General features: G+C 69.4%; 58 protein-coding genes (2 of these 58 only partly in view). 35 read left to right on the top strand and 23 right to left on the bottom strand.

Features of this window, described 5'->3' with window-relative positions; genetic code table 11:
- Positions 1-368, top strand: the final stretch of a protein-coding gene (locus AACL56_RS03465) for a LysR family transcriptional regulator (protein ID WP_339088443.1). The gene continues 613 nt to the left of window position 1, outside the view; 368 of the gene's 981 nt are visible here — the last part of the coding sequence; the start codon falls outside the window, past its left edge; it ends in the stop codon at positions 366-368.
- A 10-nt stretch (positions 369-378) separates the two neighbouring features.
- Here AACL56_RS03465 and AACL56_RS03460 read toward each other — a convergent pair whose 3' ends face one another.
- Positions 379-552 carry a hypothetical protein gene (locus tag AACL56_RS03460; protein WP_339088442.1) on the bottom strand — a complete coding sequence of 58 codons (174 nt, stop codon included), beginning with the start codon at positions 550-552 and terminating at the stop codon, positions 379-381.
- Positions 553-678: 126 nt separating this feature from the next.
- Here AACL56_RS03460 and AACL56_RS03455 point away from each other — a divergent pair, with 126 nt between their 5' ends.
- The gene (locus AACL56_RS03455; RefSeq protein WP_339088441.1) at positions 679-1,485 is read left to right on the top strand and encodes a metallophosphoesterase; all 807 of its coding nucleotides are present in this window, start codon (positions 679-681) and stop codon (positions 1,483-1,485) included.
- 103 nt (positions 1,486-1,588) lie between these two features.
- Positions 1,589-3,088 carry an amidase gene (locus AACL56_RS03450; protein ID WP_339088440.1) on the top strand — a complete coding sequence of 500 codons (1,500 nt, stop codon included), beginning with the start codon at positions 1,589-1,591 and terminating at the stop codon, positions 3,086-3,088.
- Positions 3,089-3,109: 21 nt separating this feature from the next.
- On the opposite strand, the gene AACL56_RS03445 is transcribed toward AACL56_RS03450, so the two are convergent.
- Together AACL56_RS03445 and AACL56_RS03440 are read right to left on the bottom strand one after the other, a co-directional pair.
- Positions 3,110-3,727 (bottom strand): TetR/AcrR family transcriptional regulator, encoded by a 618-nt coding sequence (locus tag AACL56_RS03445; RefSeq protein ID WP_339088439.1) that lies wholly within the window; start codon positions 3,725-3,727, stop codon positions 3,110-3,112.
- An 80-nt stretch (positions 3,728-3,807) separates the two neighbouring features.
- Positions 3,808-4,542: a GntR family transcriptional regulator gene (locus tag AACL56_RS03440; RefSeq protein WP_339088438.1), complete on the bottom strand. Its 735-nt coding sequence runs from the start codon at positions 4,540-4,542 to the stop codon at positions 3,808-3,810.
- A 262-nt stretch (positions 4,543-4,804) separates the two neighbouring features.
- Here AACL56_RS03440 and AACL56_RS03435 point away from each other — a divergent pair, with 262 nt between their 5' ends.
- From AACL56_RS03435 to AACL56_RS03400, 8 genes are all read left to right on the top strand, one after another.
- Positions 4,805-6,139, top strand: a complete 1,335-nt coding sequence (locus AACL56_RS03435) for an aromatic ring-hydroxylating dioxygenase subunit alpha (protein WP_339088437.1) — start codon at positions 4,805-4,807, stop codon at positions 6,137-6,139.
- A 23-nt stretch (positions 6,140-6,162) separates the two neighbouring features.
- A complete protein-coding gene (locus AACL56_RS03430; RefSeq protein WP_339088436.1) occupies positions 6,163-7,614 on the top strand; it encodes a glutamine synthetase family protein in 1,452 nt (483 codons plus the stop codon).
- A gap of 121 nt (positions 7,615-7,735) precedes the next feature.
- Positions 7,736-8,059 (top strand): 2Fe-2S iron-sulfur cluster-binding protein, encoded by a 324-nt coding sequence (locus AACL56_RS03425; RefSeq protein WP_339088435.1) that lies wholly within the window; start codon positions 7,736-7,738, stop codon positions 8,057-8,059.
- Positions 8,060-8,155: 96 nt separating this feature from the next.
- Positions 8,156-9,358 (top strand): ABC transporter substrate-binding protein, encoded by a 1,203-nt coding sequence (locus AACL56_RS03420; protein ID WP_339088433.1) that lies wholly within the window; start codon positions 8,156-8,158, stop codon positions 9,356-9,358.
- A gap of 52 nt (positions 9,359-9,410) precedes the next feature.
- Positions 9,411-10,271 carry a branched-chain amino acid ABC transporter permease gene (locus tag AACL56_RS03415; RefSeq protein WP_339088432.1) on the top strand — a complete coding sequence of 287 codons (861 nt, stop codon included), beginning with the start codon at positions 9,411-9,413 and terminating at the stop codon, positions 10,269-10,271.
- Positions 10,268-11,233, top strand: a complete 966-nt coding sequence (locus tag AACL56_RS03410) for a branched-chain amino acid ABC transporter permease (RefSeq protein WP_339088431.1) — start codon at positions 10,268-10,270, stop codon at positions 11,231-11,233. Before AACL56_RS03415 ends, AACL56_RS03410 begins: the two co-directional genes overlap by 4 nt.
- Positions 11,230-11,997 carry an ABC transporter ATP-binding protein gene (locus AACL56_RS03405; RefSeq protein ID WP_339088430.1) on the top strand — a complete coding sequence of 256 codons (768 nt, stop codon included), beginning with the start codon at positions 11,230-11,232 and terminating at the stop codon, positions 11,995-11,997. The genes AACL56_RS03410 and AACL56_RS03405 overlap by 4 nt, the downstream gene beginning before the upstream one ends.
- A complete protein-coding gene (locus AACL56_RS03400) occupies positions 11,990-12,712 on the top strand; it encodes an ABC transporter ATP-binding protein (RefSeq protein WP_339088429.1) in 723 nt (240 codons plus the stop codon). The genes AACL56_RS03405 and AACL56_RS03400 overlap by 8 nt, the downstream gene beginning before the upstream one ends.
- Before the next feature lie 24 nt (positions 12,713-12,736).
- Here the strand turns inward: AACL56_RS03400 and AACL56_RS03395 are convergent, their stop codons facing one another.
- The 3 genes from AACL56_RS03395 to AACL56_RS03385 all read right to left on the bottom strand — a co-directional run bounded on the left by AACL56_RS03395 (position 12,737) and on the right by AACL56_RS03385 (position 16,072).
- Positions 12,737-13,114: a hypothetical protein gene (locus tag AACL56_RS03395; protein WP_339088428.1), complete on the bottom strand. Its 378-nt coding sequence runs from the start codon at positions 13,112-13,114 to the stop codon at positions 12,737-12,739.
- An 84-nt stretch (positions 13,115-13,198) separates the two neighbouring features.
- Positions 13,199-14,377: an ABC transporter substrate-binding protein gene (locus AACL56_RS03390; RefSeq protein ID WP_339088427.1), complete on the bottom strand. Its 1,179-nt coding sequence runs from the start codon at positions 14,375-14,377 to the stop codon at positions 13,199-13,201.
- Between the two features lie 111 nt (positions 14,378-14,488).
- Positions 14,489-16,072 (bottom strand): phospholipase D family protein, encoded by a 1,584-nt coding sequence (locus AACL56_RS03385; protein ID WP_339088426.1) that lies wholly within the window; start codon positions 16,070-16,072, stop codon positions 14,489-14,491.
- A gap of 71 nt (positions 16,073-16,143) precedes the next feature.
- On the opposite strand from AACL56_RS03385, the gene AACL56_RS03380 reads away from it, so the two are divergent.
- The 5 genes from AACL56_RS03380 to AACL56_RS03360 all read left to right on the top strand — a co-directional run bounded on the left by AACL56_RS03380 (position 16,144) and on the right by AACL56_RS03360 (position 20,551).
- Positions 16,144-17,373: a nucleoside recognition domain-containing protein gene (locus tag AACL56_RS03380; protein ID WP_339088425.1), complete on the top strand. Its 1,230-nt coding sequence runs from the start codon at positions 16,144-16,146 to the stop codon at positions 17,371-17,373.
- A 233-nt stretch (positions 17,374-17,606) separates the two neighbouring features.
- The gene (locus AACL56_RS03375; protein ID WP_339088424.1) at positions 17,607-18,116 is read left to right on the top strand and encodes a flavin reductase family protein; all 510 of its coding nucleotides are present in this window, start codon (positions 17,607-17,609) and stop codon (positions 18,114-18,116) included.
- Positions 18,116-18,610, top strand: a complete 495-nt coding sequence (locus AACL56_RS03370; protein ID WP_339088423.1) for a BON domain-containing protein — start codon at positions 18,116-18,118, stop codon at positions 18,608-18,610. The genes AACL56_RS03375 and AACL56_RS03370 overlap by 1 nt, the downstream gene beginning before the upstream one ends.
- Before the next feature lie 94 nt (positions 18,611-18,704).
- Positions 18,705-19,613 carry a DMT family transporter gene (locus AACL56_RS03365; RefSeq protein WP_339088422.1) on the top strand — a complete coding sequence of 303 codons (909 nt, stop codon included), beginning with the start codon at positions 18,705-18,707 and terminating at the stop codon, positions 19,611-19,613.
- Positions 19,614-19,618: 5 nt separating this feature from the next.
- A complete protein-coding gene (locus AACL56_RS03360) occupies positions 19,619-20,551 on the top strand; it encodes a glutaminase (RefSeq protein ID WP_425336977.1) in 933 nt (310 codons plus the stop codon).
- Here AACL56_RS03360 and AACL56_RS03355 read toward each other — a convergent pair whose 3' ends face one another.
- Entirely contained in the window at positions 20,552-21,544 is a 993-nt protein-coding gene (locus AACL56_RS03355; protein WP_339088420.1) for an NAD-dependent epimerase/dehydratase family protein, read from the bottom strand.
- A gap of 96 nt (positions 21,545-21,640) precedes the next feature.
- Between AACL56_RS03355 and AACL56_RS03350 the strand changes: the two genes are divergently transcribed.
- Both AACL56_RS03350 and AACL56_RS03345 read left to right on the top strand, forming a co-directional pair.
- A complete protein-coding gene (locus AACL56_RS03350) occupies positions 21,641-22,570 on the top strand; it encodes a LysR family transcriptional regulator (protein WP_339088419.1) in 930 nt (309 codons plus the stop codon).
- Positions 22,567-23,058: a hypothetical protein gene (locus AACL56_RS03345; protein ID WP_339088418.1), complete on the top strand. Its 492-nt coding sequence runs from the start codon at positions 22,567-22,569 to the stop codon at positions 23,056-23,058. Before AACL56_RS03350 ends, AACL56_RS03345 begins: the two co-directional genes overlap by 4 nt.
- A 21-nt stretch (positions 23,059-23,079) precedes the next feature.
- Here the strand turns inward: AACL56_RS03345 and AACL56_RS03340 are convergent, their stop codons facing one another.
- Positions 23,080-23,970: a LysR family transcriptional regulator gene (locus AACL56_RS03340; protein WP_339088417.1), complete on the bottom strand. Its 891-nt coding sequence runs from the start codon at positions 23,968-23,970 to the stop codon at positions 23,080-23,082.
- Between the two features lie 137 nt (positions 23,971-24,107).
- On the opposite strand from AACL56_RS03340, the gene AACL56_RS03335 reads away from it, so the two are divergent.
- From AACL56_RS03335 to AACL56_RS03325, 3 genes are read left to right on the top strand one after another with little or no spacing between them, the layout of a single operon-like run.
- A complete protein-coding gene (locus tag AACL56_RS03335) occupies positions 24,108-24,302 on the top strand; it encodes a DUF1127 domain-containing protein (RefSeq protein WP_339088416.1) in 195 nt (64 codons plus the stop codon).
- 52 nt (positions 24,303-24,354) lie between these two features.
- On the top strand, positions 24,355-26,037 hold the full coding sequence (locus tag AACL56_RS03330; RefSeq protein WP_339088415.1) for a hypothetical protein: 1,683 nt from the start codon (positions 24,355-24,357) through the stop codon (positions 26,035-26,037).
- 14 nt (positions 26,038-26,051) lie between these two features.
- Positions 26,052-26,399 carry a hypothetical protein gene (locus AACL56_RS03325; protein ID WP_339088414.1) on the top strand — a complete coding sequence of 116 codons (348 nt, stop codon included), beginning with the start codon at positions 26,052-26,054 and terminating at the stop codon, positions 26,397-26,399.
- A 29-nt stretch (positions 26,400-26,428) separates the two neighbouring features.
- Here the strand turns inward: AACL56_RS03325 and AACL56_RS03320 are convergent, their stop codons facing one another.
- The 3 genes from AACL56_RS03320 to AACL56_RS03310 all read right to left on the bottom strand — a co-directional run bounded on the left by AACL56_RS03320 (position 26,429) and on the right by AACL56_RS03310 (position 28,931).
- Positions 26,429-27,130, bottom strand: a complete 702-nt coding sequence (locus tag AACL56_RS03320) for a uracil-DNA glycosylase family protein (protein ID WP_339088413.1) — start codon at positions 27,128-27,130, stop codon at positions 26,429-26,431.
- Positions 27,102-27,932, bottom strand: coding sequence for an isocitrate lyase/PEP mutase family protein (locus AACL56_RS03315; protein ID WP_339088412.1), 831 nt, complete (start codon positions 27,930-27,932; stop codon positions 27,102-27,104). The genes AACL56_RS03320 and AACL56_RS03315 overlap by 29 nt, the downstream gene beginning before the upstream one ends.
- Before the next feature lie 75 nt (positions 27,933-28,007).
- Positions 28,008-28,931: a LysR substrate-binding domain-containing protein gene (locus AACL56_RS03310; protein WP_339088411.1), complete on the bottom strand. Its 924-nt coding sequence runs from the start codon at positions 28,929-28,931 to the stop codon at positions 28,008-28,010.
- A gap of 126 nt (positions 28,932-29,057) precedes the next feature.
- Between AACL56_RS03310 and AACL56_RS03305 the strand changes: the two genes are divergently transcribed.
- Together AACL56_RS03305 and AACL56_RS03300 are read left to right on the top strand one after the other, a co-directional pair.
- Entirely contained in the window at positions 29,058-29,924 is an 867-nt protein-coding gene (locus AACL56_RS03305; protein ID WP_339088410.1) for a fumarylacetoacetate hydrolase family protein, read from the top strand.
- A 31-nt stretch (positions 29,925-29,955) separates the two neighbouring features.
- Positions 29,956-30,564 (top strand): VOC family protein, encoded by a 609-nt coding sequence (locus AACL56_RS03300; protein WP_339088409.1) that lies wholly within the window; start codon positions 29,956-29,958, stop codon positions 30,562-30,564.
- A 33-nt stretch (positions 30,565-30,597) separates the two neighbouring features.
- Here AACL56_RS03300 and AACL56_RS03295 read toward each other — a convergent pair whose 3' ends face one another.
- The 3 genes from AACL56_RS03295 to AACL56_RS03285 are packed head-to-tail and all read right to left on the bottom strand — an operon-like array spanning position 30,598 to position 34,535.
- Positions 30,598-31,983, bottom strand: a complete 1,386-nt coding sequence (locus AACL56_RS03295) for an L-serine ammonia-lyase (RefSeq protein WP_339092791.1) — start codon at positions 31,981-31,983, stop codon at positions 30,598-30,600.
- Positions 31,984-31,987: 4 nt separating this feature from the next.
- Positions 31,988-33,166 carry a M20 aminoacylase family protein gene (locus tag AACL56_RS03290; protein ID WP_339088408.1) on the bottom strand — a complete coding sequence of 393 codons (1,179 nt, stop codon included), beginning with the start codon at positions 33,164-33,166 and terminating at the stop codon, positions 31,988-31,990.
- Between the two features lie 19 nt (positions 33,167-33,185).
- Entirely contained in the window at positions 33,186-34,535 is a 1,350-nt protein-coding gene (locus AACL56_RS03285) for a DUF3100 domain-containing protein (protein WP_339088407.1), read from the bottom strand.
- Positions 34,536-34,660: 125 nt separating this feature from the next.
- Here AACL56_RS03285 and AACL56_RS03280 point away from each other — a divergent pair, with 125 nt between their 5' ends.
- Together AACL56_RS03280 and AACL56_RS03275 are read left to right on the top strand one after the other, a co-directional pair.
- Complete coding sequence (locus AACL56_RS03280) at positions 34,661-35,632, top strand: LysR family transcriptional regulator (protein WP_339088406.1); 972 nt, start codon at positions 34,661-34,663, stop codon at positions 35,630-35,632.
- A 47-nt stretch (positions 35,633-35,679) separates the two neighbouring features.
- Entirely contained in the window at positions 35,680-36,138 is a 459-nt protein-coding gene (locus AACL56_RS03275) for a CopD family protein (protein ID WP_339088405.1), read from the top strand.
- A gap of 18 nt (positions 36,139-36,156) precedes the next feature.
- Here the strand turns inward: AACL56_RS03275 and AACL56_RS03270 are convergent, their stop codons facing one another.
- The 6 genes from AACL56_RS03270 to AACL56_RS03245 form a co-directional block, all read right to left on the bottom strand.
- Entirely contained in the window at positions 36,157-36,789 is a 633-nt protein-coding gene (locus AACL56_RS03270; RefSeq protein WP_339088404.1) for a dihydrofolate reductase family protein, read from the bottom strand.
- A gap of 109 nt (positions 36,790-36,898) precedes the next feature.
- The gene (locus AACL56_RS03265) at positions 36,899-37,312 is read right to left on the bottom strand and encodes an organic hydroperoxide resistance protein (protein ID WP_339088403.1); all 414 of its coding nucleotides are present in this window, start codon (positions 37,310-37,312) and stop codon (positions 36,899-36,901) included.
- Positions 37,313-37,369: 57 nt separating this feature from the next.
- Positions 37,370-37,750: a helicase SNF2 gene (locus AACL56_RS03260; RefSeq protein WP_339088402.1), complete on the bottom strand. Its 381-nt coding sequence runs from the start codon at positions 37,748-37,750 to the stop codon at positions 37,370-37,372.
- Between the two features lie 236 nt (positions 37,751-37,986).
- Positions 37,987-38,409: a VOC family protein gene (locus AACL56_RS03255; protein WP_339088401.1), complete on the bottom strand. Its 423-nt coding sequence runs from the start codon at positions 38,407-38,409 to the stop codon at positions 37,987-37,989.
- 10 nt (positions 38,410-38,419) lie between these two features.
- A complete protein-coding gene (locus AACL56_RS03250; RefSeq protein ID WP_339088400.1) occupies positions 38,420-39,664 on the bottom strand; it encodes a CaiB/BaiF CoA-transferase family protein in 1,245 nt (414 codons plus the stop codon).
- Positions 39,665-39,779: 115 nt separating this feature from the next.
- Complete coding sequence (locus AACL56_RS03245) at positions 39,780-40,979, bottom strand: acyl-CoA dehydrogenase (RefSeq protein WP_339088399.1); 1,200 nt, start codon at positions 40,977-40,979, stop codon at positions 39,780-39,782.
- Positions 40,980-41,162: 183 nt separating this feature from the next.
- Here AACL56_RS03245 and AACL56_RS03240 point away from each other — a divergent pair, with 183 nt between their 5' ends.
- Both AACL56_RS03240 and AACL56_RS03235 read left to right on the top strand, forming a co-directional pair.
- Positions 41,163-42,065 (top strand): LysR substrate-binding domain-containing protein, encoded by a 903-nt coding sequence (locus AACL56_RS03240; RefSeq protein WP_339088398.1) that lies wholly within the window; start codon positions 41,163-41,165, stop codon positions 42,063-42,065.
- Between the two features lie 6 nt (positions 42,066-42,071).
- Positions 42,072-42,992 carry an AraC family transcriptional regulator gene (locus AACL56_RS03235; protein WP_339088397.1) on the top strand — a complete coding sequence of 307 codons (921 nt, stop codon included), beginning with the start codon at positions 42,072-42,074 and terminating at the stop codon, positions 42,990-42,992.
- 4 nt (positions 42,993-42,996) lie between these two features.
- On the opposite strand, the gene AACL56_RS03230 is transcribed toward AACL56_RS03235, so the two are convergent.
- The gene (locus tag AACL56_RS03230) at positions 42,997-43,500 is read right to left on the bottom strand and encodes a GFA family protein (RefSeq protein WP_339088396.1); all 504 of its coding nucleotides are present in this window, start codon (positions 43,498-43,500) and stop codon (positions 42,997-42,999) included.
- A gap of 133 nt (positions 43,501-43,633) precedes the next feature.
- Between AACL56_RS03230 and AACL56_RS03225 the strand changes: the two genes are divergently transcribed.
- Together AACL56_RS03225 and AACL56_RS03220 are read left to right on the top strand one after the other, a co-directional pair.
- Positions 43,634-44,344 (top strand): 2OG-Fe(II) oxygenase, encoded by a 711-nt coding sequence (locus tag AACL56_RS03225; protein ID WP_339088395.1) that lies wholly within the window; start codon positions 43,634-43,636, stop codon positions 44,342-44,344.
- Between the two features lie 191 nt (positions 44,345-44,535).
- Positions 44,536-46,479: an adenylate/guanylate cyclase domain-containing protein gene (locus tag AACL56_RS03220; protein ID WP_339088394.1), complete on the top strand. Its 1,944-nt coding sequence runs from the start codon at positions 44,536-44,538 to the stop codon at positions 46,477-46,479.
- Here the strand turns inward: AACL56_RS03220 and AACL56_RS03215 are convergent.
- Both AACL56_RS03215 and AACL56_RS03210 read right to left on the bottom strand, forming a co-directional pair.
- Positions 46,476-46,913: a YbaY family lipoprotein gene (locus tag AACL56_RS03215; RefSeq protein WP_339088393.1), complete on the bottom strand. Its 438-nt coding sequence runs from the start codon at positions 46,911-46,913 to the stop codon at positions 46,476-46,478. The genes AACL56_RS03220 and AACL56_RS03215 overlap by 4 nt on opposite strands.
- An 8-nt stretch (positions 46,914-46,921) precedes the next feature.
- On the bottom strand, positions 46,922-48,943 hold the full coding sequence (locus tag AACL56_RS03210) for an acetoacetate--CoA ligase (RefSeq protein ID WP_339088392.1): 2,022 nt from the start codon (positions 48,941-48,943) through the stop codon (positions 46,922-46,924).
- A gap of 100 nt (positions 48,944-49,043) precedes the next feature.
- On the opposite strand from AACL56_RS03210, the gene AACL56_RS03205 reads away from it, so the two are divergent.
- The 6 genes in view from AACL56_RS03205 to AACL56_RS03180 are tightly spaced (at most 48 nt apart) and all read left to right on the top strand, a layout consistent with a single transcriptional unit that may run on beyond the window.
- Positions 49,044-49,805: a TetR/AcrR family transcriptional regulator gene (locus tag AACL56_RS03205; RefSeq protein ID WP_339088391.1), complete on the top strand. Its 762-nt coding sequence runs from the start codon at positions 49,044-49,046 to the stop codon at positions 49,803-49,805.
- Positions 49,802-50,749, top strand: coding sequence for an ABC transporter substrate-binding protein (locus tag AACL56_RS03200; RefSeq protein WP_339088390.1), 948 nt, complete (start codon positions 49,802-49,804; stop codon positions 50,747-50,749). The genes AACL56_RS03205 and AACL56_RS03200 overlap by 4 nt, the downstream gene beginning before the upstream one ends.
- Positions 50,746-51,603: an ABC transporter ATP-binding protein gene (locus tag AACL56_RS03195; protein WP_339088389.1), complete on the top strand. Its 858-nt coding sequence runs from the start codon at positions 50,746-50,748 to the stop codon at positions 51,601-51,603. The genes AACL56_RS03200 and AACL56_RS03195 overlap by 4 nt, the downstream gene beginning before the upstream one ends.
- Positions 51,596-52,366, top strand: coding sequence for an ABC transporter permease (locus AACL56_RS03190; protein WP_339088388.1), 771 nt, complete (start codon positions 51,596-51,598; stop codon positions 52,364-52,366). Before AACL56_RS03195 ends, AACL56_RS03190 begins: the two co-directional genes overlap by 8 nt.
- On the top strand, positions 52,363-53,154 hold the full coding sequence (locus tag AACL56_RS03185) for an ABC transporter permease (RefSeq protein WP_339088387.1): 792 nt from the start codon (positions 52,363-52,365) through the stop codon (positions 53,152-53,154). Before AACL56_RS03190 ends, AACL56_RS03185 begins: the two co-directional genes overlap by 4 nt.
- Positions 53,155-53,202: 48 nt before the next feature.
- A protein-coding gene (locus tag AACL56_RS03180; RefSeq protein WP_339088386.1) for a cyclase family protein crosses the window boundary here: on the top strand, positions 53,203-53,823 show its 5' portion. It continues 186 nt past the right edge of the window; only the first 621 of its 807 coding nucleotides appear in the window; it begins with the start codon at positions 53,203-53,205; the stop codon falls past the right edge of the window.

Genomic DNA, 53,823 nt, shown 5'->3' with positions numbered 1-53,823 from the left:
GCGCCGCGCGGCACCTGCTGGTGAGCTTCTCGGGCCGGCCCTACGGCTTCATCGACCAGACGCTCGGCGCCCTCGGGCGCGAGCGCCGCATCGTGGTGACAGTGAACCAGTTCTTCACGGCAGGCCGGGTGGTCGCCAACTCTGACCTGCTGACCGTGCTGCCTCGCCACTTCGTGACGGTGACCGGCATCGACGAGCAACTGGTGCTGCGCGACCTGCCATTCGACCAGCCGCCGGTGCACGTGGATGCCATCTGGCACAGGCGCGCCCAGCATGGGCACGCACATGAATGGCTGCGCACAGCGCTGTTGCGCTCCGCAGCCGCGGCTTTCGCTGGATCGGTCCTCGGGCAGAAGGTGCCCGGTTGACCGGAAGGACTCAGCGAACGACGCTGAGCCAGGCGCTGGCGGCGGCGCGCAGTTCCTGGGCGTGGTGCGCACCGCGACCGGCGCGCATGTCGGCGCTTTCCATCAGGGCGGCGGCGTGGCTGGCCGGGGCGCTGGCGGTCGAGGAACGGAAGAAACGGGCCACTTGGGCGATGAGGCTGAACATGATGTTGCGCGGCTTGTGGCCGTGCTCTGAGTGGTTGATGCTTCAAGAATAAGGGTTATCCCTAGTAATACAAGCCGAACCTTATGCACTTCGCGCATGGGGCAATTCACCTAGACTGGCCCGACGATGAAGTTGCAACTGCTGTCCGACCTGCACCTGGAGTCCCATCCCCGCTTCCATGCCGATCCGGTGGAAGGCGCCGACATGCTGGTCCTTGCAGGCGACATCGGCTCCTACCAACAACGCTCCCGGCTGACGGAGACCGACTTCGGACTAGGCCGCTTCTCGCCCCGCAACGGCTGGCCGACCCCGGTGATCTATGTGCCGGGCAACCACGAATACGACAACCTCGACTTCGACGAGACCCACGACCGCCTGCGCGAACTGTGCGAGGAACTCGACATCTTCTGGCTCGAGCGCGAGGCGCGCGTCATCGACGGCATCCGCTTCGTCGGCACCACGCTCTGGGCCGACTTCGATGCGCTGGCCGAACCCACGGACACCCTGGCCGAGGCGCTGAAGAAGCGCGGCAAGGCGATGCGCGCCGCCGATTTCTACCTTGAAAAAGCAGCCACCATGCGTAACGGCGAGCTGTTCCTTGCCGAGCAGCTCCGCGAGCAGGGTCTGGTTTGCCAGGCCTGGCTCGCCCAGGCATTGGCCGAACCCTTCGACGGCACGACCGTGACCATCACGCACTTCGCGCCCAGCCTCGAGAGCGGCGATCCGCGCTACGGCCTGACGCCCGGCACGGCCGGTTTCTGCAATGCGCTCGACGACCTGCTGCCCCATGCCAGGCTATGGCTGCACGGCCATCTTCACTGTCCGTCCGACTACGTGAAGAACGGCTGCCGCGTGGTGGCCAACCCGCTCGGCTATGCGCGAAATGGCGAGCAGGAAGGCTTCAAGCCCCACCTGCTGGTCGAAGTGCGCTGAGCAGGCGGCACGCGCGGTAACACCGTAACGGCCGGCAACGTGCCCGCCGCAACCGCTGTGTAGACTGGCCCGAGACCATCTCACCGATGGAGGAGAGCGCGCAATGACGCAACAGCAAGAACAACGACGCACCTTCCTGAAACGGACCGCGGGTGCCGCCGCGGCCACCGGGCTGCTCGGCATCTGCTCGCGCGCTTTCGCCCAGGGTCCGGGCGACGGCACCGGAAAGGCGATGGGTCAGTTGTCGATGGCCGAGATGGCACGCCGCCTCGCCGCCGGCACGCTCACCAGCAGCCAGCTCGTGCAGGAAGCACTGGCCGCCATCCAGAACCCCGCGGGCGAAGGCGCGCGCAGCTTCATCCGCGTGCACGCCGATACGGCCCGCAGCACTGCCGCGCGGCTCGACGCCGAACGCAAGGCCGGCCGCCCGGCCGCCTCGCCGATCGCCGGCATCCCGATCTCGCTGAAAGACCTGTTCGACGAAGCCGGCATCACCACGCTTGGCGGCTCCGTCGTGCTGGCCGGCCAGCCGCCGGCAGCGCGCGACGCCATCGTGGTCGAGCGGCTGCGCCGGGCCGGCGCGATCGTCATCGGACGCACCAACACGGTCGAGTTCGCCTATACCGGGCTCGGCGTGAACCCGCACTACGGCACGCCGAAGAACGTGTTCGACCGCGCCACCGGCCGCATTCCGGGCGGCTCCACCTCCGGCGGCGCGATCTCGGTGGCCGACGGCATGGCGGCTGGCGCCATCGGCACCGACACCGGCGGCTCGCTGCGCATTCCGGCGGCGCTCAACGGGCTCGTGGGCTTCAAGCCGACGCAGCGCCGCGTGCCGCTCGACGGCGTGATGCCGCTGTCGACCTCCTTCGATTCGGCCGGCCCGATGGCGTGGACGGTCGAAGACTGCGCACTTCTCGACGCCGTGATGGCCGCCGAGCTGTACCGCCCGCTGCGCGTGCTGCCCTTGCGCGGCCTGCGCTTCGCAGTGCCCAGGACCTTCTTCCAGGACGACCTGTCGCCGGCGGTGGCCGCGGCCTTCTCGTCGGCGCTGTCGAAGCTCTCGGCCGCGGGCGCCACGGTCACGGACCTGCCGATGACCGAGTTCGCGAAGGCGCCGACCATCAACCCGCGCGGCATGATCACCGCGGCGGAGGCCTTCACCTGGCACCGCGAATTCATCAAGACCGGCGCCGCCAGGTACGACCCGCGCGTGCTGGCCCGCATCAAGACCGGCGAGACCATCACCGCGCCCGACTACCTGCAGCTGCAGGCGCTGCGCCGCCAGTTCATCCGCGCGATCAATGCCGCGGCCGGCAGCTACGACGCGATGCTGATGCCCACCACGCCCGACATCGCGCCACCGATCGCCGAGGTGCTGAAGGACGACGAGACCTACTACCGCATCAACGCCCGCATGCTGCGCAACCCCTCGGTGGTGAACCTGTTCGACGGCTGCGCGCTCTCGGTGCCCTGCCACGATGCGGGCACGGCGCCGGTCGGACTGATGGTGGCCGGCATCGGCAATACCGACCACCGCCTGCTGGCAGTCGGCGCGGCAGTGGAAGCGGTGGTGACGCCGCGGCGCGCGATCAGCAGCTGAGGCGCCGGCTGCGGCAAGGCCTCAGCGCGAGGCGATGCCTTCGAAACAGGTCGAGAGCACCAGTTCGACGATCTGCTCGTCGGTCTGCAGCCCGCCGGCCTTCAGGAAACCGAGCACCGGATCGCACGCGCGCGCGAACAGCGTGTAGAGCACAGCGATGGCCGGCAGGCTTTGGTTGATCGAACCATCGGCCTGGGCCGCCTGGATCCAGCCGCCGAGCCTGTCGCTGATCGTGACCAGCCGGTCGAGGTAGCCGCGGTTGTTCATGAGCGTGGCGCGCAGCGTGGAGTTCTGGTGCGGCAGCGACGGCATCTCGCCGGCCAACTGCACCTGCATGGCCCAGCGCACCACCGCGCGAAGCTTGTCGACGGGCTTGTCCTCGGCCGGCACCGAGGCCAGGAAGTCGAGCGTGCGCTGCATGATCCGCACCATTGCCGCGGCGGCAAGGTCTTCCTTGCTCGGAAAATGCTTGTAGAGACTGGCCTTGGCGATGCCCACTGATGCGGCGACCTCGTCGACCGTCATCGACTCGAAGCCTTTTTCGGCGAGCAGGCGGTTGGCGGTCTGCACGATGGCCTCTTCGCGGGCCTGCAGCATCTGTTCCTTGAACGAAGTCCTGGCGGGGGCGGTGGCACTCATGCGGAAATTCTAGTCTCGAGCGTCGCCAACCAGACGGGTCGGACACCGAAATACCGGGCAGTCTTTTATAGACCGGCGAGTTATCCGGTCCGGCCTTTCGACACCAGGCGGATGCCAGGCATCAATTCGGCCGCGAGTTCGGGGCGCTCCAGCGCGTAGTCGAGGTTCATGCGGGCGATCTCCACGTGTTCCTCGCCCAGCGCCTGCGCGCGCGAACCCTGGCCGCGCTCGATGGCCTGCACCATCGCATGGTGCGTGCGGTGCGCCTGGCGCATCCACTGCTGGCCCTCTTCCATCGACGACTGCATCGGCAGCATGGCACTGGGGGCGGCGAAGGGCTGGCCGCCGAGCATGTCCATCACCCGCTTGAGCGCCAGGTTGCCGCAGCCTTCGATGATCAGCTTATGGAAGCGGTCGTTCATCTCGACGTAGGCCGCGTAGTCGTCGAGCTCCATGCTCGGCTTGTTGACGGCGCGATCGCCGTCCTCGAGGCAGTCCTTGAGGTCGCGCAGCAGCTGCCGCGGGGCTCCGTCCTCGGCCAGGAGGCGGGCTGCGAAGCCTTCGATCACGCCGCGCACGCGGATGGCATCGGCCACTTCCTGCGAGGTGAAGCGGCGCATCTGGTAGCCGCCGCTGGGCGATTGCTCGATCAGCCCTTCGTGCTCCAGGCTGGCAAGCGCCAGCCGGACAGGAGTGCGCGAGGCCTCGAGCTTCTCGGCGAGCGGGATCTCGGCCAGCCGCTCTCCGGGCACGAATCCGCCCTTGAGGATCATGTCGCGCAGTTGCACGAGCACGCGGGATTGTTGGGAGTCCATCGGCCGATTCTAGGAGAGCGCCTCGCGCTGCACGCAGCCGATTTGCCCTGGCTCGGTTGTTGCATGCAGCGTATGCAAGCAAGTGTGAAAAACACACGCAGAGATCAGCAATTACCCTGATTTCCGCGTTGACAAGCCCCAATTCGGGGCGAAATCACAGATGAAGGTTTGACCGGATCAGAGAATCACCAAGACAATGCATACAGTTGCATGCAACGAGTGAACAGCCTCTTTCCACAGCACCCACGATGGAGCCCGCACGATGATCAGCGCCGAGCAGAACGATTTCATCACCCGCGTCGGACCCGGCGCGCCCGCCGGCAAGCTGCTGCGCCGCTACTGGCAGCCGGTGGCCCTGGTCGACGAACTGGCGGGGCCGCGGCCGGTCAAGCCGGTGAAGCTCATGGGGCAGGACTTCGTCCTGTTCCGCGACGAGAGCGGCCAGCTCGGCATGCTCGACCGCGACTGCCCGCACCGCGGCGCCGACCTCGCCTTCGGCCGGCTGGAAAACGGCGGCCTGCGCTGCGCCTTCCACGGCTGGCTGTTCGACGCCAAGGGCAACTGCCTCGAGACCCCGGCCGAGCCCGCCACCAGCAAGCTGTGCAGTCGCATCAAGCAGTCGGCCTATCCGGTGGTCGAGAAAGCCGGCATGGTGTTCGCCTACATCGGCGAGGGCGAGCCCCCCGCATTCCCCGAGTTCGATTGCTTCGTCGCGCCCGACAGCCACACCTTCGCGTTCAAGGGCCTGTTCGAATGCAACTGGCTGCAGGCGCTCGAAGTGGGCATCGACCCCGCGCACGCCTCGTACCTGCACCGCTTCTTCGAGGACGAGGACACATCCGAGAGCTACGGCAAGCAGTTCCGCGGCGCTTCGGCCGACTCCGACATGCCCATCACCCAGGTGCTGCGCGAGTACGACCGCCCCGACATCAGCGTGGAGCCCACCGACTACGGCTTCCGCCTGAAGGCGTTGCGCAAGCTCAGCGAGGACACCACCCACGTGCGAGTGACCAACGTGGTGTTCCCGCAGGCCTTCGTGATCCCGATGAGCGCGGAGATGACCATCTCGCAGTGGCACGTGCCGGTGGACGACACCCACTGCTACTGGTACGCCGTCTTCACCAGCTTCACCGGCCCGGTCGACAAGCAGCAGATGCGCGACCAGCGCCTGAAGCTCTACGAGCTGCCCGACTACACCTCGCGCAAGAACAAGCGCAACAACTACGGCTACAGCATCGAGGAGCAGCTGACCGAGACCTACACCGGCATGGGCGACGACATCAACGTGCACGACCAGTGGGCGGTGGAGTCGCAGGGCGCGATCCAGGACCGCACGCGCGAGCACCTGGGCAGCACCGACAAGGGCATCATTGCCTACCGCCGCGTGCTGGTGAAGGCCATCGAGGCTACGTTGGCCGGCGAGACCGCGCCGATGCTCATCGACGCCGCGCAGGCCAGCGCGATGACGGGGCCGCCTTCCATCGACGGCATCGGCCGCGGCGTGAGCGACGAAGCCGCCACCGAGGCCTACTGGCAGGACGCCGACCGCGCGCGCCGCCTGAAGTCCGACTGGGCCTCCGCACGGCTCGCCGCCTGAACCCCGCTCGCCGCACGCACGCCATGAGCAGCAAGAGCCACACCTTCGTCGAGCGCTTCGGCCTCTGGAGCGACGACCAGCACGCGCAGGCCAGGGAACTGGTGCGCCGCATCGACAACGCAGAGGTCGACCTCGTGCGCTTCGCCTGGCCCGACCAGCACGGCATCCTGCGCGGCAAGACCCTCGTCGCCAGCGAGGCGCGCTCGGCCCTGTGGGAGGGCGTGAACCTCACCTCCACCCTGCTGGCCAAGGACACTTCGCACAAGACCGTGTTCCCGGTGTTCACCCAGGGCGGCGGCTTCGCCATCGAAGGCCTGCAGGGCGGCGCCGACTTCACCATCGTGGCCGACCCGGCCACCTTCAAGGTGCTGCCGTGGTCGCCGCGCACCGGCTGGGTGCTGTGCGACGCCTACATGCCCGACGGCACGCCCTGCCCGTTCGCCACCCGGCAGATCCTGCAGCGCGCGGTGCGCCAGCTCGACGAACTGGGCCTGGACTTCATCGCTGGCCTCGAGGTGGAGTTCCACGTCTTCAAGCTGGAGGACGCGCGCATGGGCCTCGCCGACTCGGGCCAGCCCGGCGAGCCGCCGCGCGTGTCGCTGCTGTCGCATGGCCACCAGTACCTGACCGAGCTGCGCTACGACCGCGTCGACACGCTGATGGAGCTGCTGCGCTCGCAGCTCACCGCGCTCGGCCTGCCGCTTCGCTCGCTCGAGATCGAGTTCGGCCCGAGCCAGTTCGAGCTGACCTTCGGCCCCACCGCCGGCGTGATGCCCGCCGACACCATGGTGCTGCTGCGCAGCGCCATCAAGCAGATCTGCCAGCGTGCCGGCCTGCATGCCACCTTCATGTGCCGCCCGAAGATCCCGAACGTGATGTCCAGCGGCTGGCACCTGCACCAGTCGCTGCGCCGCAAGGCGGATGGCGTGAACGCGTTCATGCCCGAGGCCGAAGGGCAGGACCTGAGCGGGATCGGCATGCACTACCTGGGCGGGCTGAAGGCGCACGCCTGCGGGGCCGCGGCCTTGGCGAGCCCCACCATCAACGGCTACCGCCGCTACCGCCCCTTCTCGCTCGCGCCCGACCGCGCGATCTGGGCCAGGGACAACCGCGGCGCGATGCTGCGCGTGCTCGGCGGCGTCGGGCAGAGCGCTTCGCGCATCGAGAACCGCGTGGGCGAGCCCACGGCCAACCCGTACCTGTACCTGGCGTCGCAGCTTTTCTCGGGCCTGGACGGCATCAGGAACCGCATCGACCCCGGCCCCTCGGCCGACGCGCCGTACGAAACGCCGGCAGAGCAATTGCCGCGTTCCCTGGGGGAGGCCCTCGCCTGCCTGCGCCGCGACGAAATGCTCAACACGCAGATGGGCAAGACCTTCGTCGACTACCTGTGCCACATCAAGGAAGCGGAAATCGCCCGCTTCAACCTCGAAGTCAGCGAGTGGGAACACCGCGAGTACTTCGACATGTTCTAGCGATGACGCACACCCCCAGGCTTGCCCACTTCGTGTGGCCTCCCACCCCCTTGCAGGGGGCAACACCAGCGGCCCGGCAAAGCCGGTTCCGCGGTGTTCCCCGTTGAAGAAAAAACATTCAATGCCCACGATCCACTACATCCTCAAGGACGGCACCACGCGCGACGTCGACGCCAAGGCCGGCGCCAGCGTGATGGAGACCGCCATCCGCGGCAACGTGCGCGGCATCGACGCCGAATGCGGCGGCTGCTGCTCCTGCGCCACCTGCCACGTCTACGTCGACGACGCGTTCATCGGCCTGCTGCCGCCGCCCGACGACATGGAGAGCGCATTGCTCGACGCCGTGGCGTCCGAACGCCGGCCTGGCTCGCGCCTGAGCTGCCAGCTCACCGTCACCGCGGCCTTCGATGGCCTCACGGTGCGCGTGCCCGATACACAGGTTTGAAGCGCGCGTCGGGCATCATCGCCCGCCTCGCGCATCCGGTTACACGACAGCGGCGCCCGAAGGGGCGCATCCATTCCACCTGAAAGGCGTTTTCCCATGACGACGATGACCAAGAGAACCGTTCTCTCGACCCTGATGCTGGCCGGCTTCGGCCTGCTGGGCGCCACGGCCCAGGCCGCCGACGAGCCGCTGCGCATCGGCCTCATTGCCACCTACTCGGGCCCCTACGCCGACTACGGCCGCCAGTTCGACGCCGGCATCGCGCTGTACCTGAAGGAGCACGGCGGCAAGGTGGGCGGGCGCACCGTCGAGATCGTCAAGAAGGACACCGGCGGCCCCGCGCCCGACGCCGCCAAGCGCATCGCGCAGGAGCTGATCGTGCGCGACAAGGTGAGCGTGCTCACCGGCCTGGACTTCAGCCCCAACGCCTACGCCGTGGGCGCCATTGCCACGCAGGCCAAGATCCCAACCATCGTGATGAACGCGGCCTCCTCGGCCATCACCACCAGCTCGCCCTACGTGGCGCGGCTGTCGTTCACCGTGCAGCAGGTCACCGATCCGATGGCGCGCTACATGCTCAAGGAAGGCATCAAGGACGCCTACACCGTGGTGGCCGACTACGCCTCGGGCGTCGATGCCGAGACCGCCTTCAAGAAGACCTTTACCGCCGGCGGCGGCAAGGTGTCGGGCGAGGTGCGCACGCCGATGAACAACCCCGACTTCTCGGCCTACGTGCAGCGCATCAAGGACGCCAAGCCCCAGGCCGTGTTCTTCTTCTTTCCCTCGGGCGTGATGCCGCCGGCCTTCCTGAAGGTGTGGAAGGAGCGCGGCATGGAGCAGGCCGGCATCAAGCTGTACGCCACCGGCGAAGCCACCGACGACAGCTACCTCGACGCCACCGGCGACGTGGCGCTGGGTCTGGTCACGAGCCACCACTACTCGTTCGCGCACCCCTCGCCGAAGAACCAAAAGTTCGTGAAGGACTTCGCCGCCGACAACGGCACCAAGCTGCGCCCGAGCTACTTCGCCGTGACCGCCTACGACGCGATGGCCGCCATCGACCTGGCGCTGGCCAAGACCAAGGGCGACATCGCCGGCGACAAGTTCATGGACGCGCTCAAGGGCCTGAGCTTCGAGAGCCCGCGCGGCCCCGTGGAGATCGACCCGGCCACCCGCGACATCGTGCAGACCGTGTACATCCGCAAGACCGAGCGCGTGAACGGCCAGCTGGTGAACGTCGAGTTCGACAAGTTCGACCGCGTGAAGGACCCGGCCAAGGAAGGCGCCGCCGCCAAGTAACCGGGACGCCTTCCGTCCGCCAGCCAGCACGTCCGCAGCAAGCAGGAAATTCATGGGCATCGTGATCTTCGATGGAGTGGCCTACGGCATGCTCCTGTTCCTCATCGGCGTGGGCCTGTCCATCACGATGGGGCTCATGAATTTCGTCAACCTCGCGCACGGCAGCTTCGCGATGGTGGGCGGCTATGCGGCCAGCGTGCTCATGAACCGCTTCGGCCTGGGCTTCGGCCTGTCGCTGGCGGCGGCCTTCGTGGCGGCAGCCTTGGTGGGCGCGTTGCTGGAGTTCGTGTTCTACCGGCGGCTGTACCGCGCGCATCCGCTGGACCAGGTGCTGCTGTCGATCGGCGTGGTGTTCGTGTCGATCGCGGTCTTCACCTACTTCTTCGGGCCGACGATGCAGCCTTTCACCCTGCCGCCGGCGCTCGACGGCCAGGTGTCGCTGCTGGGCCTCGAAGTGGGCCGCTATCGCCTGTTCCTCATCGGCTGCGGCGTGGCCGTGCTGGCCGCGCTGCTGCTGGGACTGGGCAAGACGCGCTACGGCGCCATGGTGCGCGCGGCAGTCGACAACCAGCGCGTGGCGGGCGGCACGGGCATCCACGTGCAGCGCCTGTTCTTCCTGACCTTCTCGCTGGGCTGCGGCCTGGCCGGCCTCGGCGGCGCGCTGAGCCTGGGCATGCTGGGGCTGGAGCCGTCGTTCCCGCTCAAGTACCTCGTGTACTTCCTGATGGTGGTGTGCGTGGGTGGCGCGGGCACTGTCACCGGTCCGTTCATCGCGGCGCTGCTGGTGGGCATCGTCGACGTGGCCGGCAAGTACTACCTGCCCGAGGCGGGCGCCTTTCTCATCTACGTCTTCATGATCGTCATGCTGCTCGTGCGGCCCAACGGCATCGTCGCGAAGAAGGGGCTCGCATGAAAGCCCTGTCCATCTCGCCCGCGCGGCTGCGCATCGCGGAAGCCGCCTTCTGGCTCGCGCTCGCGTCGTGCTTCTTCCTGCTGCCCGACAAGCTCACGCTGATGAGCCAGGTCATGATCTTCGGCCTGTTCGCCGTGTCGCTCGACATGGCGCTCGGCTACGCGGGCATCCTCACCGTGGGCCATGCGGCCTTCTTCGGCGCGGGGGCCTACGCGGCCGGCCTGCTCGCCAGGTACGGCTGGAGCGAGCCCTTCACCGGCCTGCTGTTCGCGCTTGCGGTGTGCGGCGTGCTGGGCTACGTGCTGAGCTACCTCGTGGTGCGCGGTGCCGACCTCACGCGGCTGATGATCACCATCGGCGTGTGCGTGCTGCTGTACGAACTGGCCAACCGGCTGTCGGGCATCACCGGCGGCACCGACGGGTTGCAGGGCGTGGTCATCGCACCGGTGCTCGGCCTCTTCGACTTCGACCTCTACGGCAAGACGGCCTTCGGGTATGCCTTCGGCGTGGTGCTCGCGATGTTCCTGCTGGTGCGGCTGGTGCTGCGCTCCCCCTTCGGCCTGGCGCTGCGCGGCATCCACGACAGCCGCAAGCGCATGACGGCCATCGGCTCGCCGGTGGAAGCACGGCTGCGCATGGCCTACGCCTTCTCGGCGGCGGTGGCCGGCGTGGCGGGCGCGCTGCTGGCGCAGACCACGCAGTTCGTCGGCATCGAGTCGATCGGCTTCAACCGCTCGGCCGAGGTGCTCATCATCCTCGTGCTCGGGGGCACCGGACGTTTGTACGGCGGGATGATCGGCGCCATCGTCTACATGCTGGTGCACGACTGGTTCGCCGACATGAACCCGCAGTACTGGATGTTCTGGCTCGGCATCTTCCTGATCGCGGCCGTCATGCTGGGCCGCGGCGGCATCATGGGCGCGCTGTCGCGCCTGGTTCGCACGGGAGGCAAGGCGCCATGAGCAGCCCGGCCACCCACACGCTGCGCACGCAGAACCTGGGCATCCGCTTCGGCGCCTTCCAGGCCGTGAGCGAGGTGAACCTTTCGCTCGAACCCGGCGCGCGGCAGGCGCTGATCGGCCCCAACGGCGCCGGCAAGACCACGCTCATCAACCTGCTGACGGGCGTGTTCAAGCCCACCAGCGGATCGATCCACATGGGCGGGCGCGACATCACGCGCCTGTCGGGCGACAAGCGCGCGCGCATGGGACTGGCGCGCACCTTCCAGATCAACACGCTGTTCCCCAGCCTCACGCCGCTGCTGTCGGTGGTGCTGGCCATCAGCGAGCGCGAAGGCCTGGGCGCCACCTGGTGGCGGCCGCTGAAGGGCTGCACCGCCGTGTTCGACGAGGCGCATGCGCTGCTCGGCACGCTGCGGCTCGACAGCCTGGCCGACGTGCCCGTGGCCGAGCTGGCCTATGGCAAGCAGCGCCTGCTGGAAATCGCGCTCGCGCTGGCCGCCAGGCCGCGCATCCTGTTGCTCGACGAACCGGCCGCCGGCGTGCCCGAGGACGAGAGCGGCGAACTCTTCGAAGCCATCGCGGCGCTGCCGCAGGACATCAGCGTGCTGTTCATCGAACACGACATGAAACTCGTCTTCCGCTTCTCGCGCCGCATCTCGGTGCTGGTGGGCGGACGCATCCTCACCGAAGGCACACCCGTCGAGATCGGCGCCGACCCGCGCGTGCGCGAGGTCTACCTGGGAAGCGCGCACCACCATGGCTGAAGCCCTCGCCTTCGACGGCGTCACCGCCGGCTACGGCAATGCCGTGGTGCTCGACCGCCTCGGCTTCTCGCTGCAGCAGGGCGAGAGCCTTGCCGTTCTCGGGCGCAACGGCGTGGGCAAGACCACGCTGCTCGAGACGCTCATGGGCAACACACGCGTGATGCAGGGCGCCATCCGCTGGCAGGGCGAGGACATCACGCGCCGGCCTTCGCACCAGCGCGTGCGCGCAGGACTGGGCTGGGTGCCGCAGGAGCGCGAGGTGTTCCCGTCGCTCACCGTCGAAGAGAACCTCACCGTCGTCGCGCGCTTCGGCGCATGGAACCTGCAGCGCGTGTACCAGTTCTTTCCGCGCCTGCGCGAGCGGCGCGGCAACTACGGCAACCAGCTCTCGGGCGGCGAGCAACAGATGCTGGCCATCGGCCGCGCGCTCATGACCAACCCGAAGCTGCTGCTGCTCGACGAGCCGATGGAAGGCCTCGCGCCGATCATCGTGGAAGAGCTGGCCGTGGCGATCCGCCGGCTGTGCGAATCGGAAGGGCTCGCATCGATCGTGGTGGAACAGCACCCGGTGCTGGCGCTGGAGATGACGCACAAGGCCATCGTGCTGGAGCGCGGCACCGTGGTGCACGCGGGGCCCAGCGCGGCGCTGGCGGCAGACAAGGGGCTGCTCGAAGGGCTGCTGGGCGTGGGAATCGCCGAGGATGTGCCGGGCTGATTCGACTGTTCGAGGCGCCGCGGTTCAGGCCGCTGACCGCTCGCGCCAACGACGGGCGCAGACGGTGAAGCGCCACGCGGCAAGGCACGCGAGCACGAAGGCCACCGCCCACGACACCCACAGGCACACGAAGAGGGCGAAAGCCACGCCGATGTCCGCCAGGTGCGTCCAGAACGACGGCTCGCCGGCGGGCAGGCGGTCCAGGAAGGCCTGGATGCCCCACCACACGGCCAGCGGCACCGCGGCCACCCACAGCGTGTAGCCGAGGCTCGCGCCGAGCGCGCTGACGCGGCCTTGCGAAACGGCACGCTGCCACGGCAGGAAGGCGGCCAAGGCCAGCGCCGCGCAGGCCGCGAAGCCCGTGAGCAGCAGGCCATCGAACAGTGAAAGGTCGAGGTCCATGGGCGTGCAATGTACGGCGCGCCCGCGCCGCGGCCCGCGGCCTTTGCCGAAGTATCCGCAGGCGCTCCCCGTGGGAGCGCGGGCCTAGCTCAGCATCTGCCCGCGGCTGCCGATCACCGCCACGTCCACGAACTGCCCGCCCTCGCGGTTGGTGCGGCCATAGTGGATCTTCACGCCGCCCATGTCGAAGTTCTCGATGCTGGCCAGCCCCGACATCACCGAGGCGCGCGTGAGCGAGCCGCCGGCACGGCGCATGCCCTCGGCCAGCACGGCGGCGTTCAGGTAGCCTTCCAGGCTGGTGAGCGAGAACTCCTTGACACCGCTGGCCATCATGTCGGCCTGGTAGCGGCGCACGATCTCGAACTTGGTCGAATACGGCGAAGGCACCACGATCACGAAGCCCAGGCCCTTGGCCAGGTCGCCCATGGCCGCCAGTGCGCTGGCCGTGATCGACAGCCCGTAGGCCGAACTGGTGTTGCCCGCTTCGCGCAGCGCCTTCAGGAATACCGGCGCCGTGCCCGCCAGGCCGACCACCACCACCTGCGGCTTGGCCTTGGCGATGGCGGTGGCCGCGGGGCCCACCTCCATGCTGGTGGTGTTGGGCGTGGTCGCGATCACTGCGGGCTCGAGCTTGGCCTTGGCCAGCGCGTTCTTGAAGGCCGCGAGCACCGACTGGCCCAGCGGGTCGTCCGAATGCACGAGGCCGATGCGGCTCTGCCCCAGCACGGCGGCGGTGCTCACGAGCTTGTCGACTTCCTGGTCGTAGTTGGCGCGCACCCAGAAGGTGTTGGGCGAGGCCTTCTTGCGCAGCGAGATGGTGCCGGTGATGGGGCCGACCACGGCCATGCCGGGCACGGCGTCCATCACCTCGGCCGTCTGGCGCGTGCCCAGCGGATGCAGCAGCGCGAGCACCGAGCTGTCCTTCTCGAAGGCCAGTGCGTTGGCCTTGGCCACGTCGGGCTTGAAGGTGTCGTCGGCCATCACGAGCTCGACCTTGGTGCCGTTGATGCCGCCGGCCTTGTTCAGCGCGGCGAAGAAGGCGCTCGAACCCTGGAACAACCCCTGACCGTTGGCCTTCTCGACACTGCTGTTGTCGAAGGTGGTGCCGATGCGCACCGCGCGGCCCTGCGCGAAGGCCGGAAAGCCCAGTCCCGCGGCGGCGGCGGCGGTGGCCAGTCCGGTCAGCGCGCGGCGACGGCTGGTGGAAAGCGGTGCGATCGTCGAAAGCGGAGCAATGGACTCGCGCTGCACGGGAACGGTCATGTCGAAGTCTCCAGGGGCCTCAAGGGCAGTGACAAAAGTTTACATTTCTACTGGAAATGTAATGCACCGCCCCCTTCCGGAGATGACAAAGAAGCTTCGCCGGTAGGCTTCCTACAACAGTTCCTCGCCCACGATGGGCAGCAGCAGCCAGTTCTTGAAGCGCAGCCAGAGGAACTCGCCGGGCTCGTCCTCGTGGACGATGTCGCCGCCGGCGTCGTCGTATTCGAGCCACTGCACGCGCCGCCCGTCGGGCCCCAGCCGCAGCCGGTAGCCGAGGTTGACGCGGTCGCCGGCCATCAGCTTGTCGTAGTCTTTCACCAGTTCGGGGCTGTCGATGACCAGCCCCATCTCGGTGTTGACCGCGGCCGAGCGGTGGTCGAGGTTCATCGAACCGACGAAGAAGCGGTCGTCGTCGATCACCGCCAGCTTGGCGTGCAGGCGGCTGATCGACTTGCCGAAGTCGCCGAAGCGGCCCGAGCGCCCGGTGAGCGTGGGCGCGATCTCGTAGATGGTGACGCCGATCTTCAGCATGTCGGCGCGGTAGCGCTCGTAGCCCGCATAGGCCAGCGGCTCGTCGGTGGCGCCCAGCGAATTGGTGACCACCGTGATGCGCCCGCCGTTCTCGATCGCCTTCTTCATCATCGCCATGCCGCGCGCGCCCGGAATGAAGTACGGCGAGCCGATCTTCACCTCGCGCCTGGCCGAGTTGATGACGTTCAGCGCGCCTTCCGTCACGCTGCCTTCGTAGGCGGCGTCGGGCTTGCGCGTGATCTTCTCGGGCGAGTCCACGAACAGCGTGGACGGCGCCCAGTAGCGCTCCACGTTGCCGGTGATGAGCTCCTGCCCCACCGGCGGCTTGTTGAGCACGTCGCGCTGGTGCATGGCCACGTCGGGCACCGCCGTGCGCGCAATGGCGTCGAAACGCTTCTGAGCCTCCTCCACCGGCAGGCGCTGCGGCGCGACCTGTTCGATGGGGCGCACATGCTCGCTGTTCCAGTAGCGGTCGAAGCCTTCGGACATCTCGCGCACCACCGGGCCGCTGGACAACACGTCCATGTCGATGAAGTTCGCCGCGGTGCTGCGCATGAAGTACTCGTTGGCGATGTTGCGCCCGCCCGATACCGCGAAGCTGTTGTCGGCCACCAGCAGCTTGTTGTGCATGCGGTGGTTGATGCGGCCGAAGTCGGTCAGCGAGAACAGCAGCCGCGCCGACAGCGAACTGGCGCGCGAGGGCAGCGGATTGAACAGGCGCACCTCGATGTTCGGGAACGCCGACAGCGTGCTGAACACCTCGTCCTCGCCGCCGGTGTAGAGATCGTCCACCAGCAGCCGCACGCGCACGCCGCGCGCGGCGGCCTCGCGCAGTTCCTTCAGGAACAGCAGGCCGACGTCGTCCTTCTGGATCAGGTAGTACTGCACGTCGAGCGACTTCTCGGCGTGCCGCGCAAGCGAGATGCGCGCGTCGAACGCGAAGGCCGCCTCCGGCAGCAGCCGGAAGCCCGACAGCGCCGTGGAGCCGCCCGGCGTGCCCTTAGCCGCGAGCTGCGCCAGCTCCGTCTGCGACACGTCAGCGGCGGAAAGCGCCGTGACCACCGGCATCGGCCTGGGCGGCGGAAGGCTTGCGCAGCCGGCCAGCCAGAGCGCAGCCGCGCCCAGTGCCAGGGCGGCGAATCGGCGGATGGTGGCGGCAGGCATGGGCCGCACTTTAGCTCGCGGCGGCCCGGAATGGCGGCCTATGATCGGGCCGCAAAAAAAGGAAAAGACGCGTGCTCAACGGCTTGTGGCTGGGTTTCTTCGGGATGGCGGCGCTCGCGGCGCTGGGACGATGGCTCGTCGGGGGCGACCCCACCGTGTTCGCCGCGCTGGTCGAGAGCCTGTTCGCGATGGCACGGCTCGCGGTCGAGGTGATGGTGCTGCTGTTCGGCACGCTCACGCTGTGGCTCGGCTTCCTGCGCATCGCCGAGGCGGCGGGGCTGGTGGGCTGGCTCGCGCGGCTGCTGGGGCCGCTCTTTCGCCGCCTGATGCCCGGCGTGCCTGCGGGACATCCGGCACTCGGTCTCATCACGATGAACTTCGCGGCCAACGCGCTCGGGCTGGACAACGCCGCCACGCCGATCGGCCTCAAGGCGATGCGCGAATTGCAGCGGCTCAATCCCGACCCGGTGACGGCCACGAACGCGCAGATCCTGTTCCTGGTGCTTAACGCTTCGTCGCTGACGTTGCTGCCCGTCACCATCTTCATGTACCGCGCGCAACAGGGCGCCGGCGACCCGACGCTGGTGTTCCTGCCGATCCTGCTGGCCACCAGCGCCTCGACGCTGGTGGGGCTGCTGTCGGTGGCCGTGGCGCAGCGCCTGCGGCTGTGGGACCCGGTGGTACTGGCCTACCTCGTGCCCGGCGCGCTGCTGCTGGGCGGCTTCATGGCGCTGCTTGGCACGCTGTCCGCCGCCGCCATTGCGTCGCTGTCGTCGCTGCTGGGCAACCTCACGCTGTTCGGCGTGATCATCATGTTCCTGCTGGCGGGCGCCATCAGGCGCATCAAGGTCTACGAGTGCTTCATCGAAGGCGCGAAGGAAGGCTTCGACATCGCGAAGAACCTGCTGCCCTACCTGGTCGCCATGCTCTGCGCCGTCGGCGTGCTGCGGGCTTCGGGCGCGCTCGAGTTCGTGCTCGACGGCCTGCGCTGGCTGGTGAACGCCGGCGGTTTCGACGCACGTTTCGTCGACGCCATGCCCACCGCGCTGGTCAAGCCGTTCTCGGGCAGCGCGGCACGCGCCATGCTCATCGAGACCATGAAGAGCCAGGGCGTCGACAGCTTCCCCGCGCTGGTGGCCGCCACCATCCAGGGCAGCACCGAGACCACCTTCTACGTGCTGGCCGTGTACTTCGGCGCGGTCGGCATCCAGCGTGCGCGGCACGCGGTGGCCTGCGCGCTGCTGGCCGAACTGGCCGGCGTGGTCGCGGCCATCATGGTCTGCTACTGGTTCTTCGGCTGAGCCTGGGGCTCGACCACCGGGAACATTGGCTCGAAAGGGCCACCCACCCGGCGGCCGGCCTCGGGCCCATGCAGACACATTGCAGCCTGGTGACCCTCGCAGGACGTACCCTCTCACTTGCGGCCACCGCCTATTCCCGGCTGGTGACCGAGTTGATGCGCCCCGCCAAGCAGCCCCCCGGGTCGCTGAGCCAAAATGGCCTTCTGCCCTCCAAGCCCTTGCAGACTTTCCCAGTGACCACTCCCCGACGGGCCCAGCCGCCCTCCTTTTCGCCCGCCGAGTTCCGGGAAGCGCTCGGCATGTTCGCCACCGGCGTCACTATCGTCACCGCGCGCGCGGCCGACGGCACGCTGGTCGGCCTTACCGCCAACTCCTTCAACTCGGTGTCGCTCGCGCCGCCGCTGGTGCTGTGGAGCCTCGCGCGCGCGGCCGGCTCGATGCCCGCGCTCAGCGCCGGCTCGCACTACGCCGTCAACATCCTGGCCGCCAGCCAGAAGGCACTGGCCGAGCGCTTCGCCACCCGGAACATCGACCGCTGGGCCGACGTGGTCTTCACCGAAGGCATCGGCGGCGCGCCGGTGCTGGCGGGAGCCGCGGCCAGCTTCGAGTGCTTCAACCGCAGCCGCTACGACGAAGGCGACCACGTGATCTTCGTGGGCGAGGTCGAGCGCTGCACCCACGACGCCGGCGCCTCGCCGCTTCTGTTCCACGGCGGGCGCTTCTACACCGAGCATCCCTTGTGATGCACCGCCCTGCGCTCTTGCTCGTCTCGCTGCTCGCCGCGCAGGCCGGCACGGCGCAGGAAACCGCGGGGCCGACCAAGCAGAACTGGTTCGACGACCCGTTCTTCCAGGTCTCCGCCGGACTGCCGGCCTGCGCCACGCCCGAGGGTCCGTTCTACACGGCCGAGGAGCGCCGCCTGCAGACCCATTCGCGGCTGGAGCGCGGCACCAGTTGCTGGCTGGCCGGCCAATGCGCCGACAGCAATGCCTACCGCTACGACAAGCCCCTCGCACCCAAGGTGCGTGCCGCGCTGCGCGCCGTGCCGGGCGTGGACCGGGGCAGCGTATGGGTCGTGATCCAGCGCCGCTGGGTGTACCTGCAGGGCTGCGTGCCGAACACGGCGCTGGCGAGAAAGCTGGAGCGCGCCGCACGTGCACTGCCCGACGTGGAGACCGTGGTGCCCGACCTGATGACGGGCACGCGTGGCAAGCCGCCGTATCCGGTGGCGAAGTGATCTCCGCACCGCACGCTGTTGTACACCGGCTCCGCGGCCGCGATACGATCATCGGACGAATTGGCGGCCACGCGCCGCGACCGATTGACCGCGAATGATCCAGCGCAAGACCCACCTCGACAGCCTCGCCATCGGCCTGCTCATTGCCTGCTGCGCCTTCTGGGGACTGCAGCAGATCCTCATCAAGACGACCGTCACCGAAGTGCCACCGCTGTGGCAGGCGTCGATCCGCATGGTCGGCGCCACGGCGCTGCTGTGGCTGTGGTGCGTGCGGCGCGGCGTGCCGCTGTTCGAGCGCGATGGCACGCTGTGGCCCGGGTTGCTGGCAGGGCTGCTGTTCTCGGGCGAGTTCGCGGGCATCTACCTCGGGCTGCAGAACACCAGCGCGTCGCGGCTCACGGTGTTCCTCTACACCGCGCCCTTCTGGGTGTCGCTGCTGCTGCCGCGCTGGGTGCCCACCGAACGGCTGCGCGGGTTCCAGTGGCTGGGCCTGCTGATCGCCTTCGCGGGGGTGGTGCTGGCCTTCAGCGAGGGCTTCGGCCACATGAGCTCGACGCAGCTGGTCGGCGATGCGCTGGCGCTCGCGGCCGGCATGCTCTGGGGCCTGACCACGATCACGCTGCGCACCACGCGCCTGGCCACGGCCAGCGCCGAGAAGACGCTGTTCTACCAGGTGGCCGTGACGGCCGCGGTGTGCCCGCTGCTGTCGCTCGCGCTGGGCGAGCACTGGGGCTTCGCATACTCGGCGGCAGCCTGGGGCTCGATCGGCCTGCAGACCGTGGTCGGCGCGTTCGCCAGCTACCTCGCATGGATGTGGCTGCTGCGGCACTACCCGGCCACGCAGATGTCGTCCTTCACCTTCCTCACGCCGCTGTTCGCGCTGGTGTTCGGCGTCGTGCTGCTGAAGGAGCCGCTGACGGCGCAGCTGATCGTGGCGCTGGCGGGCGTGGCGCTGGGAATCGTGCTGGTGAACCGCCGGCCCGCGGTACAACGCCCGGCATGAAAGCCATGAACCGATTCCAGCCGGTGCTCGACGAGATCGCCGCCACCCTGCGCCCGCAGCTCGGCCAGGGCGGCACCGTGGCGAGCTACATCCCGGCGCTGGCGCGCGTGGATGCACGGCAGTTCGGCATCGCACTGCGCACCTGCGAAGGCGAAGAGGCCGGCGCGGGCGACTTCGAGACGCCTTTCTCCATCCAGAGCGTGTCGAAGCTCTTCACGCTCACGCTCGCCATGCAGCGCATGGGCGACGCGCTGTGGGAGCGCATCGGCCGGGAGCCCTCGGGCAACCCTTTCAACTCGCTGGTACAGCTCGAGAACGAGCAGGGCAAGCCGCGCAACCCGTTCATCAATGCCGGTGCCATCGCGGTGGCCGACCGGCTGGTGAGCCAGTCGAGCGCCAACGGCGGCAGCGCCAAGGCCGACATCCTCGCGCTCATGGGCAGCCTGTGCGGCGAGCCCATCGGCTTCGACGACGAGGTGGCGCAGTCGGAAGCCGAGACGGGCTTTCGCAACATCGCGCTGGCCAACTTCATGAAGAGCTTCGGCAAGATCGACAACGACGTGGCCGAGGTGCTCGACACCTACTTCCACCAGTGCGCGCTGCGCATGAGCTGCCGCCAGCTGGCGCGCGCCGCGGCCTTCCTGTGCCGCGACGGCGCCCACCCGATCGACGGCCGGCCAGCGATCACCGGCGAGCGGCAGACCCGCCGCATCAACGCGCTGATGCTGACCTGCGGCACCTACGACGCCGCCGGCGACGTGGCCTTTTCCATCGGCCTGCCCTGCAAGAGCGGCGTGGGCGGCGGCATCGTGGCGGTGGTGCCCGACAAGCTCACGCTGTGCGTGTGGTCGCCGGCGCTCGACGCCACCGGCAACTCGCTGCTCGGCATGAAGGCGCTCGAGATGTTCGTCGCCCGCACCGGCCTGTCGGTCTTCTGATCAGGCGGCGGCGGGCACCGGCGCTCCGGCGAGGCAGCCCATGCCTTCGAGCGAGGCTTCCACGGCCTCTTCGAGCGGGGTGTAGGGCTCGCGGCCGAGCAGCGCCAACAGCTTCGCGTTGTCCATGGCCACCGGAGTGCGCCACAGGTAGCGCATCTCGCGCAGTTCGCGGAAGGTGGCGACGAAAGGCGATGCCAGCAGCAGCGACCACCACGGGAAGGCCGACACGCGCACCTCGACGCCGGTGCGGCGCGCCACCACGCGGCGGATGGCCTCGCTCATGCGCGTGCCGTCGGCATCCCAGTGGCCGGCCATGTGGAAGCTGGCAAAGGCGTCGAGCCTGTCGCGCACCGCGAGCAGCTCGACCATGGTGCGCGCCACGTCGGGCAGGTACGACCAGTGGTGACCGACGCCGGGGCTGCCCGGGTAGCTCACGACCGAGACCGGCCGCCCTGCCTTCACCAGCCCCTGCGAGAACCAGTTGTTGCCGGCCCGCGGGCCGAAGAAATCGCCGGCACGCACGACCAGCACCCGCACGCCCTCGCCTCCGCGGCTGGCGGCCTCGAGCCGCCGCTCCATCTCGACGCGGATCGCGCCCTTGCGCGTGACCGGGTGCTGCGGCGAATCCTCGGCCAGCAGCGGGAAGGCATCGGGCCCGTAGTTGTAGACGCTGCCGGGCAGCACGATCGTCGCGCCTTCGGCCCTCGCGGCGGCAATGCTGTGGTCGAGCATCGGCAGCACCAGCTCCGACCAGCGGCGGTAGCCCGGCGGATTGACCGCATGCACGATGACTTCGCAACCGCGCGCGGCTTCGCGCACGGCCTGCGCATCCATCGCGTCGCCGGGCATCCACTGGATGCCGTCACGCAGCCCGGCGGTAACGCCGCGCCTGAGCGCGCGCACCTGCCAGCTTGCATCGCGCAGCTGGCGGGCGACCTCGCCGCCGATGCCGCCCGTTGCGCCAAGAACCAGAACCGTGCCGTTGCGTGCCATGGGATACCTCCAGAACAGTGATCGATGGATGAATTCTGGGCAGGACGCAGTTCGAATGGAATTGCCGAACACTTGCCATCGGCCATACATTTCCGTATGACCTGGAACATCAGCTGGGAGCTCTACCGCTCCTTCCTCGGCGTGCTGCGCGAGGGGTCGCTGTCGGGCGCGGCACGCGCGCTCGGCATCACGCAACCCACCGTCGGCCGGCACGTCGCGGCGCTCGAGGAAGCGCTCGGCGTGGTGCTCTTCACGCGCTCGCAGACGGGGCTGTTGCCCACCGAGGTGGCGCTGGCGCTGCGCAGTCATGCCGAGGCCATGGAGAGCACCGCCGCCTCGCTGCAGCGCGCGGCCGCCAGCCAGGGCGAAGGCGTGCGCGGCGTGGTGCGGGTGTCGACCAGCGAGGTGGTCGGGGTGGAGGTCCTGCCGCCGATCGTGGCGAAGCTGCGCGAGGCGCACCCGGCACTGAAGATCGAGCTGGTGTCGACCAACCGCGTGCAGGACCTGCTGCGGCGCGAGGCCGACATCGCCGTGCGCATGGTGCGCCCGCGCCAGGAGCAGCTGGTGGCGCGCCGCATCGGCGACATCGAGCTGGGCTTCCATGCGCACCCGGACTACCTCGCGCGCCACGGCACGCCGCGCACGCCCGAAGAGCTGGCGGCGCACACGCTGATCGGCTACGACCAGCCTTCGGCCTTCGTGCGCGATGCGATCAAGTCGTTCAAGGGCTTCACGCGCGAAGCCTTCTCGATGCGCACCGACAGCGACCTCGCCCAGCTCGCGCTGATCCGCGCGGGCGCGGGTATCGGCGTGTGCCAGGTCGCGCTGGCACGCCGCGGCCCGCCGCTGGTGCGGCTGATGCCGCGCGCCCTCTCGCTGAAACTCGAGACCTGGGTCACCATGCACGAGGACCTGCGCGCGAGCCCGCGCTGCCGCGTGGCCTTCGATGCGCTGGCCGAGGGCCTGCAGGCCTACATCGGCGCGCAGGGGACAATGGGGCGCGCAAGAACTCCCGCATCCCGATGACCGACACGAACGACTCAGAGACCCTTCCCCTGCAGCAAGACCGCCTCTGGCGCGACGACCGCTGGACCGCCCGCATCATCAAGAACGAGGAAGACGACGGCTGGGCCGTCGAGATGACCCGCCACGGCGACCCCGAGCCCGCCCTGGTCGGCCCCTGGACCATGGGCCGCGACAAGAAGAACCCCAAGCCGCTCGACGGCCCCGCCTTCTCCACGCTGGTGAAGACCGCGGCCGAAGTCATCCGCCGCCACGAACAGCAGTTGCACGCCGCGCTCAACAAGAGCGTGACCGTCACAGCGCGCAACGACCAGCGCGTTCGCGTGGTGCTGGCCATCGTGCCCGACGAGGACAACCCGTCGGCCACGCTCACCGCCTATGACGACGCCGACGACTCGGAACTGGCCAGCGTCAACGTGTCGCCTGCGTTCAGGCTCACGGCGTCGAGCGCCACCGCCTGGATCGAGTCGGAGTACGCCAGGCCGCGATGAGCCCGGCGCCTCGCTGAAGCCTCAGGCCTGACGGAAGGCCGTCAGCACCTTCAGCACGCTCAGCGTCGCGCCGTCGAGCAGCGCGTGCTGGCGATGCGCGATGCCCACGCGGCGCGTGAGTTTCGGCGTCACCGGCAGGACCTGCATGCGGTCGTTGCGCCCGGTGTCGGTGCTCTGCTGCAGCGGCAGCAGCGCAGCGCCATAGCCGGCCGCCACCAGGCTGCGGATGGCCGCGTCGTAGTTGAGCTCGATGCGCGCGCGCGGCGCGAAGCCGGCCTCGGCGAACCATTCCATCGTGAGCCGGTACATGTGCGTGGTGGCTTCGTTGAAGATCAGCGGCTGTGCCGCGAGCCACGCCGGCGTGACGCGCTTCGGCGCCTTCGTGCGGCGCGGCACGAAGGCCATCATGGGCTGCTCGCACCAGGGTGTGACGACGATGCCACGCATCGGCGGCTGGGGCATCGCCACCAGGCCGATGTCGAGCGTGCCCGCCGCGAGGCGCTCCATGGCCTCGTAGGAGCCGCGGATGCTCACCTCGACGTCGATGCCCGCGTGCTCCGCGCCCAGGGCCTCGAGCACCTGCGGCAGCAGGTCGACCAGCACGCCGGTCGACGTGCCCAGCCGCACCCGGCCCACCCGGCCTTCCGCCTGGCGCTTGACCGTCTCCACCGCATCGTCGGTGTCGCGCAGCAGCTTGCGCCCGCGCTCCACCAGGGCCGCGCCGGCCGGCGTGGGCGTGACGCGCCGGTTGCCGCGCACCACCAGCGGCACGTCGAGGCGGGATTCGAGTTCGCTGATGTGCAGGCTCACCGTGGGCTGCGCGAGGTGCAGCGCCTTGGCAGCGGCGGAGAAGGTGCCGAGGTCGGCAATGGCGATGAGGGTGCGCAGTTGGTCGAGGTTGAGCTGTCGCATGGCGTGAGCAAGGCGTGTCGGTGCGGCTGACGCGATGTTTTCGATATCAGGGAAGCTGATGGATCGTGTCAGAAATCTCAACTTCCACAATATCACGCACCGCAGGAAGATGAGCGCTCTCAACCAAGGAGCCCATCGTGACCGCGCCGAAGCCATCGTTCTTTCATCAGCGCCTGATGCATGCCCTGCGCGGCTGGCGACGCCGCATGACGAGGGGACGCCGCGCGCGCACCGACATGCGGCAGCTGACCGGCATGAGCGAGCACGAGTTGCGCGACCTCGGCATCGGGCGCAGCGAGGTGCCCGGGTTGCTGGACCGCCACCGCTACTGATCAGCGCGGGCCGTTCGGATCGACGGCCTCTTTTTGAGGTTCAATCCGGGACGTGCCCAAGTCCGTTGCGTCCCCAGCCCTGCTCTCGATCGAGCTCACGTCGCCCCAGTCGGTCGACGGCCGCCGCGCGGCTTTCCAGTCGCTCTGGCTGCTGGTTCGCATGCAGCACGCCCACGAGGCCGGCACGGGCCTCGTGAGGCTGGCGGACCTGCGCGGCGAGGTGTCCGATGCGAGCACGCTGCGCATGGTGGTGAGCCGCGCATTCCGCGACTTCAAGGCCTGGGGCATCGAGGTCGGCTGGGGCGAGGACACGCAGCGCGAGCCCCGCTTCCTGAACGCCGAGCGGCGCAGCCAGGGCCCGTTCTGGCTGCCGGCTTCCGAAGCGAAGCGAGTGCGCGTGCTGGTCGACGGCCATGCCGCCACCGCGAAGGAGGTGGCCTCGTTCCTCGGCCTGCGTTCGCGCAAGGCGCAGGGTGCGGGCGCAACGCCGCCCGATGCGGTGCACCTGCAGGACGCCGCCTTCTGGAAGCAGCTGGTCGCATCGCAGCAGGCGGCGCGGCAAGGGCGGCTGATGGCGCCGGTGGCAGGCCATGCCGGCGGCGGCAACGGCAGTGCGCTGGAGTCGATCCGCCTCGCCGGCACGCTTGCCGCCACCGACTTCCAGCGCGCGCTGGTCACGCTGAACGAAGCCATGCTGTGGCGCCGGCTCGGCGACAACGAGCAGGCGCGGCGCCGGCTGCAGGCGCTCAAGAAGCAGCGGCTCGCGCACCACGTGGCGGGCAACGACTACCTCGGCGCGATGGAATGCATCGTCTCGGCTTGGTGCGCCTACACCGCGCGCGACCTGCCGCTGGCGCAGTCGCTGCTGGGTGGCATGGCCGAGGACGCATCGCGCGCGCTGGTGCTGCGCCACCATCCCGACGTGCGCTTCGAGTGGTGCAACCTGTGGGCGCTGGCGTGCCGCTCGCAGGCGCTGGCGCTCGCGGCCGGCGACAAGCCTGCCGCCGCCGCGCTGGCCGAGGAGTCGCTGCGCCGCTTCGGCGAGGCGCTGGCGGCGGCGTTCGAGTCGCACTCGTTCGACGCGGCGCAGCACGTGGCCGCCAACATGGGCATGGCGGCCTGGCTGTTCGACCGCGTCGGACTCTCCGACCTGCCTGCGCTGGCGCACGACGGCAACGCGGACACCACGCGCCGCGCGGTGCAGTGGATCGCCTTCAGCGAATGGCTGTGCGGCCACACCGACGGCCAGGGCCGCTCGGCCTGGAACGCGATCTACCTGATGCGCATCGCGCGCGGGCACTGCAGGCCGCCGGACAATGAAAAACAACCCACGCTCGCGCAATTCCGCGCGCAAAAGCCGCTCGACCCCGCGGCCGTCTCCCGGCTGGCCGGACCGCTCGCCGATGCATTCGACGCCACGAACTGGCCCGCGCGCTGGGTGCAGGTGGCGCAGGCGAGGCTGGCCGACCACCAGGCCGGGCGCCGCCGCTACCCGGGGCTGCAGCACTGCAGCCTGCTGTTCGAGCACGCCTGGTACGCCGCGCATGCAGGCGAGCTGGAGGCGGCCGGGCACTCGCTGGCCTTGCTGCGCGAGGCGCTGCCGCAACTCGTGCCCAGCGACCGGGCCTATTTCACCGAGTCGTGGAACGACCAGCTGCCCGCCGAACTGGTGCTGGAGGCCCGCCCGCCGCGGCGACCTTCGGCACGCAGCAAGCCCGCGCCGAAGGCGCGCTGAACCGAACTTCTCCGATGTCCGACAAGCCCGACGAACCCATCGACCTGGCCGCGCACCGCGAACGCCGCATGCGGCTGGAAAGGCAAAGGCTGAGACAGCGCGCCGCCGCCCAGGCTTTGCGCGATGCGCCGCCATCGAACGAACCCGGCCCCGGCGAAGTGCCCTGCGCCCGCTGCGGCGAGCCCATCTTCGGCTACGTGCGCCAGTGCCCGCACTGCGGCGTGCACTTCAGCGGCGACGCCGAAACCTACGCGCCGAAGGAAGGGATGTCGCGGCGCACCAAGTGCATCGTCGCGCTGGTGGCCGTGGCGTTGCTGCTGATGGGACTGAGCGACGACATCGCGCGCTGGCATTGGTGGTGAGGCGCGCGCCGCCGGCCTTTCACCGGCATTCACCGGATGCGCCTGCTGCTGCGCGCGGATGCGCCCGGCGATGCGGGTGAAGGCGCCGGCCCTGTCCGCTCCAAGGTGAGCGATGGCGCAAGCGCAAGCTGCACCCGCTCGCGCAGCACCGGCAGCACATCGCTCTCGAACCACGGATGGTGCTTGAACCAGCCCGTGTTGCGCGGCGACGGATGCGGCAACGGGATGAAGCGGGGCGCGTAATCGGCGAAGGCCTCGACGGTCTCGGTGACGCCGGCGCGCGCCTTCGCGCCCAGCACATGGCGCTGCGCATACTGGCCGACGAGCAGCGTCAGCTCGACCTGCGTCATCTGCGCGAGCAGCCTGTCGTGCCACAGCGCGGCGCATTCGCGGCGCGGTGGCAGGTCGCCGCTGGTGCCGCGGCCCGGGTAGCAATAGCCCATCGGCATGAGCGCGACGCGCGCGGCGTCGTAGAAGATGGCGCGGTCGATGCCGAGCCAGCGGCGCAGTTGCTCGCCGCTGCGGTCGTCCCATGGCACGCCGGTCTGGTGCACGGTGAGGCTCGGTGCCTGGCCGATGATGAGCAGCCGCGCGCTCGCGCTGGCCTGCAGCACCGGGCGCGGCCCGAGCGGCAGGTGCAGCGCGCAGGCACGGCAGGCGCGGATCTCGGTGAGCAGCGCGTCGAGCGGTCCCGCCACGAAGTCAGTCTGCGAACGGCCGGAAGAAGGCATTGAGTTCGTTGCCCGCCGCTGCATCGGCGAAACCGTCGAAGCGGCCCTGCTGCGCCAGCGTGCGCGCCGCGCGAATGAAGCCGCCCCAGGCCGCGCGCGCCATGCCGCCGCCCACGCTGACGCGGCGCACGCCGAGCCCGGCGATGTCCTGCATGGTGAGTTCGCTGGTCCCGCCCACGAGCAGGTTCACGGGCTTGGGCGCCACGGCGGCCACCACGGCCGCGATCTGCTCGCGGGTCTTGATGCCGGGCGCGTAGAGGCAGTCGGCGCCGGCGTCCGAGTAGGCCTTGAGCCGCGCGATGGCGTCGTCGAGGTCGGGCCGGCCGGCGAAGAAGTTCTCGGCTCGGCCGATGAGCATCACGTCGGCGCCCGAGGCGTCGATGGCCTGGCGCGCGGCACGCAGGCGTTCGACGGCCACGTCGAGCGGAAACAGCGGATCGGCGGCGTTGCCCGTCGAGTCCTCGATGGAAAGCCCCGCCACGCCGGTCTCGATGGCCAGGCGCACACTCGCGGCCACGCCCTGCGCGTCGGGCGCGAAGCCGTTCTCGAAGTCGGCGTTCACCGGCAGGTCGGTGGCTTCCACCAGTTCCTGCAGGTGCGCCAGCATGCGCTCGCGCGACATCGCGCCGTCGGCGTGGCCCTGCGACCACGCGAACCCCGAACTGGTGGTGGCCAGCGCCTGGAAGCCCAGGCCTTCGAGAAAGCGCGCGCTGCCGATGTCCCACGGGTTGGGAATGACGAAGCAGCCTTGTTCGTGGAGCGTGCGGAAGGCGGCGCGCTTCTGGGCGACGGTGCGGGTCATGGCGGGCCTCGGCTTTCTTGGAGGGAGCGTCTGTGGGGTCTGTGGGTCTGCGGGGCTGGCGGGAAATCCGGGCGATCAGGATAAGCCCGCGCGCCCGGCCGCCTCGCCGGGCGGGTTTTGCAGCAGGTGGTCGATGAATGCGCGCACCGCCGGCAGCATGCCGCGCCGCGAGGCGAAGGCGGCCTGGATCTCGCTGGCCGCGCACGCCCATTCGCCGCACAGGCGCACCAGCCGGCCTTCGGCGAGCGCATCGCGGCACATGAGCTCGGGCAGCAGCGCGAGTCCCATGCCCTGCTCGGCCAGGTGCCTGAGCGCGAACATGTCGTCGGTGACGAAATGCGGCGTGAACGACAGCGATTGTTTCTCGCCCTGCGCGCCGCGCTCCAGCGTCCACAGGTAGCGCTCGTTCCCGTCGGGCAGCGACAGCACGGGCCACGCGGCCAGGTCGCCGAGCGCCTGCGGCGTGCCGAGCCGCGCCACCAGCGCCGGGCTCGCCAGCAGCACGTCGACCGTGCCGCCGAGGCGCCGTGCGACCAGGCTCGAATCCTCGAAGGGCGGGCGCCGCACGCGCAGCACCACGTCGACGTTCTCCTGCAGCGGATCGACGCGCCGGTTGCTCACCTCGAGCCGCAGCCGCACGCCGGGGCAGGCGCGCATGAAGGCCGGGATCAGCGGCGTGAGCCAGAACTGCGCGAGCGTGAACGGGCAGCTCACGCGCAGCAGGCCCTGCGGCTGAGCGGTGGCCTGGCGCACCACGTCGAAGGCTTCCTCGCCCGCGGCCACCGTCGCCTGGCAGCGCTCGTAGAACTGCCGGCCCACGCTGGTGAGCAGCAGCCGGCGCGAGCTGCGCTGGAGCAGCCGCACGCCCATGCGTTCCTCGAGCTGGGAGATGCGTCGGCTCAGGCGCGACTTGGGAATGCCCAGGTGGCGGCTCGCGGCGCTGAAGCCCTGCTGCGTGACCACGTGGGCGAAGAGGGCCAGGTCGTTGAAGTCTTCCATGTCTCGCTCTGTTGTCGCCTCGTTGTCGTTCTGCCTGCAGAACGATCCGTTCTCTTTTGGCGAATTGTTCTGCATTCGTTCCATCAGCATCATCGATCGCTCCGCCACGGTCAACCTTCACGTTCCATGAAACTCGCCAGCTTCCACCACCGCGACGCCCTTCGCTTCGGCGTGGTCCGAAACGACGGCATCGCCGACCTGAGCGAACGACCCGGCGCGCCGCCCGGGCTGCGCGAACTGCTCGCGCGTGGCGACGAAGGCATGGCCTGGCTGCGCGCCGCGCTGGACGGCGCACCGCGCGTGGCGCTGTCCGACGTGCGGCTGGCCGCGCCCGTTCCCGCACCGCGCAAGTTCCTCGGCCTGGGCGGCAACTACGCCTCGCACCTGGCCGAAGCAGCCAGGGTGGGCCTGGTGCGGGCACCGGGGCAGGTGTGGTTCAACAAGCAGGTGTCGTGCGTGGCCGGGCCCTTCGACGAGGTGCACCGGCCGCACGTGTCCGGGCAGTTCGACTACGAGGGCGAGTTGGGCGTGGTCATCGGCCGGCGCTGCCGCCATGTGCGCGCGGAAGACGCGATGGCGATGGTCGCGGGCTACGTGGTGGTGAACGACCTGAGCGTGCGCGACTGGCAGATGCGCGCGCCCACGCACACGCTCGGCAAGTCCTTCGACACGCACGGCCCGTTCGGCCCCTGGCTGGTGACGCACGACGAGATTGCCGACCCGCATGCGCTGCGGCTGCGCACCTGGGTCAACGGCGAGCTGCGGCAGAACGGCAGCACCGCGCAGATGATCCACCGCATAGAGGCCATGCTGGTCGAACTGAGCACCGCCTTCACGCTGGAGCCCGGCGACGTGCTGGCCACCGGCAGCCCCGCGGGCGTGGGCGGGCTGATGGACCCGCCGCGCTACCTGGTGCCGGGCGACGTGGTGCGCGTGGAGATCGAAGGCATCGGCCACATCGAGAACCGCGTCATCGAAGAGCCCGAGGCCTGAGCAACGCATTCCCGGAACAAGGAAACACGCCATGAACGACATCGCCCTGCCCGCCCGTGCCCTGCCCGACTTCACCCGCGCCGCGCTGCGCCCCGTCAAGCTCGCGCACGTGGTGCTGCGCGTGAGCGACCTCGCGCGTTCGCGCGCCTGGTACCTCGAGGTGCTGCAGGCGCATGCCGCATTCGAGAACGACATGCTGTGCTTCCTGACCTACGACGACGAACACCACCGCATCGGCCTGATCGCGCCGCCGGGCCTGAAGCACGAGGCCGACGCCAGCACGGGGCTGGAACACATCGCCTTCACCTACGGTTCGCTCGGCGAGCTGCTGGCCAACTACCGCCGGCTGGCCGCGCGAGGCATCCGGCCCTACTGGTGCATCAACCACGGGCCGACCGTGTCGATGTACTACCGCGACCCCGACGGCCACCGGCTCGAACTGCAGCACGACGTGTTCGAGACCGCCGAAGACATCAGCGCCTTCTTCGCGGGCGGCGCCTATGCGGAGAACTTCATGGGCGTGGTGTTCGAGCCCGAGGCGTTGATCGCGCGCTTCGAGGCCGGCGAGCCGCTGGCCTCGCTCACCGCGCGGCCCGGGCTGCCGGAGGGCAAGGGGCCGTGGGACATGTTCGTGCCCTGACCCCCGGACGCCGGCCGATCGGCGGCGCGCGCGTCAGCACTCCACCACGTTCACCGCGAGCCCGCCGAGCGAGGTTTCCTTGTAGGTGGACTTCATGTCCTCGCCGGTCTGCTTCATGGTGCGGATGACGGCGTCGAGCGACACGTAGTGGCTGCCGTCGCCGCGCAGCGCCATGCGCGCCGCGTTGATGGCCTTCACCGCGCCCATCGCGTTGCGCTCCACGCACGGTATCTGCACCATGCCGCCCACCGGGTCGCAGGTGAGGCCGAGGTTGTGCTCCATGCCGATCTCGGCCGCGTTCTCGACCTGCGCCGGCGTGGCGCCGAGCACCGCGGCCAGCGCGCCGGCCGCCATCGAGCAGGCCACGCCGACCTCGCCCTGGCAGCCGACCTCGGCGCCGGAAATGGACGCGTTGGTCTTGTAGAGCATGCCGATGGCCGCGGCGGTGAGCAGGAAGTCGACGATGCCGTCGTCGCTCGCCTGCGGCACGAAGCGCTGGTAGTAGTGCATCACCGCGGGCACCACGCCGGCCGCGCCGTTGGTGGGCGCGGTGACCACGCGCCCGCCGGCGGCGTTTTCCTCGTTCACCGCCATGGCGAAGGCGTTGACCCAGTCCATGGCCGCGAGCGGATCGGCCGCGCCCGCCTGCGCCAGCAGTTCGCGGTGCAGCTCGCTCGCGCGGCGGCGCATGCGCAGCGGGCCGGGCATGGGTTGCACGGCCAGCGGATTGTCGATGCCGAAGCCGCGCTGCACGCACTGCTGCATCACGCCCCAGATGCGCAGCAGGCCGCTGCGCACCTCGGCCTCCGGCCGCCACGTGCATTCGTTGCGAAGCATCAGCTCGGCCACCGAAAGGCCGGTGGCCGCGCACTGCGCCATGAGCTCGTCGCCGGTCGAGAACGGATGCGGCACGGCAGCGGCCGTGGCCACCGTCCCGGCCGCGGCCTGGCCGCCTTCCACGACGAAACCGCCGCCGACCGAGAAGTACGTGGTCTCGGCCAGCACGGCGCCGTCGCCCGCGAAGGCTGCGAAACGCATCGCGTTGGGATGTTCGGGCAGCGACTCCTCGCCGCGAAAGGCGATGTCGCGCACGCGGTCGAAGGCAATGGGCGCGGTGCCCAGCAGGCTCAGCCGGCCGCTGCGGCGCAGCGCATCGAGCCGGGGTTGCACGGTCTCGGGCCGCACGGTGTCGGGCGCGTCGCCGAACAGGCCGAGGATCACGCCCTGGTCGGTCGCATGGCCGTGGCCCGTGGCGCCGAGCGAGCCGAACAGCTCCACCTGCAGCCGCGCCACGCGCGCGAGCACGCCGCGCCGCTCGAGCGACTGCGCGAACATCAGCGCCGCGCGCATCGGGCCCACGGTGTGCGAGCTCGACGGGCCGATCCCGATCTTGAAGATGTCGAAGGCCGACAGCATCAGCGCATCATGCGCCCGGCTGCGCCGGAAGCTGCTGTTTCACCAGCGCCACCCAGTACGCCGCGCCCAGCGGGAGGATGTTGTCGTTGAAGTCGTAGTACGGGTTGTGCACGTTCGGGTCGTTCGGGCCCTCGCCCGCGCCGATGCCGATGTACGCACCCGGGCGCTTCTGCAGCATGAAGGCGAAGTCCTCCGAACCCATGGCCGGCGGGATGTCGGTGTGCACCTGCTCGCGGTCGACCAGGCTGGCCGCGGCGGCGATGGCGGCGTCGGTCTCGGCGGGCGTGTTCACCACGCCGGGATAGCCGCGGCGGTATTCGAGCGCCACCTTCGCGCCGTGCGTGGCGGCCACGCCGTCGCAGATCTGCTGCATCGCCGCCTGCGTCTTGTCCTGGATGGCGGCATCGAGCGTGCGCACCGTGCCGCGCAGCACCACGGTCTCGGGAATCACGTTCCAGGTGTCGCCGCCGTGGATCTGCGTGACGCTCACCACGGCCGAGTCGGTCGCTCCGGTGCGGCGGCTCACGATGGTCTGCAGCGCGTTCACGAGCTGCGCCGAAACCACCACCGAGTCGATGCCGGTCTCGGGCATGGCGCCGTGGCTGCCCTTGCCGGTGACCACGATCTCGAAAGTGTCCAGAAAGGCCGTCATCGTGCCCTTGCGGATCGCGAACCGGCCGCGCGGCAGGCTCGGGAAGTTGTGCATGCCGTACACAGCGTCGGCCGGGAACTGCTCGAACAGGCCCTCTTCCACCATCACGCGCCCGCCGCCTTCGTTCTCCTCGGCCGGCTGGAACACGAAATGCACGGTGCCCTTGAACGGCCTGTGCCGCGACAGGTGCTCGGCCGCGCCCAGCAGCATCGCCGTGTGGCCGTCGTGGCCGCAGGCGTGCATCTTGCCCACGCACTTCGACGCATGCGCCTGCGTGCCAAGCTCCTGCATGTTCAGCGCGTCGAGGTCGGCGCGCAGCGCGATGCTCGGACCTTCGCCGTTCTTCAGCGTGCCGACCACGCCCGTGCCGGCCAGGCCGCGATGCACCGGCAGGCCCATGAGCATCAGCGCGTTGGCGACCACGTTGGCGGTGCGGTGCTCCTCGAACGCGGTCTCGGGGTTGGCATGGATGTCGCGGCGCCAGGCCTGCATGCGCGCGCGGGTGTCTTCGGCGATTTCGGGGTCGCGGTACATGGTGGGGTCTCTCGTGAGGTCAGTGGAAGAATTCGGCGATCAATGTTGCACCGAGGAAGGTCCCGGCGGTGGCGGTGAGCGACACCACCACGATGCGCCAGCCGAGCTGGCGGAACACCGGCAGGTCCTTCGCGACCGAGAAGCCGGCCAGCGCGAGCACCGGCGTGGTGAAGGCCAGGAAATTGAGCTTGGCGGTGATGGCGATGAGCGCGTCGGAGAACGGGAACAGCCCCGGAATGCCCACCACCGTGGCCACCACCGACAGCACCAGCACCATCGGCAGGCGCGGCAGCAGGCGCTTGATGCCTTCGACCACCAGCGCGATGGCCACGACGGCGGCCATGCCTTCGAGCGACACCAGCATCGGCACCTTGTAGGTCAGCGAATTGCCGATCAGCACGCCGCCGCCCACCACCGCCCAGGCGATGAGCGTGTCGCGCAGCGGCATGGCGCCGCCATGCCCGATGCTGGCCTGCGAGACGGCCGCGGTGGCCGCGGTGCCCGCGCCATCCTGCGCGCCGCGCTTCGAGAAGCGGCCCAGCACCGGCTCCAGCTTGCCGTACAGCCACGAGCACAGCGGCAGCGAGAGGAACAGCGTGAAGTAGAAGCCCGCCACGGTGGTCAGCAGGTTCGACGCAGCGGCAATCGCGGTGAGCTGCGGCAGCATCTGCGCCGGCTGCTGCGCGGCGATGGCGCCCAGCGCCGCGGCCATCAGGCTGCCCGAGCCCACGCCGGCGCCCATGGCGAGCGAGCGCGGATCGAAGATGTGCAGGCTCGCGATGAAGCCCGCCAGCACCGCGATGAAGAGCGCGCCCAGCACGGTGCCGGTGATGTACTCGGCCAGCACGCCGCGGCCCTCGGGCGAGGCCATGCCGTACTTCTCTCCGATGATCACGAGGTTGCCCTCGCGGCCCACCGAGAAGGTGGCGCCCACGGCCTCGCGCTTGATGCCCAGCATGAGCGCCAGCGGCAGGCCCAGGGCCAGCGTGCCCAGCGCATGGCCGAACTCCTGGAACAGCAGCGCCCAACCGGCCTGCCGCACCTGCGGCAGCGCGGCGCCGACCGTGAGGCCCAGCTTCACCACGAACAGCAGCAGGCCCGCGTTCAGCAGGCCGCCGGCCAGGGTCTGCTCGGCGGTGGCCACTCGCACCGCACCCGGCAAGCGCCGGTGTGCAATGCCCCACGCGGCCGCAAGCAGCAGCGCCCAGAGCATCGGCAGCAGCGCGACCTTGCCGGGCCCGACGCTGAACTGCACCGGGCCGATGAGCTCGGCCGCCGCCACGATCGCCAGCGTGACGAGCGCAAGCCTGAGTTTTCCGGAGGCGCCGGCGGGCGCGGCTGTGGCGAAAGCGGAGGCAGCAGAGGTCATCGGTGGGGGCTCATCTGGCGCGGTTGGAACGAATGCCGGCAAGTTTGCGCACGCAAGCCCATTGCATCAATGACCGTAAATCGGGATATTCGATGCATCAGATGCAACACTCAGGAGACCGGGCGATGGACGACAGGCTCGACACGCGCCGCGTGCGCTACTTCATGCAGGTGCTCGACAGCGGTTCGGTGCGCGCCGCCGCCGACGTGCTCGACATGGACCCCTCGGCCGTGAGCCGCGCCATCGGCATCCTCGAGCAGGAATGCGGCGTGCCGCTGCTGGAGCGCCACGGCCGCGGCGTGGCGCCGACCGACGCGGGCGAGATGCTGGCCGGCTACGTGCGGCGCCAGAACAGCCAGAAGCAGCACCTCATGGCGCAGATGGACAGCATCCGCAAGATCGAGCGGGGCCACATCGACATCGTGGCCGGCGAGGGCTACGTCGACTGGCTCATGCGCCACAGCCTGCGCGAGTTCATGACCACGCACCCGAAGATCACCATCGACCTCGACGTGGCGAGCACCGACGAGATCGTGCGGCGCGTGGTCGAGGAGCGCGCCCACATCGGCATGCTGTTCCAGCCGCCGAAGGACGAGCGGCTCACCTCGCACGAGTCGCATCCGCAGCCGATCCAGGCCATGGTGCTGCGCGCGCATCCGCTGGCGCAGCTCGGCCGGCCGCTGAAGCTCGCCGACCTGCTGCCCTACCCCGGCGCCACGCTGCACCGCAACTTCGGCGTGCGCCAGCACATCGAAGCGGCCGAGATCAGCGAAGGCGTGCGGCTTCCGTCGACGCTCGTCACCACCTCGTTCAGCGCGCTCGGCCACTTCGTGTCGGCCGGCCTGGGCTACACGCTGGGCACCCGCATCTCGCTCACGCCCAACGCCACCAGCCCCGACCTGATCGAGCTGCCGATGAAGAACCCGCTGCTGTCGCAGGGCCGCTCGCACATCGTGTCGCGCCACGGACGCATGCTGTCGCCGGCCGCTTCGGAGCTGCTGCGCCGCATCGTGGCGGACATGCGGCGCTACGCCGACACGGCGGGGCTGGCAACCGAGAAACGGCCCGCCGCGCGAAAGCGCAGCGTCGCCGCCTGAAGCGCCGCATTGCGCACGCGGCCCTTTCGGTGTTCTGATCGGGCCCCATGTCCTACGTCGTCCCTCTCTTCGTCCACCTGCTGTGCGCCGCCTTCTGGGTCGGCGGCATGGCCACCCTGCACTTCGCGGTGCGGCCCTCGGCCGTCGCCACGCTGGAACCGCCGCTGCGCCTGCGCATGATGGTGGCGACGCTGCGGCGCTTCTTCGTCGGCGTGGACGCCGCCGTCACGCTGCTGTTCGTGACCGGCGTGGCGATGATCCTTGCCACCGGCGGCTTCCGCGGCGTGCACTGGCGCGTGGAGGCCATGATGGGCATCGCGATCGTGATGGCCGCGATCTACGTCTACATCCGCGCCTCGGTGTTCAGGGCGCTGCGGCATGCAGTGGAACAGAGCGCCTGGCCGGTGGCCGCGGCGCGGCTGGACACGGTGCGCCAGCTGGTGACGGTGAACCTCGCGCTGGGCGTGGCGGTGTTCGCGGTGGCGGTCATCGGGCGGGCGGCCTAGGCAACGCCGGCCACCGCTTCACGCAGGCCGGTCGAACCTGTAGTCCAGGTGCGTCACCAGCGCCGAACTGTCGGCGCGCACGGGCACCAGCTTCATCTTTTCGGGCTCGATGCCGTCGAACAGCCGCCGGCCCGCACCCAGCAGGATCGGCGCAAGGTGGATCGTGCATTCGTCGAGCACGCCCGCCTGGATCGCCTGCTGGACGGTGTCGATGCCGCCGGAGATGCGCACGTCCTTGTCGCCGGCCGCGGCCCGGGCTTGCGACAGCGCGCTCTCGAGACCGTCGGTCACGAAATGGAAGGTGGTGCCGCCTTGCCGCACCCAGGGTTCGCGCGGCGAATGCGTGAGCACGTACACGGGCGCGCGAAACGGCGGGTTCTCGGGCCAGGCGACCTCGCCTTCGTCGAACATGCGCCGCCCCATCACGTAGGCGCCGGCCCGCGCGAAAACCTGCTGCACACGCAGGTCGTCAGGCGTGCCCCGTTCGCCGCCAGGGATGCCGAGGATGTCCCGGAAGGTGGCGGTCTGGAAGATCCAGGCGTGCATGGCGCGCGCACCGTCGCCCATCGGGTTGGCGGGGCTGGCGTCCAGGCCCGCCATGCAGCCGTCGAGCGAAATGCCCACATCGAAGAAGACCTTGCTGCTGCTCATACGTCACGTCCCGGCGGCGAGGCCGGGCTGGGTTGCGGAGAAGGCGCAGTCTATGCGCGAGCCCGCCCGCTGCAAACAGGAGGCGGGCCGCGCGTGAAGAGGACCGGCCTCAGACCAGGTTCAGCTCGACGTTGATGTTGCCGCGCGTGAGCTTGGAGTACGGGCAGGTCTGGTGCGCCGTGTCGACGACGTTGCGCGCGGTGTCGCGGTCGAGGCCCGGCAGGCTCACGTTCAGCCGCGCCTGCAGGAAGTACTGGCCTTCCTGCAGCACGAGGTCGACCTCGGCGTCCACCGACAGGTCGGCCGGCAGCTTGACCTTCAGGCCGCCCGCGGCCTTGCCCATGGCGCCGATGAAGCAGGCCGACCAGCCGGCCGCGAACAACTGCTCTGGGTTGGTGCCCGCGCCGTTGCCGCCGGGCGGCGACAGCTGGATGTCGAGGTTGCCGTCGCTGCTGCGCGAGGCGCCCAGGCGGCCGCCGGTGGTGTGGGTCTTGCCGGTGTAGAGGACTTGCTTGTCGGTCATGGTGATTCCTTCGGATGACGCTGGTTGGAGTTGGAAATCGATTCGGCGGCGCCGGGCTCAGAGGGCCAGGCGGTCGATGCCGTGGGCCGTTGCGACGGCCTGGGCGCGCACGGTGGCGCGGTCGAGCGTGCTGGCGAAGCGTTCGCTCGGGCCGGCACCGGCACCGTCGGCGTAGATGTTGCCGGCGCGGGCCGCGGCGATGGCGTCGGCGCGGGCCTGGGCACGATCGCTCAGGCCGGCGACGACGGCGGGCACGCCGGCCGACGCGCCTTCGGCATACGGGTCGGCGCCGTGCGCTGCGACCACGCCTGCGGCCTGCACCGCGGTGCGGCTGGCGGACGACTGGAATTGCAGGACGCCCTGGTAGTCCTCCGCGCTGGCGCCCATGGCGAAAGCGGAAAGAGCGGCGGCGGCGATGAGGAGCTTGGTGGTTTGCATGGCAGTGTCTTTCGAAGATGAAGGGTGAAGGAGCGGGTTGAACACCATCGCCTCCTCGGTGCATGTGTCGTCGGTGGCGATGTATGAATTACATCGAGGGGCTGTATCCACGATGTGTCGAGCCACCGGCAGATTTGCATGCGCGTGTGTACGCCGCGCCGTCCGGACACAGTGGCGTACAAATCGGAAACGAAAGCCGGGAAAGACGGCCGCGCGCAGGCGGCCGGGCCGGCAACCTAGGCGGCCGGCCCCTTGAGCTCGACGGTGTTGCCGTCCGGATCGCTCAGGTAGATCGAGGGGCCGTTGCCCTCGGCGCCGAAGTTGTTCTGCACGTCGCCATGAAGCGCGACGCCGTGATGCGCCATCAGCGCGCGGATGGCCGCTTCGTCGAAGGGCTCGACGCGAAGGCAGAGATGGTCGACGTTGCGGCCCTCGTCGCCGGGCAGCGCACCGCCCCGGCGGCCCAGCGGGCCGTCGGGCGTGACGAGATCGATGAGGCTGTCGCCGGCACGCAGGTGCACCAGGGCCTCGCTGCGCTTCTCGACGGCGCAGCCGAGCACGTCGCGGTAGAACGCGATGGCGCGTTCGACGTCCTTCACGCGCAGCACGACGTGGTCGATGCGCAGCACCGAGAACGGTGGGCGCATCGGCTGTGCCATGCCGGGCTCGTCAGACCACGCCGGCTGCGCGCAGCGCGTCGAAGCGGGCGGTATCGACGCCCATTTCCGCCAGCACCTCGCGCGTGTGCTGGCCGAGCGCCGGCGGTGCATGCCGCAGCACCGGCGGCGTGGCCGACAGGCGCAGCGGGCTTGCCACGCCGGTGATGCTGGCGATGCCGTCGCCCGCATCGCGCGGCAGCGTCACCGCCAGGCCGCGCGCCTTGACCTGCGCGTCGTCGAAGGCCTGCGCGATGTCGTTGATCGGGCCGCAGGGCACGGCCTTGTCCTCGAGCAGCGTGACCCACGCGGCCGTGGTGCGGGTGCGCGTGAGCTCTTCCATCATCGGGATCAGCACGCCGCGATGCTTCACGCGCAGCGTGTTGGTCGCAAAGCGCGCATCGCTCGCCCACTCGGGGTGGCCGCAGGCTTCGCAGAAGCGCGCGAACTGGCCGTTGTTGCCGATGGCCAGCAGCATCGCGCCGTCCTGCGTCGGGAAGTCCTGGTAGGGCGCGAGGCTCGGATGCGTGTTGCCCTGGCGGCCCGGCGCCTTGCCGGTGTTGAGGAACGCGCTCGCCTGGTTGGCCAGGATGGCCATGCCCACGTCGAGCAGCGCCATGTCGATGTGCTGGCCTTCGCCGGTGCGGTCGCGCACCTGCAGCGCCGCGAGGATCGCGGTGCTGGCGTACACGCCGGTGAAGAGGTCGGTGAGCGCCACGCCCACGCGCAGCGGGCCGCCGCCGGGCGCGTCGTCGGGGCGGCCGGTGATGCTCATCATGCCGGTCATGGCCTGGATCATCAGGTCGTAGCCCGCGCGCTCGGCGTAGGGACCGTCATGCCCGAAGCCGGTCACGCTGCAGTAGATGAGGCGCGGATTGGCCGCACGCAGGCTTTCCTGGTCGAGGCCGTACTGCTTGAGGCCGCCCGTCTTGAAGTTCTCCACCACGATGTCGGCCTGCGCCGCCATCTGCCGGAGCAGCGCCTGCCCGTCGGGCGTGGCCATGTCGATGGTGACCGAGCGCTTGTTGCGGTTGCAGGCGGTGAAGTAGCTGGCCTGGTCGGTGTCGTTGCCGTCCGCGTCCTTGACGAAGGGCGGGCCCCAGGTGCGCGTGTCGTCGCCCACGCCGGGACGCTCGATCTTGACGACGTCGGCCCCCAGGTCCGCAAGGATCTGCGTGCACCAAGGGCCCGCGAGCACGCGGGACAGATCGAGGACCTTGATGCCGTCGAGCGCTGCAGCAGGTTTGTTCATCGTCATCTACGTCGGTGTTGTCCTGCAGTTCGCGGGATGCCGCGGAACCGGCTTCGCCGGGCCGCTGGCATCGCCCCCTGGAAGGGGGTTGGCGTCTACACGAAGTGAGTAAGACTGGGGGTCAGTTTGAAAAAGCTGCGATGCCGGTGATGGCACGGCCCAGGATGAGCGCGTGGATGTCGTGCGTGCCTTCGTAGGTGTTCACGACTTCCAGGTTCACCAGGTGGCGCGCCACGCCGAACTCGTCGCTGATGCCGTTGCCGCCCATCATGTCGCGCGCCATGCGGGCGATGTCCAGCGACTTGCCGCAGTTGTTGCGCTTCATGATCGAGGTGATTTCCACCGCGGCGATGCCCTCGTCCTTCATGCGGCCCAGGCGCAGGCTGCCTTGCAGGCCCAGCGTGATCTCGGTCTGCATGTCGGCCAGCTTCTTCTGGATGAGCTGGTTGGCGGCGAGCGGGCGGCCGAACTGCTTGCGGTCCAGCGTGTACTGGCGGGCGCGGTGCCAGCAGTCTTCGGCGGCACCGAGCGCGCCCCACGAGATGCCGTAGCGGGCGCTGTTCAGGCAGGTGAAGGGGCCCTTCAGGCCCTGCACTTCGGGGAAGGCGTTTTCCTCGGGGCAGAACACGCCGTCCATCACGATTTCACCCGTGATGCTGGCGCGCAGGCCGACCTTGCCGTGGATCGCGGGGGCGCTCAGGCCCTTCATGCCCTTCTCGAGCACGAAGCCGCGGATCGGGCCGACAGTGCCGCTTTCGCTGACTTCCTTGGCCCACACCACGAACACGTCGGCGATCGGCGAGTTGCTGATCCACATCTTCGAGCCGCTGAGCGAGTAGCCGCCCGGCACCTTCTTGGCGCGCGTGGCCATGCTGCCGGGGTCGGAGCCGTGGTCGGGCTCGGTCAGGCCGAAGCAGCCGATCCATTCACCGGTGGCGAGCTTGGGCAGGAACTTCTGCTTCTGGCCTTCGGTGCCGAATTCGAAGATGGGCACCATCACCAGCGAGCTCTGCACGCTGGCCATCGAGCGATAGCCCGAGTCGACGCGCTCGACTTCGCGGGCGATCAGGCCGTAGGCCACGTAGTTGAGGCCGGGGCCGCCGTACTGCTCGGGAATGGTCGGGCCGAGCAGGCCGAGCGCACCCATTTCGCGGAAGATGGCGGGGTCGGTCTCGCCGGTGCGGAAACCTTCGGTGACGCGGGGCGCCAGGCGCTCCTGGCAGTAGGCGTTGGCCGCGTCGCGGATCATGCGCTCTTCGTCGGTCAGTTGCTGGTCGAGAAGAAGGGGGTCGTCCCAATGGAATTGCGCTTTGGCGGCCATGTGCTGTCTCCGGAAGAGGGGAAAAGGGAAAAAGAGGGGGATGGGCCGATCCTAGCCACGCAGGCACCATGACGCAAACGAGGATTCCGCACCCAGATATGCGTTTGTAGAATGTCTTGCGAGATGTTCGAGCGGCATCTTCATTGAGAAGCACCCCGCTCCATTCCTACTTTTGAGGCATACATGCGCCGCAAGATCCCGCCGCTGCAGACCCTCGTGTGCTTCGACGCCGCCGCGCGCCACGAGAGCTACACGCGCGCCGCGCAGGAGCTCGCCCTCACGCAGAGCGCGGTGTCCCGGCAGATCGGCACGCTCGAGGCCTTCCTGGGCGTGGCGCTGTTCCGACGCACGCGCCATGGCGTGGCGCTCACCGCCAGCGGCGCCGCCTACGCGCGGCAGACGGCCTTGCGCCTGCAGGCGATGGAGCGCGACGCGCTCGACGCCATGGCGCACCAGGGCGAAGGCGGCTCGCTCTCGCTGGCCGCGGTGCCCACCTTCGCCACGCGCTGGCTGATGCCGCGGCTCAAGGACTTCGCGGCGCTGCAGCCCGACGTGGTGGTGCACATCGAGACGCGCACGCGGCCCTTCCTGTTCGCCGACGCGGAGTTCGATGCCGCGCTTTACGCCGGCACGCCCGCGCAGGTCGAGAACTGGGCCGGCACGCATGCGCTGCTGCTGATGCACGAGGACGTGGTGCCGGTGTGCAGCCCCACCCTGCTGCCGCGCGGAAAGGCCGTGACGCCCGCGGCCATCGCGAAGATGCCGCTGCTGCAGCAGAGCACGCGGCCCGACGGCTGGCGCCAGTGGTTCGACGCGCAGCAGATCGATGCGCCCGATGCGCGCGGTGGCCCGCGCTACGAGCTGTTCTCCATCCTCGCGGCCGCCGCCTCGCACGGGCTCGGCGTGGCGCTGATGCCCACGATGCTGGTGGCCGACGAGCTGGCGCGCGGCGAGCTCGTGGTGGCCTGTGCGCGGCCGCTGTCGGGCGAGCGCAACTACTACCTGGTGACGCCGGAGCGGTCCGACCAGCGGCCGCTGCTGAAGTTCTTCAGCGACTGGCTGCTCGCGCAGGCGCAGCAAGGCTGAACCGACATGCCGCGCGACAGCCGCACCGAGTACGAACGGCGCATGCACAAGGTGCTGACGCACATCGACGCGCACCTCGACGAAACGCTCGAACTGGCGGCGCTGGCCGATGTGGCGCATTTCTCGGCCTTCCACTTTCACCGGCTGTTCGCGGCCTGGGCCGGCGAGACGCTGGGCGACTACGTGCGGCGGCGGCGCGTGGAGGTGGCCGCGCTGCGGCTGGCGACGCAGCCGCGCCTGTCGGTGCTCCATGCGGCGCTGTCGGTGGGCTTCGGCTCGGGCGAGGCTTTCTCGCGGGCGTTCCGCGCACGCTTCGGGAGTTCGCCGAGTGCCTGGCGCGCCGCGTACGGAGGGGCGATGGCGTGCGATGCAAACAGCAATCCCGGTCAGATCGCGCTGCACGGATTCACGAAGAATGAACCTTCGTCGCGCAGCACCGCGCATGTGGAGGCTCCCATGAACGTCGAACTCATCACCCGCCCGCCGGTCACCATCGCCTGCCTGCGCTACGTCGGCCCGTTCGGCGCGCCGGTGGGCGCGTTCTGGAACGAGAGCGTGGCGCCATGGATCACCGCGCACGACCTGTGGTCGCATGCGCGCTACGGCATCAGCCACGACGACCCGGGCATCACCGCACCCGAGCACTCGCGATACGACGCCGGCGTGGAGGTGCCGGACGACTTCGTGCCCGACGGCGGTTTCCAGACGATGGTGGTGCCGGGAGGCCGCTATGCGGCCATGAAGTTCAAGGGCCTGCCGGCGGAGATCAACACGGCATGGACGCGGCTGATGCGCGACTGGCTGCCGGCCAGCGGCTTCCAGTTCGACGGCCGCCCCGCGTTCGAGCACTACCCGCCCGACGGCGCATTCGACCCGAAGACAGGCGCGTTCGAATGCAACATCTGCATTCCGATCGCGCCGCTGTAGCCCGTCAGGCCTTGGCGGGCCGCGCGCCTTCCTTCGCGTAGGCCTCGATCAGCGCCGGGAACGCCTCCATGGCGGGCAAGGCGCCGAAGCTGTGCTTCGCGGGCGTCGAGGCCCAAGGCAGCTTCTCGTCGGTCCAGGTCTCGACGAAAGGCTCGTACCAGGCGTGCCGGTCGAGCATGGTGGGGCGGAGGTTCACGAACTGGTCCATGCCTTCGGTGCGCGTGAACATCCAGCTCTTGCAGTGCGGGCAGAAGTAGTGGTGCGAGTCGCCGTGCAGGCCGCCGATGACGGGCTCACCGGCCGTCACCGCGAAGCCCGGCGTGGGGATGGCGAGCGACAGCGAGAAGGCGCTGGCGCTCATCGACTGGCAGCCGGTGCAGTGGCAGGCCATGGCCAGCAGCGGCGACGCGGTGATGCGCAGGCGCACCTGGCCGCAGCGGCAGCCGCCTTCCCAGGGGAGTTGCCAATCGGCGGCCGATGGTGCGGCAGTGGGGTTCGATGTGGTCATGCGCCGAGGCTACCTTGCCGGCGATCTTTCGCAAGTCGAAAACCGCGCCTGGAAACAACGCCCGAGGCCGGCGTCCGAGACCGGCGTCCGGAAACGGCGAGTGGACCGCGCGTGAAACCTGGACACTGCGGCCATGACATCTCCCGCCTCCCAGGTTGCCGCATTCGACTGGCCCCGCATCGAAGCAGAACTTGCCGCGCGCGGCTGCGCCGCCGTCGGCCCGGTCTTCACGCCAGGCGAATGCGCCGCCCTCGTGTCGATGTACGACGAGGAAGAACGCTTCCGCAGCCGCGTCGTGATGCAGCGCCACGGCTTCGGCCAGGGCGAGTACCGGTACTTTGCCTATCCGCTGCCGAAGAAGCTCGCGGCGTGGCGCAGCGCGCTGTACGAGCGCCTCGCGCCGCTGGCCAACGCCTGGGCTTCGGCCATGGGCCTGCCGGCCGACTACCCACCGGAGCATGCCGCCTATCTCGCGCGCTGCCACGCGGCAGGACAGTTGCGCCCCACCCCGCTGCTGCTGCGCTACGGCGAGGGCGACTACAACTGCCTGCATCAGGACCTGTACGGCGAGCTGCAGTTTCCGCTGCAGCTCACCGTGCTGCTGAACGTGCCGGGGCAGGACTTCACGGGCGGCGAGTTCGTGTTGACGGAGCAGCGCCCGCGCATGCAGTCGCGTGCCGAAGTGGTGTCGCTGGCACAGGGAGAGGCCGTGATCTTCGCGGTCAACCAGCGGCCCGTGACGGGCACGCGCGGCAGCTACCGCGTGACGATGCGCCACGGCGTGAGCCGCCTGCGCTCGGGGCGGCGGCACACGCTGGGGCTCATCTTCCACGACGCGCAATAGGGGCTGGCTCGGCGGTCTCGGCAGCGCCGCCGCGACCCTGCAGCCCACGAAAACCGAAGTCGAGCGAAAATCGCCCGGCCTCCGGCGCCCACCAGGATCCCTGACACCAATGATCGGGGCCGTGAGTCCACCGGGGACCGGCCCGCGGCCTGTGCACAGCGGGCGCGTTCGAGTGGTCGTCAGGGAGCTGCATGAACAAGAACTCGTCCGGACATCCGGCTGTGGCGGAGACGCCGCCGATCGAAGCCGCCGCGCCCATGGCCGCGGCACCACCTCCCGGGCGGTCGCGCCGCTTCCGGGTGGACGTCGGCACCATCGTGAGCGCGGTGGCGCTGGCGCAATCGCTGCTGCTGGTGTCGCTGGGCTACTGGGGCTCGCAGCGGCTGGTGTCGCGCATCGGCGTGTCGGCGCACAAGGCCAGCCACGACCGCACCGACGACAAGGTGCGGGCATTTCTGCAGAAGACCGAGTCGGTCATCAACGCGGTGGGCTCGGCGCCGAGCCTGCGGCCTGCGGGCGACGCGTCGGAGCGCACGGCCGAGCTGCTGTGGACGCTTTTGCAGCAGTCGCCCGAACTCGACAGCGTCTACGTGAGCAACGAGAAGGGCCAGATGCTGATGGCCCTGCGCTATCCGGTGCCGGCCATGCGCTACATCGAGCGCGGCAAGGACTTCACTACCGAGACCTGGCACTACAAGCGGCCGCCCGACGCCGAGGCCGACGCGCAGGAGCGCTACGCCACCCAGCGCGTCGGCGTCCAGCGCAGCAACTACGACCCGACGCAGCGCAGCTGGTACCTGCAGGCCCGCGCGGCGCACGGGCCGATCTGGACGCAGCCCTACGTGTTCGCCGCCGCGCAGGAACTCGGCGTGACCTATGCGCTGCCCGGCAGCCGCCGCTACGCGGACAACAGCGCGCAGACGCTGGTGGCGGCGGGCGACGTGTCGCTGGGGCGGCTGTCGGAGTTCGTGCGGCAATTCAACAGCGGCGGCTACGGCGACAGCGCGCTGCTGAGCGCCGACTTTCGCGTGCTCGCGCGCAGCGACCAGCCCGGCGTGCTCCACAAGCTGGAGCCGCCCAGCGGCGTGCTCGGCGCGCTGCATGCGCACATGGTGGCCGACGGCACCGCGGGCAAGCGCGAGGACACGGACTTCTCCTTCGCCTTCGAAGGACACCGCTACCTCGTGCAGACCTCGCTCATCCCGGCCACGGGCTGGCAGCTGGTGAGCTGGGTGCCCGAGGACATGCTGATGGGCGACCTGCGCCGCGCCGTGCTGTGGGGACTGCTGCTGGCGCTGGCCTTCCTGGCGATCGCGCTGTACATGTCGCTCAAGCTCTCCAAGCTGGTGACCTCGCCGGTGGAGAACCTCTCGCACATCGCGCGGCGCATCGGCCTGCTGGAGCTCGACAACCTGCCGCGCGAGCCGAGCCGCGTGCTCGAGATCCAGCACCTGGACCAGGCGCTGGACGAATCCGCGCGCAGCCTCAAGGCCTTCAGCAAGTTCGTGCCGGTGGACGTGATCAACCAGCTCATCGACGAAGGCCATGCGCTCGCGCCCAACGGCTCGCCGCGGCGCATCACCGTCATGTTCACCGACGTGGAAGGCTTCACATCGATCTCGGAGTCGCTCGACACCGATGTGCTGGTGGGCATGCTGACCGAATACTTCAACCTCGCGACCGGCGTGTTCGCCAGACACGGCGGCGTGGTCGACAAGTTCATCGGCGACGGCATCATGGTGCTGTGGGGTGCGCCCGCCGACCTGCCCGACGCCGAGTACCAGGCCTGCAAGGCCGCGCTCGAACTGAACGTGGAGATGAACGCGCTCAACGGCAAGTGGCGTGCGCAGGGCCTGCCCGCGTTCCGAACGCGCATCGGCATCCACACGGGCACGGTGATCGCGGGCGTGCTGGGATCGAACGACCGGCTTTCCTACACGGCTTTCGGCGACGTGATCAACGTGGCGAGCCGCATCGAGGCCATCAACAAGCAGTTGGGCACGCAGATGCTGATGTCGGAGGAAACCTTTGCAGGCCTGCAGGGCCGGCTGTACACGCGGCGCGTCGAGGAACTCGTGGAGCTGCGCGGCCGGCAGACGCGCATGGTGCTCTACGAGCTGCTGACCACTGCCTAGCGCGGGGCCTGCGTCACGCGCACCAGCACCAGGTCGGCCGTGCGGCCGGCGCCCTGCGTGAGCACCGTGTGCTGCGTGTCGTTGATGAACATGAGCTGCTCGCCGCGCAGGATGCGCGCCGACACGGCGTAGCGCATGCGCGGATCGATGCGCGCGGCGTCCACCTTCAGCTCGTACGCAAAGGGCGGTTGCCTGCCGCCGGCCTGGATGCGTTGCTCGGCCAGCACGACCGAGGGTGCATCCATGCGCGACACATCGAGCAGCTGCACCCGCACCTCGGCGGCGGGGTCGAGCGCGATGCGCTCGCGATAGGAGACCGTGCCGCTCACGCGCAACGGCGCCGCGGAAGAGGAAGACGAAGGCATTGCGCAGCCCCCCAGCAACGAAGCGCCTGCCATGGCGCCAAGGACGAGGAGGCTGTTGCGTCTGTTCATCTGCCGCATCATGCGGAGGCGGTAGCGGTGGCCGCGCGCTGCGCAGCAAAGTCCACGTACCAGTCGAGGCTTCCCGGGTTGGCCATGGCCTCGCGGTGGACCACCTTCTCGATCGGCTGGCCCAGCAGCAGCTTCTTGATGGGAAGTTCCTGCTTCTTGCCCGAGAGCGTGCGCGGGATCTCCGCAACCTGGAAGATGTTGTTCGGCACGAAGCGCGGCGACAGCGACGTCTTGATGGCGTTGTTGAGCCGGGCGCGCACCGCGTCGTCGAGCTCGATGCCGGGGCGCAGCACCACGAACAGCGGCATGTAGCTGTCGCGGCCCAGGTACTCGAGGTCGACCACCATCGAGTCGAGCACCTCGGGCAGCCCTTCGACGGCGCTGTAGATCTCGCTGGTGCCCATGCGCAGGCCCTGGCGGTTGATGGTGGCGTCGCTGCGGCCGTAGATGATGCAGCCGCCATCGGCCCCGATCCTGATCCAGTCTCCGTGGCGCCACACGCCCGGGTAGGTATCGAAGTAGCTCGACAGGTAGCGCGCGTTGCCTTCGTCGCCCCAGAAGTACAGCGGCATCGACGGAATCGGCTGCGTGCACACGAGTTCGCCCACCTCGCCGATGACGCTCTGGCCGTTCTCGTCCCAGGCCTCGACCGCGTGGCCGAGTTCGCGGCACTGCATCTGGCCCGGCACCTCGGGCAGGTCGCGGTTGCCGCCGACGAAGGCACCGCAGAAGTCGGTGCCGCCGGAGATGTTGCACCACCAGACCTCCTTCGAACCCGCGTCGAGGATCTGCCTCGAGCCCCAGCGCTGCACCTCGTCGGGCAGGGGCGAGCCGGTGCTGCCGAGCGCGCGCACGCGCGACAGGTCGCCGCAGTCCCTGGCGACCAGGCCGGCCTTCATGCAGTTGGTGAAATAGGCCGCGCCCGCGCCGAAGAAGGTGACCTGGTGGCGCGCGACGAAGCGCCACAGCACGCTCCAGTCGGGCTTTTCCTTGCTGCCGGCCGGATTGCCGTCGTAGATGCAGATGGTGGCGCCGAAGGCCATTCCCGAGAGTTGCGAGTTCCACATGACCCAGCCGGTGGAGCTGTACCAGTGGTAGCGCTCGCCGAAGTTGTTGGCGCCGTAGCTCGGTCCCACGTCGTTGTGAAGCCCGCACGCGTGCATCGTGAGGATGATGCCGCCCTGCCCGTGCACGATGGGCTTCGGCAGGCCAGTAGTGCCGCTCGAGTAGACGATCCAGATCGGATGGTCGAAGGGCAGCCACTCGGGTTCGAAGGCGGCGACCTTGTCGTCGTAGCGGTCGGTGGCGTGCACCCATTCGATGTCATGCGGCACGTGGCTGGCCGCATAGGGCGACTTCACCAGCAGCAGCTTCTGCACGCTGGGCAGCTGGGCGCGCAGCTCCTGCACCACGGCGCTGCGGTCCAGCGGCTTGCCGCCGTAGTGCACGCCGTCCACCGCGATCAGCACCTTGGGCTCGATCTGGCGGAAGCGGTCGGCCACGGCGGCGGTGCCCATGTCGGGCGCGCACACGCTCCACACGGCACCGATGCTGGAGCAAGCGAGGAACGCGACCATGGTCTCGGGCACGTTGGGCATGTAGGCCGCCACGCGGTCGCCGCGCTGCACGCCGAGCGACTTGAGCGTGAGCGCCACCGATGCGACCTGGCGGCGCATTTCGGGCCACGACATCTCGCGCACTTCGCCGCGTTCGTTGTCGCTCACGATGGCGGGCATGCCGGCGGCATGCGCTGCGTCGACATGGCGCAGCACCTCGCGCGCGTAGTTGACCTGCGCGCCGGGAAACCATCGCGCGCCGGGCATGCGCCGCTCGGCGAGCACTGCCGTGTGCGGCGTCGGCGACTCGATGCGGGCGTAGTCCCAGATGCTCTGCCAGAAGGCATCGAGCTCGGTGACGGACCAGCGCCACATGGCGTCGTAGCTGTCGAAGGCAAGGCCGCGGGTCTCGCGCAACCAGTCCTGGTAGAGGCGTATCTGGGGAATGTTGGGAGGGGTTTGGGCAACGGGCATGGCACGAGCGTAGCGCCGCGAACGACCGTGCTCAATGAGGGTTGACCTCAGGGTTTGTACGCGTGTTCAATGTTTTTGTACATGCGTTCAATACGCCTCGATGAGCACCCGCACACCTCCCGTCCGGCGCAGCCCCTCGCGCGCCGCGGCGCCCTCTCCCGACGCAGTCGCCATCGAGACTGCACGACCCGACCGGAAGCAGGCGATCCTGCTGGCCGCCGAAAAGCTCTTTGCGCAGCACGGCTACCACGCGGTGACGATCCGCCAGATCGCCGAGGAAGCCGGCGTGCCGCTCGCGCTGGTGGGCTACTACTACGGCGCGAAGCACGAGCTGTTCCATGCGATCTTCGAGCACTGGGGCCACACCATCGACGAGCGGCTCGCCGGCCTGGCCGCAGTGGACAACGACCCCGACGACCCGCGCACGCTGCCGCGCATCATCGAAGCCTTCACCGCGCCCGTGCTGGCGCTGCGCGCGAGCGCCGAGGGCGAGTACTACGCGCTGCTGGTGGCGCGCGAGCTGTACCACGCCACCGAGGAAGCCGACCGTGTGCTGCGCAGCTACTTCGACCCGCTGGCCGAGGCCTACATCGACGCGCTGCACATCGCGCTGCCGCATGCCACGCGCAGCCAGGCCGCCTGGGGCTACCAGTTCGCGCTGGGCTCGCTGCTGCACCACCTGAACGACAGCCGCATCGAGCGCCTCTCGCGCGGCGAGAACACGCGTGCCGACCCGGCCGTGGCACCGATGCTGGTGAGCTTCATCGTCGGCGGGCTGCGCGCCGCGCTGCCTCGCCCCCGGGCGCCGAAGCCGGCCGGGTCCCCACGCACAAGAACCACTCCACGGAGACAGAAGACATGACGAAGACTCCCACGATGAAACGGCGCACCCTGCTCTCGGCGCTGGCTGCCACGGCGCTGCCCGCGTTCGCGCAGGCCAACCCGAAGATCGTGTTCGGCTACACCGCCGTCACCGACTTCGCCTCCGTGTTCGTGGCGGCCGAGGAGGGGTACTTCAAGAAACGCAACCTCGACGTCGAGCTGAAGTTCATTCCGCTGAACTCGACGATCCCGGCGGCGCTGCAATCCGACTCGCTGCAGATCGGCGGGCCCACGCCCTCGGTGTTCCTGCAGGCGGTGGACGGCGGCCTCGACCTGGTGCTGGTGGCCGGCGGCGGACTCACCTCGAAGACCATCACCGGCTTCGGGCTGGTGGCGCGCGCGGGCTCGGGCATCAAGGGTCCGCAGGACTGCGTCGGCAAGAAGATCGGCGTGCCCGGGCTGGGTGCCTTCCTGCACGTGACCTTCCGCGCCTGGTTGAAGGACAGCGGCGTCGACTACCGCAAGGTGAACTTCGTCGAGGCGGCGTTCCCTCAGCATGCCGACCTGCTGCGCGGCGGCTCGGTCGACGCGGTGGTGTCTGCCGACCCGTTCATGAGCCGCATCACCGAGAGCGGGGCCGGCTACGTGGCTTCGTACTACTCGACCTTCCTGCCCGAGAACAACCAGACCATCGTGCACGCTGCCAAGCGCGAGTGGGTGGCGAAGAACCCGGCGGCCGCGCGCGCCTTCCGCGAAGCGCTGGTGGAGTCGGGCGCGTTCATGCAGCAGGCAAGGAACGACGCCAGGGTGCGCGCCGCCATCGGCAAATACATCAAGCTGCCGCCCGAGGTGCTGGCGAAGGTGCAGGTGTCGCCCCCCGGCCCGGTGGTGACCGAGAAGCAGCTGGCGTACTGGACCGGGCTGATGAAGGAGCAGGACATGCTCAAGACGAACATCGACGTGGCGAAGCTGGTGGCGAAGTGATTGCAGCCCCTGCCCCTGTCACGGCGCGCGCCGCGTTGCCGGCGAACGCCTCGCATCCGGGCCGCCACGCGACGATGCAGGACTCGCCTTTCCTGCGCTTCGACGGCGTGACCATCCGCCTGGGCGGCCGCGAGATCCTGTCGCCCACTTCGTTCGACGTGACGCGCGGCGAGTTCGTCTGCATCGTGGGCCCGAGCGGCTGCGGCAAGACCACCTTGCTGCGCGCGGCCAGCGGCCTCGTCAGGGCCAGCGAGGGCGAGGTGCGGCGCAACGGGGTGAAGATGACCGAGCCTTCGCGCGAGGTGGCTTTCGTGTTCCAGGACTACGGCCGCGCGCTGCTGCCCTGGCGCACGGTGGAAGGCAACGTGAGCCTGGCGCTCGAGGCGGCCGGCGTGCCGGCCGCGCAGCGCGCGCACCGCATCGCCGACGTACTGGGAAAGGTCGGCCTCGCGAAGCACGCGCACAAGTTTCCGGTGCAGCTGTCGGGCGGCATGCAGCAACGTGCGCAGATTGCGCGCTGCCTCGCGCAGAAGCCTGAGCTCATGATGATGGACGAGCCCTTCGGCGCGCTCGATGCGCTCACGCGCCAGAGCCTGCAGGACGAACTCGCGCGGCTGGTGCGCGACGACGGGCTCACGGTGCTGTTCGTCACGCACGACCTCGAAGAAGCCATCTACCTCGGCGACCGCGTGATCGCGCTGCAGGCCAACCCCGGCCCGGGCCGGCCGAGCCTCGCGCGGATGATCGACGTGAAGATCCCGCGGCCGCGAAACCAGTTGACGACCAAGGAGCATCCTGAGTACCTGCAGCTGCGGCGCGAGCTCTTCGCCTTCATCGAGCAGGGCCATGACTGATCACCGGCTCCTTCGCTGGCTGCGGCCCTGGGTGTTCCCCGCGGCGCTGGTGGGCGTGTTCGAGTGGTATGCGCGGCGCGCATCGGCCCTGGGCAGCGATGCGCTCGCACCGCCGAGCGCGGCCGCCAGGGCCTTCGTGGGCGCGGCAATGGACGGCTCGCTCTGGCAGGCCACCGGCTTCACGCTGGGCACCGCCGCACTCGGGCTGTTGCTGGGTGCACTGCTCGGCATCGCGCTGGGCGTGGTGCTCGGCCTGTCGCGTCGGGCCGCGCAGCTCGGGTCGATGTCGATCGAGGTGCTGCGTCCCGTGCCTTCGGTGGCGCTGATCCCGCTGGCGATGCTGGGCTTCGGCTTCGGCGTGCGCATGGAACTGGCCATCGTCGCCTTCGCCACCTTCTGGCCGCTGCTGGTGCTGGTGCAGTCGGCAGTCCAGCAGGTCGAGCCCCGGCTGCTCGAGGTGAGCCGCGTGCTGGGGCTTTCGGCGCGCGAGCGTGCCTTCAAGATCGTGCTGCCGGCCATCGTGCCGCGCCTGTTCGTCGCGCTGCGGCTGGGCGTGGCGGTGGCGCTGGTGGTGGCGGTGACGGTGGAGATCGCGGCCAATCCGAACGGCATGGGCTACGCGATGATGATCGCGCAGCAGAGCTTCGACCCCGCGCTGATGCTCGCGTGGCTGGGGTGGATCGGCGTGGTGGGCTTTGCGGTCAACGCGGTCATGCTGCAGCTGCAACGCATGGTGTCGCGACGCATGGGGGTGCAGCCATGAACCGCGGCGATGAACGCGCGGCGATGAACCGGCTCGGCTCGCTGGGCGTGCTGCTGGCGCTCATCGCGTTGTGGTGGGTGGCGAGCAATGCGGGCTGGGTGAGCCGTGTGTTCCTGCCGACGCCGCAGGCGACGTTCGCGAGCCTGCTCGAAGGACTCAATCTCGCCGGCAGCAGCGGCAACGGCGAATTGCTCGCCTTCACGCAGGCCACGGTGGGCCGCATGGTCGAAGGCTGGCTGCTGGCGTCGCTGTTCGGCGCGCTGCTGGGCGCGGCCATCGGCGTGTCGCCCTCGGTGCGCGCATGGGTACAACCGACGCTGGAGTTCATCCGTCCGCTGCCCGCTTCGGCGCTGCTGCCACTGGCCATCTCGATCTTCGGCCTGAACCCCGGCATGGTGCTGTTCGTGGTGGCCTTCGGCGCCATGTGGCCGGTGCTGCTGGCCACGGTGCACGGCTTCGCGGCCGTGGAGCCGCGCCTGTCGGAAGTGGCGCGCTGCCTGCAGATGTCGCGCACCGCCTACATCTTCAAGATGGGCCTGCCCAACGCCATGCCCGACATCCTCGCGGGCATGCGGCTCGCGCTGACCATCGCGCTCATCGTGGCGGTGGTGGGCGAAATGATCGCCTCGCAGACCGGCCTGGGCCAGGCCATCCTGCTGGCCGCGCGCGCCTTCCGCGCCAGCGAACTGTTCGCCGGCATCGTGCTGCTCGGGCTCATCGGCTTCGCGAGCAATGCACTGCTGGCCTTCGCCGAGAAGCGGTTGCTGCGCTGGCAGCAGCCCGATTGATGCCCGAGTCCTTCTTCTTCCAACACGAACACCCACAAGGAGCCCCGCATGCCACGCAGATTCGTCGACCTGTCGATCTTCCTGGAGAACGACGTGATGTCCGACCCGCCGGCCTTCGCGCCGAAGATCCAGTACTTCACGCACGAGCAGACCTACGAGCAGATCGAGCCCTTCTTTCCCGGGCTGAAGAAGGAGGACCTGCCCGACGGCGAAGGTTGGGCCGTGGAGCTGGTGCAGCTGTCGACGCACAACGGCACGCACCTCGACGCGCCCTATCACTTCCACTCGACCATGGACAAGGCGCTGGGCGAGAAGAAGCCCGCCATCGCCATCCACGACGTGCCGCTCGAGTGGTGCTTCCAGCCGGGCGTGAAGCTCGACTTCCGCCATTTCGCGGACGGCTACGTGGTGACGGCTTCCGACGTAGAGGCCGAGCTGAACCGCATCGGCCACGTGCTGAGCCCGCTGGAGATCGTGGTGGTCAACACGCGCGCCGGCTCGCGCTACGGCAACGCCGACTACGTATCGGCCGGCGCCGGCATGGGCTATGAAGCGACGATGTACCTGCTGGAGCGCGGCGTGCGCCTGACGGGCACCGACGCCTGGAGCTGGGACGCGCCCTTCGTGCACACGGCGAAGAAATACGGCGAGACGCAGGACGCCTCGCTC

Origin of the sequence: Variovorax paradoxus (assembly GCF_902712855.1) — a bacterium.
In the GTDB taxonomy this organism is placed as follows: Bacteria; Pseudomonadota; Gammaproteobacteria; order Burkholderiales; family Burkholderiaceae_C; genus Variovorax; species Variovorax paradoxus_Q.
This window is presented reverse-complemented; position numbering and strand designations above follow the sequence as displayed.

Bases quoted from the DNA above. Each gene is read 5' to 3' on its own strand.
- AACL56_RS03460 (WP_339088442.1), bottom strand. From the start codon at position 552: ATGTTCAGCCTCATCGCCCAAGTGGCCCGTTTCTTCCGTTCCTCGACC.
- AACL56_RS03455 (WP_339088441.1), top strand. From the start codon at position 679: ATGAAGTTGCAACTGCTGTCCGACCTGCACCTGGAGTCCCATCCCCGC.
- AACL56_RS03450 (WP_339088440.1), top strand. From the start codon at position 1,589: ATGACGCAACAGCAAGAACAACGACGCACCTTCCTGAAACGGACCGCG.
- AACL56_RS03445 (WP_339088439.1), bottom strand. From the start codon at position 3,727: ATGAGTGCCACCGCCCCCGCCAGGACTTCGTTCAAGGAACAGATGCTG.
- AACL56_RS03440 (WP_339088438.1), bottom strand. From the start codon at position 4,542: ATGGACTCCCAACAATCCCGCGTGCTCGTGCAACTGCGCGACATGATC.
- AACL56_RS03435 (WP_339088437.1), top strand. From the start codon at position 4,805: ATGATCAGCGCCGAGCAGAACGATTTCATCACCCGCGTCGGACCCGGC.
- AACL56_RS03430 (WP_339088436.1), top strand. From the start codon at position 6,163: ATGAGCAGCAAGAGCCACACCTTCGTCGAGCGCTTCGGCCTCTGGAGC.
- AACL56_RS03425 (WP_339088435.1), top strand. From the start codon at position 7,736: ATGCCCACGATCCACTACATCCTCAAGGACGGCACCACGCGCGACGTC.
- AACL56_RS03420 (WP_339088433.1), top strand. From the start codon at position 8,156: ATGACGACGATGACCAAGAGAACCGTTCTCTCGACCCTGATGCTGGCC.
- AACL56_RS03415 (WP_339088432.1), top strand. From the start codon at position 9,411: ATGGGCATCGTGATCTTCGATGGAGTGGCCTACGGCATGCTCCTGTTC.
- AACL56_RS03410 (WP_339088431.1), top strand. From the start codon at position 10,268: ATGAAAGCCCTGTCCATCTCGCCCGCGCGGCTGCGCATCGCGGAAGCC.
- AACL56_RS03405 (WP_339088430.1), top strand. From the start codon at position 11,230: ATGAGCAGCCCGGCCACCCACACGCTGCGCACGCAGAACCTGGGCATC.
- AACL56_RS03400 (WP_339088429.1), top strand. From the start codon at position 11,990: ATGGCTGAAGCCCTCGCCTTCGACGGCGTCACCGCCGGCTACGGCAAT.
- AACL56_RS03395 (WP_339088428.1), bottom strand. From the start codon at position 13,114: ATGGACCTCGACCTTTCACTGTTCGATGGCCTGCTGCTCACGGGCTTC.
- AACL56_RS03390 (WP_339088427.1), bottom strand. From the start codon at position 14,377: ATGACCGTTCCCGTGCAGCGCGAGTCCATTGCTCCGCTTTCGACGATC.
- AACL56_RS03385 (WP_339088426.1), bottom strand. From the start codon at position 16,072: ATGCCTGCCGCCACCATCCGCCGATTCGCCGCCCTGGCACTGGGCGCG.
- AACL56_RS03370 (WP_339088423.1), top strand. From the start codon at position 18,116: ATGCACCGCCCTGCGCTCTTGCTCGTCTCGCTGCTCGCCGCGCAGGCC.
- AACL56_RS03365 (WP_339088422.1), top strand. From the start codon at position 18,705: ATGATCCAGCGCAAGACCCACCTCGACAGCCTCGCCATCGGCCTGCTC.
- AACL56_RS03360 (WP_425336977.1), top strand. From the start codon at position 19,619: ATGAACCGATTCCAGCCGGTGCTCGACGAGATCGCCGCCACCCTGCGC.
- AACL56_RS03355 (WP_339088420.1), bottom strand. From the start codon at position 21,544: ATGGCACGCAACGGCACGGTTCTGGTTCTTGGCGCAACGGGCGGCATC.
- AACL56_RS03350 (WP_339088419.1), top strand. From the start codon at position 21,641: ATGACCTGGAACATCAGCTGGGAGCTCTACCGCTCCTTCCTCGGCGTG.
- AACL56_RS03345 (WP_339088418.1), top strand. From the start codon at position 22,567: ATGACCGACACGAACGACTCAGAGACCCTTCCCCTGCAGCAAGACCGC.
- AACL56_RS03340 (WP_339088417.1), bottom strand. From the start codon at position 23,970: ATGCGACAGCTCAACCTCGACCAACTGCGCACCCTCATCGCCATTGCC.
- AACL56_RS03325 (WP_339088414.1), top strand. From the start codon at position 26,052: ATGTCCGACAAGCCCGACGAACCCATCGACCTGGCCGCGCACCGCGAA.
- AACL56_RS03320 (WP_339088413.1), bottom strand. From the start codon at position 27,130: ATGCCTTCTTCCGGCCGTTCGCAGACTGACTTCGTGGCGGGACCGCTC.
- AACL56_RS03315 (WP_339088412.1), bottom strand. From the start codon at position 27,932: ATGACCCGCACCGTCGCCCAGAAGCGCGCCGCCTTCCGCACGCTCCAC.
- AACL56_RS03310 (WP_339088411.1), bottom strand. From the start codon at position 28,931: ATGGAAGACTTCAACGACCTGGCCCTCTTCGCCCACGTGGTCACGCAG.
- AACL56_RS03305 (WP_339088410.1), top strand. From the start codon at position 29,058: ATGAAACTCGCCAGCTTCCACCACCGCGACGCCCTTCGCTTCGGCGTG.
- AACL56_RS03300 (WP_339088409.1), top strand. From the start codon at position 29,956: ATGAACGACATCGCCCTGCCCGCCCGTGCCCTGCCCGACTTCACCCGC.
- AACL56_RS03290 (WP_339088408.1), bottom strand. From the start codon at position 33,166: ATGTACCGCGACCCCGAAATCGCCGAAGACACCCGCGCGCGCATGCAG.
- AACL56_RS03285 (WP_339088407.1), bottom strand. From the start codon at position 34,535: ATGACCTCTGCTGCCTCCGCTTTCGCCACAGCCGCGCCCGCCGGCGCC.
- AACL56_RS03280 (WP_339088406.1), top strand. From the start codon at position 34,661: ATGGACGACAGGCTCGACACGCGCCGCGTGCGCTACTTCATGCAGGTG.
- AACL56_RS03275 (WP_339088405.1), top strand. From the start codon at position 35,680: ATGTCCTACGTCGTCCCTCTCTTCGTCCACCTGCTGTGCGCCGCCTTC.
- AACL56_RS03270 (WP_339088404.1), bottom strand. From the start codon at position 36,789: ATGAGCAGCAGCAAGGTCTTCTTCGATGTGGGCATTTCGCTCGACGGC.
- AACL56_RS03265 (WP_339088403.1), bottom strand. From the start codon at position 37,312: ATGACCGACAAGCAAGTCCTCTACACCGGCAAGACCCACACCACCGGC.
- AACL56_RS03260 (WP_339088402.1), bottom strand. From the start codon at position 37,750: ATGCAAACCACCAAGCTCCTCATCGCCGCCGCCGCTCTTTCCGCTTTC.
- AACL56_RS03255 (WP_339088401.1), bottom strand. From the start codon at position 38,409: ATGGCACAGCCGATGCGCCCACCGTTCTCGGTGCTGCGCATCGACCAC.
- AACL56_RS03250 (WP_339088400.1), bottom strand. From the start codon at position 39,664: ATGACGATGAACAAACCTGCTGCAGCGCTCGACGGCATCAAGGTCCTC.
- AACL56_RS03245 (WP_339088399.1), bottom strand. From the start codon at position 40,979: ATGGCCGCCAAAGCGCAATTCCATTGGGACGACCCCCTTCTTCTCGAC.
- AACL56_RS03240 (WP_339088398.1), top strand. From the start codon at position 41,163: ATGCGCCGCAAGATCCCGCCGCTGCAGACCCTCGTGTGCTTCGACGCC.
- AACL56_RS03235 (WP_339088397.1), top strand. From the start codon at position 42,072: ATGCCGCGCGACAGCCGCACCGAGTACGAACGGCGCATGCACAAGGTG.
- AACL56_RS03230 (WP_339088396.1), bottom strand. From the start codon at position 43,500: ATGACCACATCGAACCCCACTGCCGCACCATCGGCCGCCGATTGGCAA.
- AACL56_RS03225 (WP_339088395.1), top strand. From the start codon at position 43,634: ATGACATCTCCCGCCTCCCAGGTTGCCGCATTCGACTGGCCCCGCATC.
- AACL56_RS03220 (WP_339088394.1), top strand. From the start codon at position 44,536: ATGAACAAGAACTCGTCCGGACATCCGGCTGTGGCGGAGACGCCGCCG.
- AACL56_RS03215 (WP_339088393.1), bottom strand. From the start codon at position 46,913: ATGAACAGACGCAACAGCCTCCTCGTCCTTGGCGCCATGGCAGGCGCT.
- AACL56_RS03210 (WP_339088392.1), bottom strand. From the start codon at position 48,943: ATGCCCGTTGCCCAAACCCCTCCCAACATTCCCCAGATACGCCTCTAC.
- AACL56_RS03205 (WP_339088391.1), top strand. From the start codon at position 49,044: ATGAGCACCCGCACACCTCCCGTCCGGCGCAGCCCCTCGCGCGCCGCG.
- AACL56_RS03200 (WP_339088390.1), top strand. From the start codon at position 49,802: ATGACGAAGACTCCCACGATGAAACGGCGCACCCTGCTCTCGGCGCTG.
- AACL56_RS03190 (WP_339088388.1), top strand. From the start codon at position 51,596: ATGACTGATCACCGGCTCCTTCGCTGGCTGCGGCCCTGGGTGTTCCCC.
- AACL56_RS03185 (WP_339088387.1), top strand. From the start codon at position 52,363: ATGAACCGCGGCGATGAACGCGCGGCGATGAACCGGCTCGGCTCGCTG.